This is a genomic window from Halovenus halobia, from assembly GCF_051414135.1.
Lineage (GTDB): Archaea > Halobacteriota > Halobacteria > Halobacteriales > Haloarculaceae > Halovenus > Halovenus halobia.
This window is the reverse complement of sequence record NZ_JBLKOA010000002.1, coordinates 1-55,432: the sequence shown is the minus strand read 5'-3', so window position 1 is coordinate 55,432 and position 55,432 is coordinate 1. Positions and strand designations below refer to the sequence as shown.

Below are 55,432 nucleotides of genomic sequence, written 5' to 3'. Positions count from 1 at the left end.
GACTCGGAGATACTTTCTGTCGAATGTTCTCAGCACCGTTCACGTCCGCGTTCGCCACCGTCCCGCAGTCATCGCAGACGTACAACCCACGTTCAACACGGTTTGCGTCACGCTTCCGACCACAGCACGAACACGACTTCGACGTATCGCGCTCAGACACCTTCTCGACCGTGATGCCTTCCATTTCGGCTTTGTATTCCAGCATCGAGGTGAAGCGGTCGAACGCCCACGAGTGCAGGTCGAGGTTGCCGTGCGTGCCCCAGTTCTTCACCTCGCCGTTCTCCTCGTCCTCACGGATGCCGGAGAGATCGCCCACGGCAATCGTTCCAACACCCTCGTCAACACACCGCTGAACGATGTGTTTGGAGAGTGTGTGGAAGTAGTGGGTACGGCGAGCCGACTTCTTCTGGTTCAGTCGCGTTGCCTGTTCGGACTCCGAATCGTCACACTGGGCGAGTCGCTTGCTGAAATAGTAGTCATCCTGCTTTAAGCAGTTCAGCGGGTATAACTCGCTGTGGCCGTCTTCGTAGGCGAGTGCGGCGAAGTTGTTGATGCCAAGGTCAATACCCACTGTCTTCTCACCGGGCGATTCACTCACTTCGATTTCGACCTTGCAGACGAAATGCAGTTCCCACTCGTCACCAGTCCAGATGGCTCTGACTTGTTGAACGCTCTCCACGGTGGAGAGGTCAACATCGGGACGAGTCTGGTACTCGCACAGGATGAAGTCAGACCAGTAGTCTTTCAAGTTCGATCCTTTGGAGAGTCGAACTCGGTTGTATTTGGTGTCGAGTTTGAATCCGGCGGCTTTGAACGTGACTGTGGAACGCGGGTGTTCATCGCCGTGTTTGCGGTACTTCGGTGGGTTGGCTCTTGTGTCTCCGTTACGCCGTTTACCGTACCAGCCGTTGAACGCTTCAGCGAGTTCTTGAAGGACTCGCTGTGCTCAAAAATCGGAGATTTTTGGCATCACGAAAGACGTCGTCTTTCGAACGAACTTGACTGAGAATGCAGGTCATCATAGCGTTCGTGCGACTTGAGGTATGAGGTGAGTTCGTTGTGGCCGGGAATGTGGCCTATCTCAGACCACACTCTGTCACAGACCCACCGTCCGACGTTCCAGAGTTTCGAGGCTGCGAACCCAAGCGAATCGAGGTCGTCAGACACCTGTTGCTGGTTCCGTATGGAAGCAGTGTAGGTGCGGGTGACGACCCGTTTCGCCATACGTAACCTATGTAGACAAAATTACTTGAACGTGTGGATTGTGTAGCGTGGAAAATCCTTATGTTCTACTGACCGGTGGTTAGTGGAGAGGCGTGTCGGATTTATCCCCGCCCTGAAGGGCGGGGCTTTCTCCTTGATTTTCCGTAAGCGCGGGTAGTTAGCTACAGTCTCTGTGGCTTATTTTGCTAACCACGCATTTCTCTCCAGAGTGGCGGCCAAATCGTGTGCTTCGCTGGGCTAACATCTTCTTTCGCCGGAATCTCTTTGGGGCACCGCAAACTAAAGGCGGATGTGGACCGCGAAGCGGAACTCACGGCGCTACACGATATTGCGACAGCAATCCAGAGTGCCGACACTGCCGAGGAAGCCGCCGAACAGACGGTCGCGGCAGCGGCAGAGATTCTCGACTTTCACATTTGCAGTATCGAAATCCACGAAGACGGCTGGCTGGTTCCCTACGCCGTTTCCGACGGCGCACCCGAGGGAGGTGCACGGCGAATGCGCGCAGACCAGGGCCTCGCGGGAAAGACGTTCCAGACCGGCGAGTCACACATCGTCGAGGATGTCGCCGCCGACGACTCCTCAGACCCGGCAGACTCAGCGTACCGGTCGGGCCTGAGTGTTCCCATCGGCGACCACGGCGTCTTTCAGGCCGTCGGCACTGAACCCAACTTCTTCGACGACGGTGACCGCGAGCGGGCGGAACTGCTGGTCAGTCACACTGCGGGTGCGCTCGACCGCATCGAGCGTGAGGCGACACTTGAAGAGAAAAACGAACGGCTCGAAGCCTTCACGAGCATCGTTAGTCATGACCTCCGAAGCCCACTTAGCGTCGCGACCAGTCGCGTCGAACTGGCTAACACAGAGTGCAATAGCGAGCATCTGGACAAAGCCCTCGACGCGCTCGACCAGATGGATGGGCTAATCGACGATCTGTTGACACTCTCCCGGCAGGGCGAAGTCATCGACGACCCGAACCCGGTCTCGTTGCGGACCGTCGCCAGCGAAGCATGGGGTGTCGTCGAGACTCACGATTCGATACTCGATATCCAGACCTCCGACACAATCAACGCCGACCGTGACCGACTCAGACAACTGTTGGTGAACCTTTTCCGCAACAGCGTCCAACATGGCGGCCAAGATGTTACCGTGACTGTAGGACTACTGAACGGTCAGGCGGGCTTTTTCGTCGCCGACGACGGCGTCGGCATCCCGGCCGATGACACAGAGGTCCTCTTTGAATCGGACTATTCGACGGACGCGGACGGCACCGGCCTCGGTCTTCGAATTGTCGAGGAGATAGCCGAGGCACACGGGTGGACCGTCGACGTCACAGAGAGTGCCAGCGAGGGAGCACGGTTCGAGTTTATGATAGACCGGTCCTAACTCGCGTCAGTTGACGCTACTAGTGGGCCAAAATCCGACAGCAGCTACCTTCTACTGTCAATGTCCGTTAAATTATACTACCAATTTATGTATGAATTGTAGTATAGACAGTGCAACTGGAGCGATACCATGGCAACACAGCGACCATCGGAACGAACACTCGACACAGAACTGTTCGAACGGGTGATTTCGTTCGAATACTCGGCAACGTGGGTCGGATACTCGTTGCTCGGACTCAGGCTCGTAATGGCGTGGGTCTTCCTTCAGGCGGGCCTCGCGAAGTGGGCAGAAGGTGGCTGGGGCGACCCGCTGGTCGTCTTCGGCCAGATTCTCATCGGGATTGCACTGCTCACGGGGACTGTCGTCAGATTTGCCGCGATGATGGGTGCACTCCAGATGCTGTTCTTCTGGACGGCTGCGTGGCAGGGCGGGCTGATGGCTGGGTTCCCAGTCGAACACGGATACTTCGTCAACTCGTCGTTGGTTTACCTTCTCACCCTGTTCGGGCTTGGGGCGTGGAGGACGGGTCGTGTCTTCGGCCTCGATTCGAGACTCGAACAGACAGTGTTCGTCCAGCAGCGGCCGTGGCTCCGATACCTGCTGGGATAACTCACTGGGACCAAATTCGGTCGCAGTCGCGGTGAGAGAGGGAGTATCGTACGCGGGGTGAATGGGGACCCTTAAGTGGCTCCGTCAGATAGCAATACGCACTATGGCAAACGGCAAATACGCCGCGCGCAAGCTCAAGAAGGACCGCCAGAAACACCGGTGGTCCGACTCGGATTACGCGCGCCGCGAGCGGGGTCTGGCAGAGAAATCGGACCCACTCGAAGGCGCCCCGCAAGGGCGCGGCATCGTTCTCGAGAAGGTCGGCATCGAAGCGAAACAGCCCAACTCAGCAATCCGGAAATGCGTCCGGGTTCAGCTGATCAAAAACGGCAAACAGGTCACGGCATTCTGTCCTGGTGACGGCGCTATCTCCTTTATTGACGAACACGACGAGGTCACCATTGCCGGGATTGGTGGGGCAAAGGGCCGAGCAATGGGCGACCTCTCCGGTGTCAACTACAAGGTCGAGAAAGTCAACGGCGTATCGATGATCGAACTCGTGCGCGGAAACGCGGAGAAGCCGGTGCGATAACATGTCTACAGAACAACCAGAACCTGACGCGCCAGCAGACAGTGAGGGAGCGAACGCCCAGCTGTTCGGCAAGTACGATATCGAAGAGATCGAGTTCTCCGATATCTCCACCGAGCGGTATATCAACGTGACCCCAATCGCCAACTCGATGGGCCGTCACGCTGACAAGCAGTTCAAAAAGAGCAAGATCAGCATCGTCGAACGGCTCATCAACCGCCTGATGCAGACCGACGAGAACACTGGGAAAAAACAGCTTGCGACCCAGATTACTCGCGACGCTTTCGAGATTATCGAGGACCGGACCGAAGAGAATCCGGTCCAGATTCTCGTCCAGGCCGTCGAGCACTCGGCACCGCGTGAGGAGACCGTCCGCCTGAAATATGGTGGTATCTCCGTCCCGAAAGCGGTCGACGTCTCGCCGCAGCGACGAGTTGACCAGGCACTGAAATTCATCGCCGAGGGTGTCTACAACTCCTCGTTCAAGACGGACACCGACGCCGAAGACGCGCTGGCCCGCCAGCTTATCGGCGCAGCCAGCAACGACGTCGGAACCTACGCCGTCGACCAGAAAGAAGAGAAAGAGCGCGTCGCGGCCGCTGCCCGATAACGCACGTTCTGCAGTTTTCGTCCGACCGTCAATCGGAGTGTTCAACACGGCCCGGGCGGCTTTTCACTCTATGACCAGCGAAGCGACCGAGTCGGTTGACCTCATTGAGCGAGAGACGATTCGCAACCTGAGCGGTGCAGTCGTCATCGCCGCCCTGACTGGTGTTCTGGCACAGTTTTCCATCCCACTCCCCGGCGGAATTCCGTTTTCCCTCCAGCCGTTTGGTCCGTTCTTTGCTGGCTTACTGCTGGGACCGCTGTGGGGTGGGTTCTCGCTCGGTCTGTACGTCCTCACCGGCCTTGCAGGTGTGCCAGTGTTCTCGAACGCAACTGCTGGACTGGGCATTATCGCCGGCCCAACCGGCGGCTTTCTGGTTGGCTTCGTCGTCGCCGCGGCGGTAATCGGCGGCGTCACTCACCGGCAATTGTTGCCCCGTCCGGTCGAACTGGTGCCGGCCCCGTGGATAGTCGCTGGTCTGATTGCTGGCGTCATTCCGCTGTATGCAATTGGAATCGGCTGGTTGTCCCTCGTTACGGGTCTTGCCCTCGTCGACGCCGCGGCGAGTATGGCTCCGTTCTTCCTCGGTGACCTGCTCAAGATCGCAATCACGGCCGCTGTCGTCATCAGCAGTGGGGAGCTTCTCAACCGCACATGATTGCCGTCGACGCCCTCTCCTATCGGTACGATGACGAACTGGTTCTCGATGAAATCTCAGTAACGCTCGACGAAGAGTGGGTCGTCCTGACTGGCCCGAACGGGAGCGGCAAGACTACGCTGGTCCGGCAGTTCAACGGACTCCTCGAACCCGACAGCGGCGTGGTCCGCGTCGACGACACGCCGGTACAGGATGACCCAGTCGCGGCTCGGACGGCTGTCGGGATGGTGTTTCAGTCTCCCCGCTCACAGTTCGTCGCCGCGACTGTCGGGGCGGACGTGGCCTTCGGCCCCGAAAATCTCGGACTGGACCACGACGAAATCGACCGTCGGGTACAGGCAGCACTCACAGCGGTGAACCTCGACGGCCGAGAAGAAGACCGGATCGAGACACTTTCTGGCGGCGAGCAGGCCCGCCTCGCGGTCGCGGGAGCGCTGGCGATGGAACCGGACCATCTCGTTCTCGACGAACCGTTTACCGGACTCGACTGGCCGGCACAGCAGTCAGTCCTCGGTCATCTCGATACCCTTTCGGCCGAGGGTGTCGTCGTCGTCGTCGTCACACACGACCTGCGGGATATGCGCTCGCGCGCCGACCGGGTGATTGGACTCCGAGACGGCCAGATTGCATTCGATGTCCCGCCCGACACGGCCGGAGACCGACTCCCCGACATCGACGTTCGCGTGCCGAACGGGTGGTGAGATGCTGCGCTACAGCCCCGGTGATTCGGTGATTCACCGACTCGACCCGCGCTCGAAACTGCTCTTCCAGTTTGGGTTCGCGATTGCGGCGTTTGTCCAGCCCTCGGTCCCACGGCTGGCCGCGCTGGTTCTGTGTGGCGCGCTCACCGTTCGTCTCGCCGGACTGGGGGTCCTGCGAGCGCTGTGGTCCTACCGGATTGTGCTCGCCGTGCTGGCGATTGCGCCGCTCATCGCAGGGGCTACAGTCGGCCCGCCGTGGATTCGGCCCGATCCAGCTGTTGAGTCGGGGCTGTCGGTTGCCCGCGTCGTTCCGATTCTCCTCATCAGCGCAGCCTACGTCTCCGCGACTCCGGTCCGGGAGACACGGGCCGCGCTCCAGCGAACGATTCCCGGCCGTCCGGGCCAACTTATCGGCACTGGTGTCGCCCTGACGATCAGGTACGTGCCCGTTTTACAGGCCGATTTTCGAGAGGTGCGTCACGCGCTCGCCGCTCGTGGCGGTGACCGACGGCCCGTCCACAAGCGTGCCGGACGGCTCGTTGTCCTCTCTCTCCAGCGGGCCCTCGACCGGTCAGACCAGCTCGCTGTTGCGCTGGAGGTTCGCTGTTTTGCGTGGAACCCGACACTGCCTCGACTCACGTTTTCGCGCAAGGACTATCTGGTCGTCGCGGTCGGTGTGGCGCTTTCGGTTGCGCCGGTTGTCTCTGGGTGAGCGACGATGACTGGCCGGAACGCTGTTCAGAGATCGACGGACAATTATCCCACGGCACGTACTCAAAAGCATGACTAAGCGCGTAGTCGACCGCTGGGGGCAGCGATGACGGAGTATTTCGAAATTCACGAGCGTGACAGCGCTGCCAGACTCGGTGAACTCCGCCTCGAGAACCCCGTGACGACGCCGGGACTCGTCGACGACGTGGTCCACGACGCCGGGAGCCAGTGGACGCCGGGTGAGTCCGATATCGACGGTGGCGACTCGACACTGACAGTCCTTCCGCACCGAGCGTTTCCCGGTGGGACGCCCGAGGAAGTCGAAGAGGCGTTTGCAACTGAGTATCCGGATGTCGAGTTCCCGAGTGCGGCAGTCGTTTCGCCAGATACGGCGGAGAACCACGGCACAGACGCCTACGTCCTCTCGAACGCCCAGGAACTGTCCGGTCACGCCCGGGCCTTCGTCGAGGCTGTTATCCAGACGCGAGCGACAACGCCTGCCGATACGGCGCTGTACCTGCCGGGCGTTGCAACACCCGGCAACGTCGCGACGCTCGCGTACGCTGGCGTCGACCTGTTCGATACTGACAAGGCAGTGCTGGAAGGGCTGCAGGGGAAGTACCTCACCACCGACGGCGACGCCTTCCTCGAAGACCTGACCGAACTGCCCTGTGCCTGTCCTGCCTGTCAGACGCCACGGGCGGAGTTCGACCGGGAGGACTGTGCCGAGCACAACGAACGCGCCCTGCGAGCGGCGCTGGCAACCGTCCGCGAACGCATTCGCGCTGGCCAACTCCGAGATTATCTCGAAGGCCAGGCTCGCCACGACCAGTGGCTGACTGCAATCGTCCGGCGACTCGACCAGCAGTACGCGTATCTGGAGGAGCGAACCCCCGTTTTTCGACGCAACGGAATCACAGCCGCCAGCGACGACACGCTCCGACGCGTCGAAATTCAGCGCTACGCCGAGCGCGTCACCAACCGCTACCGGAACCGCTTCGACGCGCCGCTCGTACTGGTTCCGTGTTCGGCACGCAAACCGTACAGCGACTCCCAGAGCCACGCCCAGTTCCACGACGCAATCCAGTACCGAGGCCATCTCGTCTCGATGACGTCGCCAATCGGCGTTGTCCCGCAGGAACTCGAACTCACCTACCCTGCCCAGCACTACGACTCGGTCGTGACGGGCAACTGGACCGCGACCGAAATCGAATTTGTCTCGGACGTGCTCGCCGCCTATCTCGAGCGCAACGAGTATCCCCGCGTCATCGCGCACGTTCCCGAGGATTACCGGCCGATCTGTGAACGGGCTGCCGAACAGGTCGACGTGGAGTTCGAGTACACCGTGACTGACCACCCGACAACGACGGACTCACTGGCGAATATTGCCTCGACGCTTGCCGACGAGCCGAAATACCGCAAACGACAGCGCCAGCACAACACCATCCGTGCGATTGCTGACTACCAGTTTGGTGAGGGTGCTGGCCCGGAAATCTTTGACGACCTGGCAGTTGAGAGCCGATACCCGAAACTGCGAGCAACTGACACCGACGGCGAGCAACTCGCAATGGTCGTTCCACAGTACGGTCTGCTCGCGCTGACGATTGCCGGCGCACGCCGGTGGGCCGACAGTTCTGCTCCGACCAAACGCGTCGAAATTGACGCCTTCGTGCCGCATGGCTCCGTGCTCGCCCCCGGCGTCGTCGACGCAACTGAGTCGATCCGTCCCGGCGACGAAGTGGTCATCGAGGGCCCGAAGGCCTTCGCCGTTGGCCGTGCGGAGATGTCCGGTCCCGAGATGGTCGAGAGTACCCGCGGCATCGCCTCTTCTGTTCGCCACCTCGACGAGAAGTGAGTTCGGACTGTGTGGGCCGGTACCACAATTCGTTATACTTTTATGACAGTTGCGCTGCGTCCGGACAGTATGGGCACTGACGTATTTGGACGTGTGCTCCGGGATTTCTACCACGAGCGACAGACCGAGCCGTTGGTGCAGTTCGACGGCGACAGTCGGCAGGACCACCCAATCGAGCAGTTTTACTTCGAGCAGTTCAGCGCCGAAGACGGTGACGCGTGGATCGAGAACCACCTCCAGGGACCACTGCTGGATGTGGGTGCTGGCGCTGGTCGTGACACGCTGTACTTTCAGGACCGCTTCGAGACGACTGCGCTGGAACTGAGCGAGCAACTCGTGGCTCTCATGCGCGAACGCGGTGTCGAAGACGCTCGCCACGGCGATATGTTCGCCCTCCCGAGCCAGTTCGGCACCGACCAGTTTGGGTCGGCGCTGGTTCGGGGCACCCAGCTCTCGCTGGCGAAATCGATGCGCGGAATCGAGCAGTTCCTGACCGACCTTGCAGCGGTCACGACAGCTGAAGCGACGGCCGTTGTCGACAGTTACGACCCGACAGACGAGCAGGCGAGTAACCTCCTTGGCTACCGCGAAGACGCCACTGCTGGACTTGCCTTCCGGACGTTTGCCTTCGAGTACGACGACGCGGTCAGTGAGACGCTGCTCTTTCGCTTGTTCAGTCCGGCGCGCCTGCGTGAAGCGACAGCAGAGACGCCGTGGACTGTCACCGAACTACGCCGGAGTGCAGAAAGCGCGTATTATCTGGCGGCGCTGGAAAAAGACGCCGAGATTAGAGGTCGATCCGGCTGAATCGCGCGTAGCCGATTGCTAGGGGCACGATAATCCACACTGCGAGGATGATGAACACGAACCAGTTCTGCATGTAGAAGGCGACTGTCTCGGGATACACCGTCTCAAATCCGCTCTGCGTCGAGACAGTATTGCTCGTGATGCCAGAGGGCGCTCCGAGTCCGCGGCCCGTCGGCGACAGCGACCCGAACATGTCCTGAAACATCTGGATGAGTCCGAACCGGTTGGCGAACTCGGGGAGTTCGAGGTCGGCCAACCCGAGCACGAGATTCGTGATCGGCGACCAGAGATACAGTCCGAAGAAGATCACGATACCGCCGACCGTGCCCTGTGTTTCGCTGTTGAACAGCGCCGAGAAGCCGACGCCGATGCCGACGAACATCAACCCGAACAGCACTGTCACGCCCAGGAACGTCAGCAGGACGGCAGGGGAGAGACTCGTCTGGACGAGCAACAGGGCAACAGCAGGGAGGAAGCCGACGAGAATCGTGACCGTCATCACGGCTGTGCGGCCGAGGAACTTCCCGACGATCATCTCACCGCGGGTGTGTGGCAGCGACAACAGCAGGTTAATCGTCCCGCTGTCGCGTTCACGAACGACTGACTTGATGCTGATGAACAATCCGGTAATGGGGACGAAAAAGAGCACGACGAATCCGAACGCACCGGTAACGAACAGTTCGACGACCTCCGCCCCCTGTTCGCTGATGCCCGAATCAACGATGAGGTACGCGACGCCACCGATAAGCAGCGCGAAGAGGACGATAATTCCCCACAGAACCTTCGAGCGGACGCTGTCCTGGAAGTCCTTTTTGCCGATAGCCTGCCAGCTCATGCTGTCACCTCCTGGTCGGTGGTGTACGCTGCGAACAGGTCCTCAAGCGAGGCCTCCTCAGTCGAGAAGTCGTTGACGACTGCACCCGACTCCTCGATTTCGCTCAGGACGGCTGTTTTGCTCGCACCCTTGGCGAGGCCAACTCCAATCACCTCGCCCTCGGTCCTGACAGTGACACTATCGACGTTATCGATTGCACGGATAGCGTCGAGGATATCTGGTGAGAAGCCAGAGCCTTCGACGACGAGACTCTCGCCGCCTGGAATGTTGGACCGAAGATTCTCGATCGAGTCGTCAGCAACCATCCGTCCCTCCCGCAGGATCCCGACCCGGTCACAGACCGCTTCGACCTGACTGAGGATGTGACTGGAGAAGAAGACGGTCGTGCCGCGACTGTTCTCCTCGCGGATAATCTCACGAATCTCACGGGCACCGTTCGGGTCGAGTCCTGTCGTCGGCTCGTCGAGAATCAGCAGGTCAGGGTCGCCGACCAGCGCCATCGCGAGGATGAGTCGCTGGGCCATCCCCTTCGAGTAGCCACTCGCCTTGCGGTCGCCAGCGTCTGCAATGCCGACCCGTTCCAGTAGTGCCTGCGGGTCATCAGTCGCATTCTTCGACTCGATGGCGAATTCGATGTGCTGGCGGCCAGTCAAGCGGTCGTAGACGTCGTAGCCCTCGGGGAGGACGCCGATTCTGTTTCGCAACTCTTTGCCCTGATTCTGACAGTCCATGTCGAACACGCTGGCTCGACCTGCTGTCGGCTTGACAAAATCGAGGAGAATGTTGATCGTGGTCGATTTCCCGGCCCCGTTCGGGCCGAGGAATCCGAACACCTCGCCCTCCTCGATCTGGAGGTCGAGATTGTCGACAGCCACCAAACTGCCATACCGTTTCGTGACGCCGTCTAATTCAATTGCTGTCATGTACGGTGATTCCCCGGAAAGATACATGTAAGTTTGCATCCTGTTTCTGATCCGGAAACAGTGTTTTGACAATATCTACGGAGTTGTTTCACTCAGTAGCTGTGAACGCAGTGTTTATTTTTCGGGTGGGCGAACTGTCGGTAATGAGTGTACTCGGGTTCGTTGGACTTCCCGGCAGCGGCAAGAGCGAAGCCGCGGCCGTCGCCGAAGACCACGAGATTCCAGTCGTGACGATGGGTGACGTGATCCGCACAGAGTGTCGCGAACGGGGCCTAGACCCGTCGACAGCACACGGACAGGTTGCACAGGCCCTCCGTGAAGAGAACGGTCCGGGTGCGATTGCCGAGCGCTCGCTGCCGATGATCGAAGCAGAACTCGAAGCCAACGACACAGTTGTCGTCGACGGTATTCGCTCGGACACCGAGGTCGAGCGCTTCGAGGACCGGTTCGGCGAGCAGTTTCGACTGGTCTGTATCGACGCGCCCTTCGAAACCCGCAAGGAACGACTTGACCTCCGTGGTCGGGACGCTGGCGGCGACGAAGGCGGTGAAACTCTCGCCGACCGTGACGCACGCGAACGCGAGTTTGGCATGGACGCGGCGATGGACCGGGCGGATCTTACAATCGAAAACACTGGCACGCTCGCGGAGTTCCGCGAGCGTATCACTGCGATTCTCACGGAGGGCGACCAATGAGCGACGAAACGAGACACTACGCCATCGAAGCAGAAATTACCGCACCAGTCTACGACACCGAACTGCAGGACCGAGTCACGCACGCAATCGAGGGGCTGTTCCCCGACGCAGAGCCCGAGTTTGAGCACGGCGAACTATCGGCGACGGTCCACTCGCTCGAACGACTCTCAGAGCAACTCCACAGACAGGCTATTCTCGACACGGCCCGTGGCGTGTTCTTCGAGAACCAGCAGGGCGAGACGTTCTCTTTCCGGCTGAAAAAGCAAGCTGCCTTCGAAGGACTCCTCAACTTCGTCGTCGACGAACCGGGCGAACTCGGCGTCATCACGGTCCGTGTGCAGGTCGAAGAGCCCTCTGTCGAGGAGTTTATCGACCATATCGCACCACGGACCGAGGACGGACAGCCAGTTACAGAGTGACTCTGCGGGTCGTTGTCTGTTCAGTCGCTGAACGGTCCGCCACCGCCGCCGCCACCCATTCCGGGTCCGCCGCCCATGCCGCCAGGGCCGCCGCCACCGCCGCCCTGTTGCATCTGTTTCATCATCCGTTCCATATCGGCGTCGCCCATCCCCTGGAACTGGTTGAGCGTGCGCTCCATCATCTTGTGCTGTTCGAGTAGCTCTCGGATGCGCTCCTCGGGTTTGCCCGACCCCCGGGCGATTCGTCCGGTTCGACTCGCGCCGACGACTCGTGGATTTTCGAGTTCCTCCTCGGTCATCGAATCCATGATGACCTCGAAGTCTCGCATCCGCTCTTCGGTCACGTCCATCGCGTCGTCGGGCAGTTGGTCCATCATCCCGCCGCCCATGCCAGGAATCATATCCATCACCTGGTCCAGCGGCCCCATCCGGTTCATCGCCTCCATCTGCTTGCGCATATCTTTCAGGGTGAACGTGCCATCGAGCATATCCTCGGGGTCCCAGTCTTCGTCTTCCTGCTGGGTCTCCTCCATCGCTCGCTCGACACGCTCGGTAAGCTGCTCGAGGTCACCCATCCCGAGCAGTCGGGAGACGAAACTGGACGCCTCGAACCGTTCGATATCTTTGACCGTCTCGCCGGTACCGAGGAAGGCAATTGTCGAGTCGGTTTCGTTGACCGCCGCGAGCGCGCCACCACCTTTTGCCGTCCCGTCGACCTTTGTGACGATGACACCGTCGACGCCGATCGTCTCCTCGAACTCCTGGGCCTGTTCTTTGGCGCTCTGGCCCATCGCCGCGTCGATGACGAGTAGGTTCCGGTCAGGGTCGGCAGTGTTCTCGATGCGTTCGATCTGGTCGATGAGCTCCTGATTGAGTGCGTCTCGACCGGCCGTATCGACAATCTGAACGTCTGCGTCTGCGGTCTCGAGTAGTCCCTCTTCGGCGATGCGCTCCGGGTCGTCGGCGTCCGGGTCGCCGTAGTAATCGACTTCGGCCTCATCTGCGAGCTGTTTTGCCTGGTCGTACGCGCCCGGTCGGTCAGTGTCAGTCTGAATGATTGCGGGGCGCAGGCCTTTCTTCGAGAACCACCACGCAATTTTCCCGGCTGTCGTCGTCTTCCCTGAGCCGTACAGGCCAGCCAGTAGAATTGTCTGCTCTTGGAGTGGGAGTTCAGTCGACTCGCCGAGCAGTTCGACGAGTTCCTCGTAGACAATGCGCAACACCCAGTCACGCGGCGATGTCCCGCTCGGTGGGTCTTCCTCCAGCCCACGCTGTTTGATGCTATCAGAGAGTTCGCGGACGAGTTCGATATCGACGTCCGCTTGAATCAGCGAGCGCTGGATCTCTTTGACGATATCGTCGACGTCGTCCTCAGAAATCCGTGATTTGCCCCGGAGGTCATCGAGTGTACTCCGAAGTGAACTGCCAAGATCGTCAAGTACCATTGTCAGCGACTACGAGACCATCCCGGTAAAACCTTTTTCTCGGCCCTTGCAACCGAATCAGGCTTCGACGTACTGGCGCTCCCAGTCTCGACGTGCCTCGATTTCGCGGCGTCCCCGACGCGTAAGACTGTAGAAGTTCGTTCGCCGGTCGCGCTGGCCCTTCTCAACCAGTCCCTTCTCAACTAGCGTATCGAGATTCGGATACAGCCGTCCGTGGTGAATTTCTTTCTCGTAATACTCCTCCAGTTCCTCTTTGATGGCCAACCCGTGTGGCTCTTCCCGGCCTGCGATTACGTACAGCAGATCACGCTGGAATCCTGTCAAGTCGTACATTGGTACCTTACATTACAACATTGTTGTCTGAATATGTTAAATATGTCGTCTCATATATGTCATCCCACTGTGGCTGGTACTGGGGCCCGCCCTGAATACAGACATATTTCATTCGAAGGTATCTTTCCGCTCATAGCCATTTGATACCATACGGTTACACACCATTACGAACGGCTGAGACAGCTGTTTTTAATTTTTGAGTGAACCGGGCTCTGGACAGCAGTTGGGTGAAAGGCGTTGTCGAAAGACAGGAACCCAGCAGGTTCTTGAGCGACTCGTATGATAAGGATAACGACAGTTTCAGTGATTGTTCTCCTTCCACAAATAATCGGCTCTGTTTAATACATGGCCCACAGATATATCAAATATACTCTAATTTGTCGGTATCGTGCCGCGTCACGCGGAGACCGACTCGATGAATGCGGTGACGTGGTCGTCCTGACGTCGCTTGAATCCTGCCTCTCTTGCGAGGCGGTCGAGTTCGCGGGCGACAAGACTGCCGTACTGGACTGCTTTTTTTTCTCGAAACACAACTCTGTCTGGCAAGTCCGGGCGCGCGGCGAGTCTGAGCGCCCACTTGCGCTCGCCGCGGTCGGTGACCAGCGCCTCCCCCGGGAGTTCGAGCGCGGCGCTCACGACCCGGTCGCTCAACAGCGGCACCACCGGTTCGACACCTGCAGCACGGAGTGTGAGCACGTCTCGCTCCAGTTGTGCGGGCAGCGTCTCGACTATCTCGCGGCGCGCGCCGCGGACCGTGTCTGCGTCTACCCGTGGGTCGTCGGGCGCGCGGGCGACTTTTGCGTAACCACCGAACAGTTCGTCCGCGCCCTGTCCGAGCGCAACGCGCCGGTAGCCGTCCTCGGAGAGACGTTGTGCGAGCAGATACAGTGGCAGTGCAATCTGGACATCCATCGCGTTTGTCCGGCCTGTTGCTGTCACTACCTCTGGAATTGCGGCTTTGAGGGCGTCGCGGTCGATGGTGAGCACAGTCAGGTCACGGCCCAGCAGTGTCGCTGCCGACCGTGCTGCGTCGATGTCGTGACTATCGGGAAAGCCAATGGTGTACAGCGGCACGTCGAGTTTTGCGGCAACCAGCGCAGAATCGAGGCCGCCGGAGAAGGCAACTGCAAGCCCCTCCGTGTCGACGGCCGCGGTTGACTCACTAATTGCTTTCCGAACACAGTCGATGCCTGCGTCAAGCGAGACGGGCGCGGGGTCCGGCAGCGACAGCCGCCGACTAACGTCTGACCCCTCTCGAACGTGGCCGGCGGGCAACGACTGTGGGTTAGCCAGCTCAGTCGGGTCGTGGCTCCACGCTTCGCCGTCGAAAAACAGTGGTTCCCGGCCCAACACGTCTCGAACCAGTTGGTTATCGAGTTCGCCGGCAAACCCGTCTGCGCCCGACAGTGCGTTCCCCTCCGCGAGCGCGCGTCGGACAGTTTCTGGGGCGGCGCCAGTGAGTGTCATTCGAAGCGTTTTCGCGCCTGTCTGGTCGCTGACCCAGCGGCCTGTCTGAGTGTGATTCGATACGGCGTTCGCCGTCCCTGTACAGTTGTCCGGCCGTCACGGATTGCGTCCAGAATTGACTCGCTCGTCCGCTCATCTGTCTTGACGAGCGTACGAGCCTGTCCGACCATCTCGGCGATGTGGGCGTCACTACCCGCGGTTTTACTCATTCCGTAGGCCTCAGCGAGTTGGTCGGCCTGTCGGTTGGCTCGGCCAGTCAACAGTCGAGAATTGTACACCTCGATGGCGTCAGCGGCCGTGATTTCCTCGCGCGGAATTGCGCCGAGGACGCCTTTTCTGAGTTCCTGAAACGGATGTGGAACGACTGCAATGCCACCTGCCTCGTGGACGCGGGCAACTGTCTCGCGAAAACCCAGTCCACATTCGATTCGGCGGTCGATGCCCAGTCCGAGCAGGTCCCCCGCCGCCGTCGAAATCTCCATCCCGGCAATACCGACGAGGCCGTATTCCTCGGCACGGTCGGCCGCCCGTCTGCTCGGTGCAAACTCGTTGTGGTCGGTGATTGCGAGTCCGTCGAGGTCGGCTGCTCGTGCCGCCTCGAGTAACTCTTCGACCGTATTCTGCCCGTCGTAGGAGTGCACCGAGTGGGTATGGAGCTCTACTGCGAGCACAGATATGATTGGCACGAACGGGCCAAAAGGACCGCGGTCTGTGGCCGTTACAGTAGGCCCGCACCCGCCGCCGAGAGCAGCCCCGAGACGACGAGCAACAGCACCGCGAACACCGAGCCGAGCTGGAAAAAGCGCCGGGCCTTTCGGGCAGGTTCGCGCACCTTGTCCCGACCGCTGCCGTCAGCGAGTCGACTCGCCGCCACTTCGGTGACGCCGGCGGTCAGAAACCACAGCGAGAGCATACTGAGGACGAGATAGCCGCCGAGACTGCCAGTTAGTGTCGAGGTGGTGTACTGGGTCCCTGCCAGATGCCCACCTGACAGAAACAGAATCAGGACGCTCGTGCGCGAGAGAATCTTGAACCGACCGGTCACGGTATTGAGCGGCCCAGCGTCGAGATTGCCGCGCACCGCAAGCGGTATCACTGCGAGTGTCATGAACAGAATACTGCCGGTCCAGAGGCCGGCAAACACCGAGTGAATCACGTACGAGGCTGTATCAATCAGGCTCATGGGTGATGGTTACCGGCGAGATACTCAAACGGTCCGGTTTCGCTCCTCAGAACGCCCGGTCGTCGTCCTGCCGCGCGGTCAGGTCGTCGATCTCCCGGATCTCCTCGATATCGAGCTTGTCGATCAGGTTCACGAACGCCCCCGGGTCGGGGACGAGGAAGATCCGAAGCTGGAACTCCCTGTTTTCTTCTTTCAGGTCGACGACCGAATCCAAAACGATCGACAGTGAATCTGCGTGGATGTGTGAGAGGGTCTCCTCGGCGATGACCTCCGCGTCATCGTACTCCAGTGCTGGCGTCTCCATGTTGATTGTCGTTTCGAGCGTATTCGCGATGCCGTCGATAAAGCCGGAAGTGAGGATGTTACACATCTCCTGGAGTGCACTTTCCTGCAGTTGGTTGAGTTCGCCCTCGACAGGTTGGCCGGTCATGTGCTGGGCAATTTCCTCACCGGTACGGTCGTCAAAGGTCATGAGGAAGACGCCATACGGTGGCTCTGTGAGCCGGATGTTCGCGTGGTGGAACGCGCCCTCCCCTATCTCGTGTGGGATATCGCCCGGTTCGACAAACGAGAGGCTCTTGATCTGAATATCAGCATCGATATCTGCCATCGTTGACAGCGAGCTTGCGACGTTTTTCGCTCCATGCTGGATCAGCTTTCCAATGATAGTGAGCTTCCGAATATCGAGCAGAATCGGCATTTAACTTCCGTATCCGAGCGACTATCTTAGGCGTTTCGCCACTGGAATCAGATCTGAAGCTGCCAGTATCGGCCCGGCGTACCGTCACGCTGCCGTGATGCTCTCCGAAGGGCTGACTCTCCTGACTGCCCGCGCAATCGACCCGAACCTGTTCGTCCCGACCGTCTTGCTCCGACGACTGGAATTTTCTGTCATTCACTGGTTGTGGACGGTCCGTACGTGTCTATACTGGTCCATAATTTCCGTATCCCGAATTGTGCAGCCCAGATAGCAAACGGACACGCAATGCTACTGCTTTCGTTTTGTAAATGTTAATAAATACTGGACAAGTGGTAGAGCGGCTGTTGCGGCGAATCTCTAGGGGTGCGTGTTAACGCTCCTCAGAGTACCATTATAACCCTTCAGTTACAAGGATGTGATGACCATGAAAAAGCAGGAGCTCATTCACCTTCACGGCCTGCTCGCACAGGTACAAGACCACTACGAAGAACAGACAGGCAATACCGTCGAACACGACGAGTACTCAGCACTTGGCGTGCAGCCGACATCGATCCACAAATCGAAGACCGACCACAAAGACGCTGTTTTTGCTCTTGCACACGGCATCACCAGCGAAATCGACGAAAAACGGACCGAGCGCGTCTCCGCACCTGCAGACTGATTGTTTTCGCGGCCCTTCTCTCTCAGCCTGTTCTCACAGGCATTCCTCTGGCGATTGTCTGATTAGCCGCGCTGCTGGATAACCATCGTCTTCACGCGGTTGACGCCGTCGAAATCCCGGAGGTCGTAGGTGAGTGCACGAACGCGGTCGGCAGAACCACGACAGAACAGCGATTCGAGACACCACTCGCCCTGATGTGTGTGGCTCGTGTTGAGAATCGTGTCCTGGTAGTCGTGCTGGACGCTGTGCAAGTCGTGGATGACCTCGTCGTGACGGTAATCGAACCCGACCAGTGCCACAACGTCGCCGGTCGCGGCTTCGAGCCGTGAGTGAGCCTCGATATACTCCTGCATTGCTTCTCTCACTGCACGCGAGCGACTCTCTAACCCCTGCTCTTCGCAGACGTTGTCGAACTCCGCGAGGAGCTCGTCCGGAATGTTGAAACTCGTCCGCATACCCTTGTTTTTCGCCGCCACCACAGAAGTCTCCCGGTATTACGGTCCCACGGGTTCGGTACTAACAACCGTTATGCCCGCCCGCCGTGGACGGTCAGTTATCGCAATGATTCCATTCGAGGCGTCCGGCCTCCTCATCGGCGCGGTTGCTCTGGGTGCCGTCCACGGCATCGAACCAGGCCACGGCTGGCCGGTCGCGGCGTCGTATGCTCTCGAAAAGTCACATCGATGGCTCTACGGCCTTGCTGCGAGTCTCATCATCGGCATTGGCCATCTCGTGAGCAGCATCGCAATGGTTGCGCTGTTTTTCTACGCAAAATCGTACTTCAGTCTCACGCAGGTTGACAAGCCAATCACTCTCGGCGGCGGCGTCAGTATCGGTGGTCCGGTCAGCGTCGTTGCAGGCCTTCTGCTCATCGGACTGGGCATCCGCGAGTATCGACACGGTCACTCGCATGGAACACACGGAGGTGGAGACGCCCACGACCACGAACACGACCACGGCCACAACCACGAGCACGGCGGTGAGCAGAGCCACGGCCATGACCACGAGACGACGGACTCAGAGGACCACGACGACGAGTCCGGCGGTTTCCGTGCCACGGTCCGGTCGGTCATTCCGTTCGTCGGCGGCGGTGGCCACTCACATGAAACGGACGCCGCCGACCGCGGACTGCTTGGGATTGCGTGGTTTGCCTTCCTGCTCGGCTTTGCCCACGAAGAAGAGTTCGAGATTATCGCGCTCTGTGCCGGGTCGGACGCTTGCCTGTGGCTGATGAGTGCCTACGCACTCACCGTAATCGTCGGCATCGTCACGCTGACGCTGTTGTTAATCGCGGGCTACGAACACTTTCAGGAGCGCGTCGAACAGTACGTCCCGTATCTGCCGGTCGTCTCTGCAACCGTCCTCATTGTCATGGGGGTTGGCTTCGTGACCGGACTCATTTAAAAAAGCAGCGTTATTCGTCGATAAGTTCCTCGAACTCGGGGAGTACTTCGTCGTCACGGGCTTCTTCGAGGCCTGGATCTTGCTCAACTAGGTTGTCGTCTCCCATCTCGTTGTCTGCTGTCTCGACTTCTTCCCCCTCATCGTCTTCTGTCTCGTCTGTGTCCTCTTCGATCACGTCGATTTCGAGGACTTCGAGTGGGATGTTCTCCAGTCGCTGCCCAATCTCTTTGCGGGCGATGCGAGCGGCGTGTTCCTCGCGTTCGACGTTGAACACAGTCATCTCGAGTTCCAGCGCGACGAGACTCTCGTCGGCCGCGATAAACGCGGGGTCGTGTGGTTCCCCACAGTGCGGACAGCTTCGCTCGCCCATATTGATCTCGACGTAGTTGAGGTCAGGGTTCAACATCTCGCCTGTCTTCGAGATGGCAATCCTGACCGCCTCGTCGGGTGTTTCGACGTCGTAGACCGGGACGGCTGCTTCGACGACAACCCTGCAGTTCATGTGTTACTGTTGGTTTGCAACCACTATCAAGGTTAGCCCTCGCTCGAGCGTTGTGAACCGTCTCAGTACCAGTTTCCGACCGTGCGCGACTCGAAAGGCAAAAACGCCTGCCTGCCCTCCCATTTGACGATGGGCCACGGCCGGATCGACCTCGACGGAACCGCCTTCGATCTGCAATCGACGCTTGAGAGTGGGCAGACCTATCTCTGGTGGCGCGACGACGGCGAGGACTACGACAGTACCTACGGCGGCGACGACTGGTATCTCACGACAACCCGTGCGACCGACGACCCCGGCGTAATCAAGGTTCGGCAGCGCGACGGCGAACTCGAGTACCGGGCGAACGTCGACGCTGAACCTGTCCTCAGACGACGCCTCGGACTTGACGACGACCTCCCAGCCATCCACGCCTCTGTTCCCGATGATGAGGTCATCGACGATGCGTACGACGAGTACTGGGGGATGCGAATCGTTCGAGAACCAGCCTTTGGCTGTGTCATCTCGTTCATCTGTTCGGCACAGATGCGCGTCTCTCGTATCCACGGGATGCAACAATCGCTGCGGGAGGCCTTCGGGACAGCAATCGAGTTCGAGGGCAACACGTATCACGCCTACCCAACTCCGAAGCAACTCGCCGCCGCCACCGAACAACAGTTGCGTGACCTCTCGCTTGGCTACCGGGCACCCTACGTCCAGCGGACTGCCGAGATGGTCGCCGACGGGGACGACCCTACCGAAGCAACTGGTCTGTCTTACGAAGAGGCCCGCGAACTGCTGACTCGTTACGTTGGCGTCGGCGACAAGGTGGCGGACTGCGTGTTACTCTTCTCGCTTGGGTATCTCGAAGCCGTCCCGCTGGATACGTGGATCCGAACCGCTATCGAGGAGTACTTCCCGGACTGTGCGCAGGGCAACTACACGGACACGTCGCGTGCGATCCGCGAGCAACTCGGCGGGGAGTACGCTGGCTACACGCAGACGTACCTGTTCCACTACCTGCGAAACGACGGGCCAGAGAGCTAAACGGTTACAGGAACTCGTAGTAGATTGTAACCGCGAAGGCCACTACCGCGAGCACGACGGTCACGCTCACGGCCGGTTGCTGAGTACCACCGGGAACGAGCCCTGGATTTCTGGCGAGCACCACCGCGGTAAAGAGACAGAGCTGCACGAGGCCAAACCCGACCCACCACAGTTCGACAAATCCGGCTATTCGACGCCAGTATGCGCCGAAAATCGCTTTGTAGGTTGGCTTGGGCTCTTCCACTACGCCACTGTAGCGTAACTGCAATATTAAATGTACTCTTGTTACCATTCCACACTTCCGCTGCCGGAACCACTTTGAGGTGGGCAGCCGCACAAACAGCTATGTCCGAGCGTACTCGCGCACACGTCTACGTCTCTGGCCGAGTCCAGGGTGTCTACTTCCGGGCGACGACACGCGATACAGCACGAGACGCTGGCGTCGACGGCTGGGTGCAAAATCTCACGGATGGCCGCGTCGAAGCCGTCTTCGAGGGCCCGGAGTCAGCGGTCGAACAACTCGTGGAGTTCTGTCACCAGGGCAGCGAGGCGGCTCGCGTGGAGGATGTCGAAGTAAGTTATGAGCAACCGCAGGGCGAGGACGGTTTTCGTATTCGACGCTAGTCTCAGGCCGACGTAACGTGGCGATGCAGACCTTCGATGGCGGGGTCAAGCATCTCCGGCAGCCCCCGGGTCGCCTCCGTCTCGGGGGTCCACTCGCCGGGCGTGATGTAGTCGCCGATTTCGTGGACTGTCGCGGCGCTAACCCCGCGGTACTGACAGACCGCCCAGATGGCAGCGGTTTCCATACACAGCGAAACGACGCCCGTCTCACTGTAGTGTTCGAGTTCGGGGACGGTCTCGCGGTACATCGCGCTGGTCGTCCACGTTCTCCCGCGTGCGGTCTCGAAGTCCGCCTCGGAGAACGACTCGGCAAGGGAGTCGATTAACTCCCCATCCGGCGTCACCGGTTCATCGTCGGGAATGTAGTGGTAGGAGACGCCCTCGTCTCGAATCGTCGCTGTCGGGAGAATGGCTGTGCCGGGGTCGATATCGCGCTGCAGACAGGCACTCCCGCCGACCATCGCCACCGCCTCTGCGCCGCTCGCAATCACATTCTCGGTGATGATTGCTGTCACCGGCGCACCGATGCCGACCTCGTGGACGGGGACGTAGCCCACCGTCTCACTAATCTGGAGCAATCGCTGTGAGCGAACGATGTCGATTTCTGTCTCGGCGCGTTGTTCGACGGCATCCGTGAGCTCCTGCTGGTAGCCCAACATCACGGCCGGCGGCACCTCTGGCAGCCCATCTCCCTGTGCGCTGAGTGCGTCCTCCGGCGAGAATAGCGCCTCAGCGTCGTACTTCTGGTCGTAGTTCGGGAGCATACACCAACGGACACCGGGCGAGAGACAAGTAGCTTTCCGAATTACTCTTGGACGATGACGACGGCGTGTTCGGTCTCGATCATCTGGCCTTCGCCGGAGTAGATTCGCGTGCGTTCGATCTCGAACATGTCCGCGCCGAGTTCGTACTCACCGCCGACGAGTAGTGTGTCACCGTCAATCTCGAACTCACCAGTCTCGATTGCAGCGTCGATGTCACCAACTTCGTTGCCGAACTCCGGCCCAACCAGCGAGTAATCCAGGTCGACACCGCTGATCTCGGTGGTGATTTCGGGCTCGTCCTCGGTGGCCTCGATTGCGTCGATGTGCATCGCTTCTGCCACCGGTTCGGCGAACTCGCCGACGTGACCGAAGATTTTCACCCGCGAGAGTGGCGCGTTCAGCGCGAGGCCGTTGTCGCTCTTGTAGCCCCGCAGCGCGGAGATGACGGCCATCGCCGTCTCGCCGGCCTGAAGGTCGGCCTCGTAGCCACCCGCAGCCGGCCAGTCGCTCGTGTGTACTGACTTCTCCTCACCGTAGACTCGCGTCCACAGTTCCTCGGTGATGTGTGGCAGGAGTGGGGCGAACAGTTTGAGGAAGGTTCGGTGGGCACGGACGAGCGCGAACTCGGTCGACGGGTTCGGCCCGCTGTCGAGTCGCTGTTTGGCGATTTCGAGGTAGTCGTCACAGAACGTTGACCAGAAGAAGTCCCGAAGTTCCGTCCGGGCTTTGGAGAACTCGTAGTTCTCGAATCGCTCGGTGACGAGGTCGACTGTCTCGTCAAGTTCCGCGAGCAGCCAGCGGTCGATTTCTGCAAGTTCTGACTCTGGCACTTCCTCAACTGTGCCGGCCGCCGGCGTCAGCTGGTCAACCAGCCGTGAGGCGTTCCAGAGCTTCTGGAGGAGGCGCTCGCCAGCCTCTAGGTCACCCTTCCGGTAGGGGAAGTCGTCGCCGATGGAGGTTCCCGCGGCCCAGTAGCGGGCGGCGTCGACCGGGAAGTTCTCCAGCACTTCGCTGGGGGCGATGACGTTGCCCTTCGATTTGGACATCGCTTCGCGGTTTTCGTCGAGTACCATCCCGTTAATCATCACGTGCTCGAAGGGCACCTCGTCGGTGTGTTCGTAGCACTTGATGACCGTGTGGAACAGCCAGAACGAGATGATGTCGTGACCCTGCGGGCGCAGGTTCGAGGGGTACAGTTCTGGGTTGTCGAAGGTGAACTCGCCGTCTTCGAAGTCCCAGCCAGCGTTGATCAACGGTGTCAGCGAGGAGGTTGCCCACGTGTCGAAGACATCCTCCTCGGGGACGAACTCGCTGTGGCCACACTCTGGGCAGGCGTCGACGGGCGGGTCGTCAGAGAGTGGGTCGACCGGTAGTTCGTCCCGGTCGGCGAAGATGGTCTCGCCACAGTCGTCACAGTACCAGACCGGAAACGGAATCCCGGAATCGCGCTGGCGAGAGATACACCAGTCCCATTCGAGGCCCTCGATCCAGTGCTCGTAGCGGGTGAACATCTTGTCGGGGAACCAGTCCATCTCCCGACCAGCTTCGAGGTATTCGTCCTTTTTGTCGAGCAGTTTGACGTACCACTGCTCGGTGACGAGATACTCGACTTCCTCGTCACAGCGCTCGTGGACCTGCACAGTGTGTTCGTGGTCGCGCGATTCGAGCAGGTAGCCAGCGTCGTCGAGGTCCTCGATAATCTGCTCGCGCGCTTCGTTGGTAGTCAACCCTTCGTAGTCCTCGGCCAGTTCGGTCATCGTCCCCGACTCGTCGATGGCAATCCGCAGGTCGAGGTCGTGGGCCTGGTACCACTCGATGTCAGTCTGGTCGCCGAAGGTACAGCACATCACCAGTCCGCTGCCGGTTTCGAGGTCGACGCGGTCGTCCTCGATAATCGGGACTTCTTGCCCGAACAGCGGAACGCGAGCCGTTCCGCCGACGAGGTGCTGGTTCTCGTCGTCGTCGGGATGGACGAACACCGAGACACACGCGGGCAGTAGCTCCGGTCGGGTCGTCGAGATAGTAAACTGGTCGCCCTCGGAGCCATCACCAGTCTCGACGATCTCGAAGGCGATGTCGTTGAACTTGGTGTGCTTGTTCAGGTCTTCCTGCTCGACCTGTGAAATCGCCGTTTCGCAGTCAGGACACCAGATTGTGGGTGCGCGCTGCTGGTACTCCCGGCCCTGTTCGTAGAGGTCTAAAAACGAGAGCTGTGAGGTGCGCTGGACGCGAGGTTCGATGGTCTTGTAGGTGTTGTTCCAGTCGACCGAGATGGCGAGTGATTGGATGTCTTTCGTGAACGAATCCTCGTAGTCCTGACAGACGTCGCGGCACTTCTCCTGGAATTCCCGGCGCTCGTAGTCACTGTGGTTGATACCGAGTTCGCGCTCGGTCAGTCGCTCCGAGGCGATGCCGTTGTCGTCGTAGCCGAAGGGGAAGTAGACCGTTCCCTCCTTCATTCGTCGGTAGCGGGCGACGAAATCCTGCAGGGTGAACTGGTAGAGATGGCCCATGTGGAGGTTGCCCGACACCGTCGGCGGCGGGGTATCGATGCTGTAACGGGTGTCGGCGTCGCCGTCGTAGGCGTAGGTCTCGTCCTCGACCCACTGCTGTTGCCAGCTCGGTTCGACCGTTTCTGGGTCGTACTCTCCGTCTAACTGCTGTTCTGTGTCCGGTTCCTCGCTCGGTCTGTCCTGTGTGTCACTCATGGGTAGCTCGTATGGTAGTCGACAGCGATACGTCCGCCGAGTGGTGGGTGGTGGTGGGGCTAGGAGACCCCTACGACGAAAACCAGTACCGGAGGCACTCGGCGTGTCATGGTTGTATATGGGCGAACCGACCGTATTAATCACTTGGTTCGTCGATGGGGATCTGGCGCGTAATTCAGAACAGATCGAGGTCCAATCGGCCGTCAGCGTCTTGCTTCCCGGAGTGGGCACGGACCCAGAGTTCACCGATGCGCGAGAGGCGCGTTCGGTAGGATTTGCCGTGTTCTTCCTGTTCGATGTAGCCCTTCCCGCCGGGGCCGAGACGGTCGACGTTGTAGATGACTTTCGAGCGGAACGAGTCGGTGTACTCCTCACCGAGTTCGCGGGCGAGTTGCTGGGCGAGCTCCGAGACAGACTCGAACTCACCGTGTTCGCCAAGTGTAAAGAGAATGACTTCCTCGAACGGTTCGACGTTCGAGAACAGCGCCACCGGCAACTCGACGACGTGGCTGCCGTCGATTTCCTTCGCGCCGATGGTCGTCCCGCGCTCGTCGAACTCCGAGAGCAACTGTCTGGCACTTTCCAGCCGTTCTTCCAGTTGTTCGTCCTCGGTGTCGGTCGACTGGAGGTCTTCGAGCAGTTCGATCTGTGCACGCAGTTCCTCCGCGAGTTCAGTCTCCAGATACTTCTCGGGCACCGTGTAATAGGTGTGAATCCGGTCGCGGTCACCCTCGCGCTCGACCATAATCGAGTGTGCGGCGGTCGCGAAGGCAAACGACACCGTTCGAGGCATCGCGGAGATATTCACCCAGACCTCACTCTCGCTGTCGTCGTCGTTGTCGAGTTCGCGGTTGATCAACTCGAAGGCTTGCTCGAAGGCTTCGTCGTAGTCGTAGACATCTTCGATGACGAACCGCTCCGTTTCGGCCCCGAGCAGGTTGATATAATCCTGTTCGAGTTTCTCGGCAATCTGCCGGGAGTACTCGACGTTGGCCTCGCTGCCGACGTCGCCCTCCAGCAGAATCACCCGGTCGACGTCCATCTGCTCGCGCACCAGCGGCGCAATCAGCCGGTCGTAGTCGAAGCCGACCGGAACGATGTGTGTCTGCATACGCGTACGTGGGGTCGGCGGCGTATATAAAGTCCAGTTCGCGTGTCGGTCAGCGGCGACTCACGCGCTCGTCTGCTTGCACCTCCTTCGGGTTACATTGACCACACAAAGCATTTAATTAATCCACGTGGCAGTAAGCGTATGAAACGAGAGTGGGTGGTCGGAGTGGCAGTCCTCGCCGTGCTGCTCGCCACCGTTCTCGCGACTGTATTGTTCCCCGCGGCGCTTGCGGACCGGTCGGACCCCGAACCAGACGGCTCCCTCCAGATGGAAGAGATTTCCATCTCCGCAGCCGAGGTCGGCGGTGAACGACTTGCCCTCATGACGGACGTCCGACTGGCCCACACTGACGGGGCCTCGGACAACGTGACGGTCGAACTCCGGGCAATTGGGCTGAACTCCGGGTTGGTCGAAGCCAGACAAACCCTCGCGGTCGGCAGTGTCGAGGGCCAACAGGAGGTGTCGGCGACCGGAACGCTTCGGCTCGAACGCGGTGGAAACTATCGTATCGAAGCCATCGCCTACCGGAACGGTGTCCGGACCTCGACTGGCTCGAAGACCGTCGAAGGCACCGAGGCGCTGACGCCTGGGTATCCCGACAGTCCAGTCGAGTTCCATCGCTTCGCTCGCCACGATTTCCCGGCCATCGACTACGAAATCGCCGACAGTGGCGGCGAGACTGCGACACTCGACGTAGAGACCTACGTGACCAACAGCGGCGAAGCGTCAACTGATGGACTCTCGCTGGTGCTGAAAGCCCGGCAGGTTGAGTCAGGAATCGTCGCTTCCGAACAGGAAATCGAGGTCGGCTCGATTGGCTCGAGTCAGACCGCTCGTCCGGGAAGTGAACTCGTCGTCCCTACCGAGTATAACTACTATCTGGACGCAATCCTGTACAACGATGGCGTCATCGTCGACACCGCCCGAGCGGGGGCGACACTCGATCCAACCGAGCGCGTCCCAGCGAACGATACCGAACGAGAGGTGGAACTCGATGTGGGTGACTTCGACTCCGACGACGACGTGTACGACCCATACCAGGACTCCGATGAAGACGCGGGTGACGACGGTGCAGGCGACGATGCTGACGCGCCAAGCAGCGACGGTGCAGGCCCTGGATTCGGCGTTGCCATTGCGCTACTCGCTACCGTCCTTGGATTCGGCCTTCGAGCACGCGGCCATACTGAGGGTGAACAATGACTGACTCAGACGACACCACCGAGCACGAACAGACGTATCGTGAATCACAGCGCGAACAGATGCTCCGGTACGGCTACTGGGGAGCATTCGTGTTGCTGTTTCTGTTCGGCATCGTGACCACCGTTCGCGCATACACGAGTCTGATGCAGATTATCGACATCTGGGTTGCCGCGGACTTCGAGCCAATTTTCAGACTCCTGCTCAACGTCTTGGTCACGCTGGTCGTCGTCCTCGGGCTCTCCGTTCTGGTCCGACGGATGGATATCCCATTTGACGAGTTGGGCGACAGCTAACGACCAATCACCACTCCAGACCAGCGACGCTGTGGAACGCAGGCCGCCCCTGGTCGGTGGGGTACTTAACAGACGACAGCACTGTCGTTGGTAGTAGGAATGAACTGTCCCAAATGCGGTGAACAAATCGTATCGCAAACCGGTTTCGCAACCACAAGCTATCAGTGTACAGAATGCAGTTGCGTCGTCCCGCGCGGCGCTGACTAACTTTCAGGCGGCGGTGCGCTCACTCTTCGACGTAGTCGGGCCGTTCGGCGTACTCGATTGGGTCGCGCTCGCCCAGCGCCTGAAACGCCTGCAGTCGGAACGCACAGGCGTCGCAGGTGCCACAGGCTGGCTCCTCCTCGCGGTAACAGCTCCACGTGTGGTCGTAGGGCACACCGAGTTCGAGGCCCAGTTCTGCAATCTCTGTCTTCGAGAATTCGACGAAGGGTGCGACCATCTCGATTTCTGTCTCGGGTTTCGTCCCTACATTGATGACCTGCTGGAAGGCCTCGAAAAACTCGGGCCGACAGTCGGGATACCCAGAGAAGTCCTCTGAGTGCGCGCCGATGAACACCGCCGAGCAGTCGTTAGCCTCGGCGTAAGAGACGGCCATCGAGAGCAGATTTGCGTTTCGGAAGGGGACGTACGAGGTCGGAATCTCGTCGCTGTCGAGGTCTGCGTCCGCAACAGCCATCTCCTCGTCAGTCAAGCTTGACGCGCCGATTCTGGCGAGATGGTCGGTCTCGATGTGGAGGAAGTTCGCCGCGTCGACTTCTTCGGCGAGCCATTCGGCACACTCGCGCTCGCGGTCCTCGGTCTCCTGTCCGTAGGAGGCGTGCAGAAAGTACGGCTCGTAGCCGCGGTCCATCGCCTCGTACACCGCCGTTGCGCTGTCCATTCCGCCCGATACGAGCACTACTGCGCTGTCGTTGTCTGTCATAGTTACGTTCCAGGTTCGTCGTTCCAGAGGTCGACGTGCAATCTCGGGGTGTACCGATAGCCGTACTCGCTTGCGAGTTCCGCAACACGAGTCCGTGTCTCGGCGAGTTCTTCTCGTGTCGTCCCTTCTGGCATCAGTAACACGTCTGTCTGTTCGATTGTCGTCGCCGTGCGCTCGTCCAGTCGCTTGAGCAACTTCTCAATCTCTGGCATGTCCTCCGGGCCGGTGACGACGAATTTGAGTTGGTGGTCGTAGTCCTCGACCAGTTCGGCGAGTACGTCGAGATCGATACGCCGGTCCTCGTGTCGGTCGGCCCACTCGCCGTCACCTTTCGGGTCCTTCTCCTGTGTCGGTGTCGAACTCGCGAGCTTGGGGCTGATACTCGCCAGATCGATTGGCGTCTCCCGATAAATCGTGCCGTTGGTCTCGACAGTCGTGTGATAGCCACGCTCGTCGAGGGCAGCGAGCAACTGCTCGCACTCGTCGTGAATCATCGGTTCGCCGCCGGTCAAGACGACGTGGTCGGCCTCGGACTTCTCGACACGCTCGACGATTTCGTCGATAGTTAGCCAGCCGCCGGTCGGTTCCCAGGAGGTGTGATAGGAGTCACAGAACCAACAGCGAAGATTACAGCCCGAGGTGCGGACGAACACCGAGGGGACGCCGGCCAGTTTTCCCTCGCCCTGCAGCGAGGTGAACAGTTCGTTGATCGGCAGTGCTGGCGCGTCTGGTGGTGTGTCGCTGCCGATGTCGGGGTCGTCACTGGCGACTGGCATCAGTAGCACAGAGCTCGCCCGTCTCTCGGACTGTCGCCGATACCGAACTAACGTTCTCGGGCAGTCGGTCTTCGAGTTCCTGTTCCAGTAGCACCGAGAGCACTTCGGAGGTTGGCGGGTGGTCGATGACGACCAGTCCGTCCTCGTCGCCGGACTGCTTGAAGGCCTCAACGAGTGGGTCGCCAGCCTCGACGATGAAGCGGTGGTCCCATTCGTCGATGACAGACGTTACGTCGCCCTTGTCGACGACCCAGCCCTCGCCAGTGAGCGTCCCGGTGACCGTGACGGTAATCTCGAAGTTGTGCCCGTGTGGCCGCGAGCAGGCCCCGTCGTGGTGTTGAATCCGGTGGCCGGTACTGATTCGGATTGGTCGGTCTTCACCGATCCGAAGCGTGCGTTGGCCGGCTGCCGCCAGCAGGTCGTCGTCTGCTGACTCACCCGACATTCCTCTTGTCATACCAGCTATATAGCCCCTGCAGCGTTAAACGTCCTGTTTATCTAGTCCGGCAGGTCTTCAACGACCCGCTGGGCTACCGCAACGGCGTTATCGATTGCCAACCCAAATCCGTCTTCGAAGGCATCCCCAAAGAAACTCTCACGGGGCGACTTCGCTCCGGTCGGTCGGTCGTGATTCGAGACGCCGCGAATCGCACAGTAGGAATCGAGTCGGTCGAACCGCGCCAGCGCTCCGGCCGTGCCTGCGTCTTCCATCTCTGTGACGCGATACGGGGCGGCGTCGTACTGCGCGGCCACCCAGTCGGCCTGTTCAGCAAGGGTGTTGCCGTGCCAGAGTTCGTCGCCACACAGATTCGTCCCCCGGAGGAGTCGCGAGTGGTTGCCACCCAACGTAACTGCGGAGCCGACACGCTCGATCTCAGCAACGAGGCCGGGGTCCAGTTTGTAGTAGCCTTGCTCTTCTGTATATGGATTGGCCGCGATTTCGTCCGGGAACCGGCATTTGTCGTCCCAGTCGACGATACAGTCGCTGACGAGGACAGAGCCGACTGGAATCGATGGCGGCGCACCCGCGACGCCGACAGAAAGGACGAGTGTGTCCGCAAGACTGATCTTCGGGCTGGTGAGCAACGCCGTCGTCGTCGTCGCCGCGGCAGTCTTGCCGACGCCGGTGGGAACGATGCCCAGTCCATCTTCAGTGTACCGGAGCGGTTGGGTGAGTCCAGCTAGCCCGATTTCTCCGGTGAACTCGTAGGCTTGCTCCCACGGGGCAGTCTCTGCGGGGAGCTCTCCCAAGTCGGTGAATGCTGGTAGAATCAGGGCGTCGAGACCGACGGTCATCCACGGTCACCCAACGGCTCAGTACGTGTGGTTTTCGGGTGCGACAACCGCGGCAGGCCCGCAGCCACGCACTGTCTCCGTGACCCACTCATTGGTCTCACTTCTGGCGTATTCTGGCATAAATCTTGGCTACGGCCCCGACGCCTGCGGTGACTGCAGAACTCTCTCGACTGGATTCGGGACACCGACAAACTCGCTCTCTGGGCAACGACCGCCACGTCCGGCGCTGATTATCGCTCCACAATCGAAAAACCGACGGCGGCCAGGCCGACCAGCCAGAACGCGAGGGTCACAACTGGTGCGTGGCCGGAGATGCCGATGTCGAAATACAAGCGCTCGTCAAGCAGCGGATAGCCCAGCGGAATCCCCTTCGGGGTTGTGATGTCGATTAGCAGGTGTGAGCTGTACGCTGCCGTGAGCGCGCCAAGCGTTCGCCGGTCAGTGAGAACCGCGCCGGCGGCGGCGAGAGCAACCACCGCGACAGCGGCGTGGGTAATTCCGCGGTGGACGAAGGGCCACCCGAGTGCTGCGGGGAGGAGAAAGTCCGCGTCGGGGACGAGGCCAGCGAGCAGGCCCGCAATGGGCCGGTCGAAGGCGTAGCCAATCGCGAGTCCGACCAGCCCGTGGGTGGCGATAGCGATTGGGATGAACGTTCCCGGCGGATACGAGAGCACACTCGCCGTTTGCGGCCCGCCGGTATCAATGTGGAGGAATTCTCCTCACTCGACTTGCTGCAGAAAGTTGCGGATGATGTCGTGACCAGCGGCGGTCAGCACCGACTCGGGATGGAACTGCACACACTCGATTGGGTACGCTGTGTGGCGGATTCCCATCACGAGTTCTTCGCCGTCAACTTCCGTCGTTGCCGTCACGTCGAAGCAGTCAGGCACCTCGCTGGCGATGAGCGAGTGGTATCGGCCGCCCTGAAAGCCCTGTTCGAGTCCCTCGAATACGCCCGCGCCGTCGTGGTCCATCGGGAACGCCTTCCCGTGGATTGGTTCCGGTGCGCGCCCAATCTCGCCGCCGTAGGCGTAGACTGCGGCTTCGAGTCCGAGACAGACGCCCAGCGTGGGCACCTCGGGACTGATCTCTGTGAGCACATCGTTCGTGACGCCAACGTCGCGCTTGTTTTTTGGGTGGCCCGGGCCTGGTGAGATGACGATAGCGTCCGGGTCAGCGTCGCGGACCTCTGACAGCGAGGCGGTGTTTCTCAGAACTGTCGTGTCGGCATATTCACTGACGTACTCGACCAGGTTGTAGGTGAACGAATCGAAGTTGTCGATGAACAGCACGCGTAACTGCTCGCTCTCGGTCGCTGTCTCACTCATTGCTGGACCTCCTCGACCTCGATTCGGTCGAGCGCGTCGAGGACGCCGTCCATCTTGTTCTCGGTTTCCTCGTATTCGGCTGCTGGGTCGCTGTCGGCGACGATTCCCGCCCCGGCCTGAACGGTGATTCGTTGCTCGTCGCCCTCGTCCTCGACGACAGCCGACCTGATGACGATGGCAAAGTCGGCGTCGTCACCCCAGGAAACGTAGCCGACGCCGCCGCCGTATGGCCCGCGGGGTTGCTCTTCGAGATTGTCAATAATCTCCATCGCCCGAATCTTCGGCGCACCTGAGAGCGTCCCGGCGGGGAACGACGCCCGCACGGCGTCGAAGGCGTCGTGGTCGTCATCCAGCGTTCCCGTGACGGTTGATTCGATGTGCTGGACGTGAGAATACTTGAGCACGTTCATGAACTCCTGTACGCGAACGCTGCCGGCCTCGGCAACGCGGCGCACGTCATTGCGCGCAAGGTCGACGAGCATCGTGTGCTCTGCGCGCTCTTTGCCGTCGGCGAGCATCTCACCAGCCAGTCGGCGGTCCTCCACCGGTGAATTCCCTCGCGGGCACGTCCCCGCAATGGGGTTGGAGACGATGCGGTCGTCACCCACAGAGACCAGTGTTTCCGGACTCGCGCCGACGATTGTTCGGTCGCCATACGAGAGCAGATACATGTACGGCGAGGGATTGACAGTTCGCAGCGAGTCGTAGAATCCGAGCGGGTCGACATCGCCGTACAGTTCCCGAGTTCTCGAGATAACTCCCTGATAGATGTCACCGCTGTAGACGTGCTCTTTGGCTTGCTCAACAGCGTCCTCGTACTGTGCTTTCGAGCCAGCGCGTTCGCGGTCCTTGCGGAAGCCGTCAGTCTCCAGTTCGGCGGCGTCGGCGAGCAGCGTCTCGATACGGTCAGCTTCAGCTTGCAGACTCTCGTAGACGGCCGCGGGGTCGTCACCGTCCCGAACGACTGGCGTGAAGACCAGCGAGAGCGTGTCCTCGACGTGGTCGAACACCAGCGTCTTCGTGGTCAGGACAAACTGCGCGTCGGGAAACCGGGAGTCTGGCCGGTCGACGCCAACGTCGTCGAGCCAGAGGTCGTAGACTGCGTCGTAGCCGAGAAAGCCAACCAGCCCGCCGTCGAGATGTTGGCGGTCCCTCTCTGGAAAATTCCGTCGTGTAACAGTGGGCATCGCTGCCCGTAGACTGTCGACAGTATCGCCGCCGTTGGGCTCGATAAGCCCCTTGTACCGGTCATCAAGCAGTTCAATTTCTGTCGCGTCTGGCTCGACTGTGACGACAGCTGCAGGGTCGTATCCTACGAAGGAAAATCGTGCGTGGCGGTCCTCATGGGTGGGTGCAAAGGCGCCGTCGGGGTCGCTTGAGGCGACTTTTTCGGCGCTTTCGAGCAGGAAGGCGTAAGCTTCGCTGTCGGCCTCGCTCGTCCGTCCAGTCACCGCGGCGTAGGCCGCCAGCGGGTCGATTTCGGTCTCGATGTCGCCAGCAACGCGGACGACGGTTGGTTCGTCGGCACTCGCCATCTCTGCGAAGGGTTCGCTGTCGAGTTCGAGATTCATGCCGTCTCACCTCTCGCAGTGTGTGCATTCTGGACGAACCCGGCGACCGCTGTCGCGTCCTTCTGGCCGCCGGTCTCTTCGACGCCGCTTGCGGTATCGACGCCAAATGGCTCGACTGTCTCGACCGCGTCGTGGACGTTTTCGGGCGTCAATCCACCAGCGAGTATGAGTGGTGTCTCGATTTCGTCGCGGATTGCTGCCGTCTGCTCCCAGTCGTGGGTTTCGCCAGTGCCGCCACCGCCGTCTTCGTCGGTCGAATCGACGAGGACAGCGTCGGCAACGTCGGCGTAGGCCACAACGTCGTCGTCGAGGTCAACCGCTGCGATGACGGGCACATCCACCCGCGCCTGCAGCCCACCGAGCTTCTGCGGCGAGAGTGTGCCGTGGACCTGAATTGCGCCGGCACCGACCGTCGACTGCAGGTCGACAGCTGCTTGGACGCTCGCTGGCATCGTCACCAGCACACTGGTCACCAGCGGCGGGACGCCATCGACAAGTCGCTCGGCGGTGTCGGCGTCAATCTCTCGCGGCGAGTCGACGGGCACGTCGGTGATGAATCCGACGGCGTCGGCTCCGGCCGCGACGGCAGTGTCTCTGTCCGACTCGCTGGTCAGCCCACAGATTTTGACGCGGACGCTCATGCGCTGACGCCGCGGAGTTCCTCGAGTTTGGCCGCGGCTTCGCCCGAGTCGATTCCGTGTCTCGCTCGCTCGACACCCTCGGCGATGGTGTCGGTTTCGCCGGCGATGTAGATTGCTGCGCCGGCGTTTGCGAGGATAATATCTCGTTTTGCTCCGTCGATCTCGCCGTTGATGATTCCGAGCATATCTGCGGCGTTGTCCTCTGGCTGCCCGCCGGCGATTTCCTCGATATCGTAGCGCTTCAGCCCGAGGTTGCCCGGCGTGAGGGTGTACTCCTCAATTTCGTCGCCGTTGACTTCCGCAACGACTGTTTCGCCGTGAATCGCAATCTCGTCCAGTCCGGAGCCGTGGACGACAAGCGCCCGTTCGACATCCATCTTCGCCAGCGCCTTGGCGATGACTGGCACCAGTTCTGGGTCGTAGACACCGATGACCTGGCCCTCCGCACCGGCGGGATTGGTCAGCGGTCCGAGAATGTTGAAGATAGTTCGCATCCCGAGTTCCTGTCGCGGGCCGATTACTGCCTTCATCGCGGGATGGAACACCGGCGCGAGCATGAATCCAATTCCTTTCTCCTCGATGGCTTCCTGCACTGCGGGTGGTTCCGCGTCCACTGTGACGCCGGCTTCTTCGAGAACATCGGCGCTGCCTGACGAGGAGGAGACCGAGTAGTTCCCGTGTTTGGCAATTGGGACGCCGACGCCAGCGGCGACGATTGCGCTTGTCGTCGAGACGTTGATCGTATCGTAGTCGTCACCTCCAGTGCCACAGGTATCGACCAGTCCATCCCGGTCGGGGTCGATGGTCCGGGCGGCGTCGCGCATTCCCTCCGCGAAGCCTGCAATTTCAGACTCAGTCTCGCCCTTTGCTCGCAGCGCGGTCAGTAACGCGCCGATCTGTGCTTCTGTCGCTTCCTCGAAGATGAGTGTCGAGGCCTCTCGTGCTTCTTGCTGTGTGAGGTCTTCGCCGTCAGTCACACGCTCGATGTAAGATTCCATAGTCATTCAGTATCACCAATGAACGCTTTCGGTATACAATGAACAAATCCGTACACTCACTTAACCGTGTCGCATCACTCGTGGCGGTGCAACTGGATTTCTCGCCGAGATATTTGCCGTGGGGACTTGTACTCCCCCGTATCCACGGGCCCCAGCCTTTTCAGTTTCAGCCGTGGTAGACGAGATATGGCACGGAGCGATCCGGGTGGCTGGAATACGTCTGTAACCGCCCTCGACACCGAACGACCGGACGTCCCCGAGTATCGCGGATTCGCCACGATGCTCCGGGACAGAGTCGAGGGTGACGTGCAATTCGACGAATACACACAGATTCTCTACGCGACCGACGGGAGCATCTATCAGGCCCGGCCGGCGGGTGTCGTCCTCCCGAAGACTGTCGAGGACGTACAGGCGACTGTCCAGACGGCAGCCGAGTACGACGTTCCGATCCTGCCGCGTGGGACGGGTTCGTCACTCGCCGGGCAGGCGGTCGGACCGGGCTGTGTCGTGCTGGATTTCACGAAGTACATGGACGACACCGTCGAGGTCGACCCCGACACACAGCGAGCGACCGTCCAGCCGGGGAAGGTACAGGACCACCTCGACAACGAACTCGCCGACCACGGGCTGAAGTTCGCCCCCGACCCTGCCTCCTCGAACCGCGCGACGGTCGTCGGGGGCATCGGCAACAACTCTACGGGCGCGCACTCGGTCCGGTACGGCATCACCGACGCTTACACCGAGGAGCTGAACGTCGTCCTCGCCAACGGCGACCTGATTCACACCCGCGAGGTCGTCCTCGATTCCGAGGAGTACGAGGAGATCATCGCTCAGGACACTCTAGAGGCGACCATCTACGAGACCGTCCGCGCGCTCGTCGAGGACAACCAATCCGAAATCGACGACAAGTACCCTTCGCTCAAGCGCTCTGTCTCGGGCTACAACCTCCACAAGGTTGTCTACGAGAACGACGACGGCGAGGAAGTGATCAATCTCTCGAAACTGTTCGTCGGCGCAGAGGGGACGCTCGGCGTCATCGTCGAGGCGACGGTGTCGCTGGTCACCAAACCCGACGAGACCGCCCTCGCCCTGTATTGCTTCGACGACCTGATCGACGCGCTGAAGGCCGTTCCAGAAGCACTCGAATATCCGGTCAGCGCCGTCGAGTTGATGGACGACGAAGTGTTCAGGCTGGCTGCCGAATCCGAGGGCTATTCGGAGTACGTCGAGCCGATTCCGGAGGAGTGCGCGGCCGCGCTGATGCTCGAATGGGACAGCGAACTCGTCGGCCCCGACGACGGAACCCAGCGTGAGGCCTTCGAGTCAGCCATCGCCGACACGAACGCCCATTTCGTCGACGAGGGCACCGCCTTCGACGTCATCGAAGCCTACACACAGGAAGACCAGGACGACCTCTGGAAACTCCGGAAGGCGGCGATTCCGTTGCTGATGAGTCTGCAGGGCGACCCGAAGCCGTACCCGTTCATCGAGGACGCGACCGTCCCGCCGGCGGAACTCGCAGAGTACGTCCAGCAGTTCGAGGACATCCTGACCGACCACGACACCTCCGCCGCGTACTTCGCCCACGCCGGGTCGGGGACGCTTCACATCCGGCCGATTCTCAATCTCAAGACGGACGACGATATCCAGAAGATGCACTCGATTACCGACGACGTGACCGACCTGGTGCTCGAACACCACGGCGCGTTCTCCGGCGAACACGGCGACGGGATGGCCCGGACCGAGTTCACGCCGAAGATGTACGGCGACGACCTCTGGGAAGCGTTCAAGGAACTGAAAACGACGTTCGACCCCGACTGGCAGATGCACCCCGGCAACGTCGTCTACCGCGAGGGCCCCGACGACATCGGGCCGGACAGCGAGCGCGGCGTCGGCGCGGACAACCGCGAGAACCTGCGCTACGGCGCGGCCTACCAGTCGCTGGAACCGACGACCGAACTCGACTTCGCCGAGGAGGGTGGCTTCTCGCACCTCGTCGAACTCTGTAACGGCTGCGGGACCTGCCGCCAGACCGAATCCGACGTGATGTGTCCGACCTACCGCGCCTCCGGCGAGGAGATTCAGGCCACCCGCGGCCGGGCGAATATGCTCCGGGCGGCCATCAGCGGCGAACTCGACGACGAGGAGATTCACTCAGACCGATTCCAGAGCGAAGTGCTCGACCTCTGTGTCGGCTGTAAGGGTTGTAAGAGCGACTGCCCGACCGGCGTCGACCTGGCGAAACTGAAAGCCGAGGTGAAACACGAACACCACCAGGAGGACGGCTCCAGCCTGCGCTCGAAACTGTTCGGTAACATCGACCAGGCCGCGACGCTCGGCAGCAAACTCGCGCCACTCTCGAACATCGCGCCGAAGCTTCCGGGTGCGCGCGTCGTCATGGAGAAGACGCTGGGCATCGCCCGGGACCGCGAACTGCCGACGTTCAAACGACAGAGCTTCGAGGAGTGGTTCGAGGCCCGCGGCGATTCGGCTGTCCCCCTGGCCCAGGCTGACGGCAAAGTCCTGCTGTTCCCCGATACGTTCACCAACTACAGCTACCTCGAGCCCGGGAAGGCCGCAGTCGAGGTGCTCGAATCCGCCAATATCCACGTCGACGTCCCGACCAATCTGGCACCGTCCGGCCGGGCCGCCTTCTCGATGGGCTACCTGGACAAGGCCACATCCCACGCTCGGGAGAACGTCGACAAACTCGCGGCTCGGGTCGACGACGGCTGGTCTGTTGTCTTCGTCGAACCCTCTGACGCGGTGATGTTCCAGGACGAGTATCTGGACCTGCTCGATGGCACCGACGTCCAGAAGGTTTCGGCGGCCGCCTACGGCGTGCTCGAATACCTCGACAACACGCGGTTGGACGAGCACATCGAGTTCGACGCGCCGAGCGAGGAACTGACCTACCACGGTCACTGCAACCAGAAGGCGACGAACAAGGACCACCACGCCGTCGGCGTGCTCCGGCGGGCCGGCTACGCGGTCGACCCGCTCGATTCCTCCTGCTGTGGCATGGCCGGTTCCTTCGGCTACGAGCAAGAGCACTACGACCTCTCGAAGTCCATCGGCCAGATTCTCTTCGACCAGGTCGAAGACAGCAGTGGCGAGACGGTGACCGCGCCCGGCGCGTCCTGTCGCTCACAACTCGGCGACCGGCCCGGCAAATCGACGCCACCGCATCCAATCGAGAAAGTTGCCGACGCGCTCGATTAGACGACCCGATTTTCGAGTTCGTCGACACCGTTTCGGAGCCGTTCGACGTTCTCTGCGAGGATTTCCCCACAGCGCTCGAAGTATGCCGGGGTGTCGCCGGCGTTGTGTGGCGTGATGACGACGTTGCCCATCCCCCATAGCGGGTGGTCCTCCGGGAGTGGCTCGGGGTCGGTCACGTCGAGGACTGCCCCGCCGAGATGATTGCGCTGCAGGGCTTCGAGCAGGGCGTCCGTTTCGACGACGGGACCGCGGGCGACGTTCACCAGCACCGCGTCGGCGGGCATTGTGAGCAAGACGTCCTCGCCAATCAGCCCGCGGGTAGTGTCGGTTAGCGGACAGGCCAGCACGACGTACTCGGCGTCGGCGACGGCCTCGTGAATCTGGTCGAAGCCATAGATTTCGTCGGCCGGACCGCCCTTCTCGGGTGTGTGGCGAACGCCGACGGTATCCATCCCGAAGGCGTCCAGTCGGTCGAGCACACCGGTTCCGATGGCGCCGAGACCAACGACGGCGGCTGTCGAGCCGTGCAGTTCCCGGGTCGGAAAACTGCGCCACTCCCGGCGTTCGGTTCGCTCGTACGCCAGCGGGAACCGCTGGGCCAGCATCGTCATTGCACCGACAACGTACTCGGCAATGTTCGTCACGTGCACGCCTGAGGCGTTCGTCACCGCCACGTCGTGCGCCTCGAACGCCGACAAGTCGAGATGTCCGGTCCCAGCGTAGACGCAGGCGAATAGTTCGAGTTCGTCGGCGCGGTCGAGCTGAGCTTCGGTGAGTTCCAGTCCGGTGACGATATCCGCTTCAGGGAGGCGGTCACGTTCTTCTGCTGGCGTGCGGGCGACACGAACCTCGCAGTCCGGCAGTTGCTCTTGGAGCGTCCGGCCGTACGCCTCGGCGTCGGTGCCGTGGATTTTCTGTCGAGTGACGAGAATCGTGGGGGTTTCCATGCGCCAGTAGACGCACAGCACCGACATATCAGTGGTGGGGAGCACGTGGTGTGCTGGCATGGGGGACGCATAACCTCTAAGGGAGTCGGAGTACTCTATCCCAGACATGCAGACGGTACAGCGCGCCGAACCACAGAATTTCGAGCGAGTCCTCACCTCGATGTGTACGGAACCGCACCCGAAGGCCCGGAAGGCGGCCGAGCGGTTCCTGGCGACCAATCCTGGTGACCCGGGGACCTACCAGACGGTTGCCGAACTCGAAGCGCAGGCGGTCGATATGCTGGGGGAGATTGCGGGACTTGCGGAGCCGTCTGGCTACATCACAAGCGGGGGGACGGAGGCAAACATTCAGGCGGTCAGAATCGCTCGCAACCACGGCGACAGCGACAACCCAAACGTCGTTGCGCCCGAGAGCGTCCACTTCAGCTTCCGAAAAGCCGCCGAACTGCTCGACGTCGAGTTACGGACTGCGCCGACAACCAACCACCGCGCCGACCTCGACGCGATGAACGAACTCGCCGACGAGGACACCGTCGGCATGGTCGGCGTGGCCGGGTCGACGGAGTACGGCACGGTGGACCCGATTCCGGCAATTGCCGAGTTGGCGGAGGATATCGGCGCGGTCTGTCACGTCGACGCGGCGTGGGGTGGATTCTATCTGCCGTTCGCTGACTACGACTGGAACTTCGAGCATGCGGCCATCGACACGCTGACAATCGACCCACACAAAGGCGGTCAGGCTGCCGTTCCCGCTGGCGGGTTGCTCGCTCGCTCACAGGAACTGTTCGATGACCTCGCTATCGACACGCCGTATCTCGAATCGACCTCGCAGATCACGTTGACCGGCACTCGAAGCGGGGCAGGCGTTGCCAGCGCCGTCGCGGCGATGGAGACGCTCTGGCCGGGTGGCTACCGCGAGCAGTACGAGCGTGCGATGGACAACGCCGAGTGGCTTGCCGACGCGCTGGCCGACCGCGGTCACGAGGTCTTCGGGCCGGAACTCCCGCTCGTGACTGCTGACCTGTCGGTTCCGATGACCGACGAACTCCGGGACCGTGGCTGGCGAGTCTCGAAAACAGGTGCCGGCGAGATGCGCATCGTCTGTATGCCCCACGTCACGCGGTCGATGTTGCGTTCCTTCGTCGCGGATCTGGACTGGTACTAACACCCGGACGCGAACGTAGTGAGCGTTCAGTTTTTCGCTAATTAAGGGCTGAGGTCGACTGGCTGCCAGCCGTTGGGTTGGTCGACCAGCCCGTCTGTCCGCATCTGATAGCTGCCCTCGTGTTCCCGTACTTCGATCACACCGTCACAGACCGATCCGAGTGTGTATTCCACCTGTGGGTCGTGCATCGTCGGGTCGAGGACGAACGTCCCGAATCCGTCAGTCGCGTTGACCCGGCCGCCGAGTGAGTGCGTGAACCGAACGATAGTTGGGAGTTTCGTGTACAGCAACAGCAGCGACAGTGAGTCCACACAGGCCCTGATGCGGTCGATTCCGTCGTCAGCGAGCGCGCTGAACAGAATCGAGAAATTGATGCTGATGCCGGTGAGGTCGCTCGTACTGGAGACAGCTTTCATTCGCGCGTCCGTCTCCATCTTAATATCGCCTCGACCAGTCGCGTCAACGATTCCGACCCGGCTCAGGTCGAGGTCCGGATACGTTCCGGCCGCCTCCCGTGCAAGTGACCGTCCGCTCGTGTTTGTCGAGATGAGGACCGCTCCCTCCGTCCCCTCGTCGAGTTCGAGGGTGAGCCGTCGTGACAGCTTCGAGGCTGGCCGTCCGGGGCCGCTGACCAACACCGTGGTCCCGGGCCGGACCGGATTGAGCGGCAGGTCCGGGAACGTGTACTCCTCACTCATTCGGTCTCACCGTCGTCGAGTCCGATCAGGTCGCCCGCCAACGTGGCCAGTCGGCCGAGATACTCTCTGTCATCGGCGTCGAACGCTCGTGGCTCACTCCCGAATACCGACAGCACTGCAACCGCCTCGCCGGTCTGGTCACGGACAGTCGCACCGAGATACGCGACAATTCCGGCGTCTTGGACCGCGTCGATATCGCTGAACCGTGGGTCTGTCCGGGTGTCCTCGACACCGAGTACCTGCTCGTCGGCCACCAGCGCGTGCGTACTTAGCGACTGGTCACGAAACTCCGGGACGAGGTCAGGCCCAACAGTTGCAATTGCTTCGACATCGTCACGGCGGACGACGACCAGTGCGGCCGAGTCGACGCCGAAGTGGTCTGCTGCGAGCTGGACGACTCTCTCGAACGCCTCGATGTTTCCGCCTTCACGAAATCGCTCGACTGCGTCGAGCCGTTGCTGTTCGGTGTCCGGCACCGGATGTGACGCTTGAGTCTGCTCGATGCCAGTCTGCTCGATGAGCCCCCGCAACACCTCCTTGTCGTTGGCCGACTCCTTGGCGACAAAATCGACGATGACATCCTCGAAGGACTCCGTATCGACCGTTTCGGAGTGGGTGTAGAGAATACAGCCACAGCTTGGGTTGTGTTCGCGTGCGAGCGCAACGAGTTCGAGGCCCGTGCCGTCCGCGAACTCGTAGCCTGTGACCAGTACTGTCGGTGGCTCCGATTCGACCATCTCTGTGGCAGTGGCGACGGAATCGGCCGTCCGGACCTCAGCGTCGAACTCCTCGGCGACGAACGCCGCCAGTTCTGACCGTGTCGGCTCGTCACGGTCCACGACGAGCACTGCTATCGACTCCATACGTGAGCGATGTCCCGCTCACAGATATATGTAGGCGGAGTTATCTCACGACTGCGTCCGCAACGACGTGAGAGACTCCCTCGCTGTAGCCCTTGACAGTCCGAACCTCGACTGAGGATACCGTGCGCCCGGCCTGCTCGGCGGCGTCTTCGACTCGCCGTTGCGGGCGGTCGGGGACGAGTTCTGTCGGCGTGGCCTCGTGCATGTGGAGCGTTCCGCCCGATTCCAGCACCGTGAGCGCGCTGTCGAGGTAGTCGTGGGCGTCGTAGTGGCCCATCACAATTCGGTCGTAGCGCACCTCAGGGCTACTCTCCGCAATCACATCCCGACAGTCTGCACGGTAGGTCTCGACTGAATCCTGGACGCCGTTTCTGACGACGTTCTCGACGAGATAGGAGAAGGTACTCGAGGAGCGCTCGACGGCGGTCACGTGTGCGCCGGCCCGCGCCATCGGCAGCGTGAAGTAGCCGATACCAGCGAACATGTCGAGCACCTGCTCGTCCGGGCCAGTGACCGCACCCATCAGCGCGCGTTCGGCCTTGTTGCCCGGCGAAAACATGACCTCTCTCAGGTCCATCGCGTAGGTCGTTCCGTGCTCCGTGTGGACCGTCTCGGTGTCGCCCACCCCTGCAAGTACTTCGACTTCGGGCTCGCGGTGCTGTCCTGTGATTCCCTTGCGAGCCAACACCGTATCCGCGTTGCCGTGCATTTCGAGCAGGGCTTGGCCAACCTCGGCTGGTCGGGGGCTGTCGCCGATATCGACGAGGATGACCGTCCCGAGGACAGCCCACGACCCCGGCGCGCGGTCGAGTTCTGCCTCGCTCCAGCCAGCCGCCTGGAGGTGGTCACCGAGCGTCCGGACGCGGCGCTTTCCAGTCTCCTCGATGACTTCCTGTACTGGCGTTTCTTCTGGTGGTGCAGTCACCGGAATGGCCACCGTCTCGTCGCCACACTCGTAGACACTCCGGGAATCGTCGTAAATGCCTTCGACGCGCAGCGCCCCGATAGCGGCGTCCGCCCGAGGCTTCTCGACAATCACTGCCAGCTCGTCCATTACCACCGATTCGGTGACCTCTCGACTTATAGCATTCGTCAGCTTGCTCGTTCCTGACACTGCGAAACTATAATGTTCTTTCATTGCATATAGTTGGGTGGAGCCATGACTCCATCCAGAATCCGCGAACGACTCGCAGAGTCCGACGAGCGGATCGACCCTGCCACCTACGTCGAGGCGCTGCAGTACGTCCGCGACGACGGCCGGTGAGCGGTCCGCTGCTGTCGTGCCGGCGACTTTTAACATGCCCCTGCCCGTGAGTAGTGGTATGCAACTGGATTCGGTTCGCGTGCTGGACCTGAGCAGACTGCTGCCGGGGCCGTACGCCACCCAACTACTCGCTGACGCCGGAGCAGACGTAATCAAAGTCGAGGACACAGGGTCGGGCGATTACGCCCGGGCGATGCCGCCGTACACCGACGAGGGGTTTGGCGCGGTGTTCGACGCGGTCAACCGCGGGAAACGCGCCGTGGCCCTGGACCTGAAATCCGACGAGGGACAGGAGGCGCTGTATCGACTCACTGCAGAGGCTGATGTTGTACTCGAAACGTTCCGACCCGGTGTTGCTGACCGACTCGGTGTCGATTACGAGACTCTCAGCGAGCACAACGACGACCTGGTGTACTGTTCACTGACCGGCTATGGCCAGGGTGGCCCGCTGGCCAACGCGGTCGGCCACGACCTGAACTACGTCGGCCGCGCCGGGATGCTGGACCTCGTCCGTGAAGACGAAGACTCCAAGCCACAGATTCCGGGGTACACGGTCGCGGATATGGGTGGCGGACTGTTCGCCGCCTTCAGCATCGTTTCGGCGCTGCTGTCCCGTGAACTCGGTTCGGCCGGCGGCGAGTACATCGATGTCTCGATGACTGACGTTGTCCTCTCGTTCTCACAGGCGGTTGCACAGCCAGTGTTCGACGGCGACCAGCCCCGGCCTGGCGAGGGCGAACTCAATGGTGGCTATCCGTGGTACGACATCTACGAGACTGCAGACGGCAACTACGTCACCTTCGCCGCGCTGGAACCGCAGTTTTTCATGGCCTTTTGCGAGGCCATCGGCCGGGAGGACCTCACGAGCGCGCACATGAGTGAGGGGGCCGAACGAGAAGCGCTCAGGGAAGAACTGACCGAGATTTTCAAGTCTCGAACCCGCGACGAGTGGATGGAGTATCTCGACGGCGTCGAAGCCTCTGTCGAACCAGTCTATACACTCACCGAGGCACTCGAGGACGACCAGATTGCCTCCCGTGACCTGGTCTGGGACGAACGCCGGCCCAGAATTGGCTTCCCAGCACAGGGAAGCGACGTGCCCGAGGATAGCGGCCGACCGGTGCCGGAACAGGGCGAGCACACGGGCGAAATTCTCCGAGAGGTCGGCTACAGCGAGGCGGAACTCGAGGAACTGGCAGCGGCTGGCGCTATTCTCCGGTGAGCAGCGGCCACAATCTCGCCAGCAGATACGATAGAACCGAAAAGAAAGCGGCGGGGTGCCGCTTTCGACTGGGTGGGGCGGGGGCGACAGTCAGATGCCGCCACTAATTTCTCAGGGTCGACTGATTATAACCGTCACCAGTGGCTTTCTTCACGAGAAACGCGACACAAAATTTATAATGTGCCAAGAGTGCTTGGTTCGAGCAACGAATCGGTAGAATAAAACCCTGACCCGGACTATCTCGGCACGATGTTCGAGGACCGTGACCGACTCCGTCGACTGTTGATTGGCGCGGGAGTCGGTGGCCTGTTTCTGATTGTCGGCTACACGGTGCTGGTGTTCGCTGCCGTCCTCGTCTTTACCATCTTTTTGTACTACGCGATTCGTCCGATATTCCGGTTTCTGGCCCGCTTTGGACTCGGCCGACGAATCCGGGCGACGCTTTCAATTGCGCTCTTTGGACTGCCGTTCATTGCGCTGATTGGCTACACGCTCGTTGTACTCGTTGTCCAGATTCAGGAACTGTTGACCAACCGCGGCGTGTTTGCGTCCGACGCGAGCCGGTTTCTCTCCCAGTTGAACACCGGTACGCTGGCGACCGATTCCCTCGAAGCAATCGCTGTCGACGGCTCACAGACCGACATCCGAGCGTTCGCCGGCCAGCTGTTCGACGTCGTCGGACTGGCCGGCAGCGCCTTCGTCCAGTTGCTGCTTGTCATTGCCGGTACGTACTACCTGCTGGTCGATGGGCCACGACTGTCCCGGTGGTTTTTCGACACCTACGACGATACGGGCATTGTCAGTCGCTACGCTGAGTCAGTCGACGCTGAACTCTCTCTGGCACTGTTTGGCAACGTTGTCAACGTGTTCATCACGGCTGCCATCTCGCTCGTGACGTTTTACACGTACAATCTCTTCGCGCCGACTGCGGCGACTGTCCCGTTCCCGGCACTGCTCGCTGCCCTCGCCGGAATTGGGAGTCTGATTCCTGTTGTCGGTATCAAAATCGTCTACATCCCGCTATGTCTGGCGCTCGCGGCCAACGCCTGGGTCATCAACAAACTTGAGTTACTCGTCCCGATTGCTGCCCTCGCCCTCGTCAGCGCCGTAATTGTCGATTTCATCCCCGACATCATCGTTCGGGCACAGGTCAGCAGCAGCGAAACGCACACCGGGTTGTTGCTTATCGCGTATATCCTCGGCCCGTCTGTGTTCGGCTTCTACGGCCTCTTTCTCGCGCCGATTCTCCTCGTCTGCACGACGAATGCCGTCCGAATCCTCCTTCCGTACGTCCTCTCTGGGGACAGACCAGATGTCCAGCGCACACTGACTGAATTCGACGGGCAGCAAGACGAGTCCGACTGACACCGCTGTGTCTGTATTACTAGATGGTATCTCAGGACGGGGTCTGGATAGCTAGCATATGTTTCCAGGGGTGGTGGGTCCGTTGGTTGTCATAGCGAAAATGTCCCAGACAGTACCCAAACCCAACGAGCAGTACTCCCCAGCAGACGAGCCGTCCGCCCAGGAACCAACTAACTCCGATGAGTTGCTCTCCTTGCTCGGTGACGAGTACGCACGCTCAATTCTGCAGACGATTGCCGAGACGCCCAGTTCTGGCCGAGACATTGTCGAGGAAACCGGGTTCTCGAAAGCCACGGTGTATCGCCGACTTGACCGACTCGAAGCGGCGGGACTGGTCGCTTCGGAGACGATGTTCGACCCTGACGGTCACCACCGCGAACGGTTTCGGTCGACAGTCGAGGGCGCAACCTGTGAGTTGCGTCCAGACGGAATCGAGATGACACTCCACCCGGTCGACGATGACCGGTAACTATCTATATTGCTAGAAACAATGGCTGGATATCAGGAGTGCCGGGCTGCACAGATATGAGCGACACAGCCGGTGACCGCAACAGCAACCCCCGAGCATGACAGCGAACGACCCGCCGTCGGTGCCACTCGAGCGGCTTCCAGACCCGACCTGTAGCTACATCTTCGAGAATAATACGGCGGTCGTTCGGGAGCACAACGACCGGTTTGGCGAGGTAAGCGACATCTCGGCTGGTGACCCACTCGTCGGCCTCTTCGAGAATCTCCAGGTTGTCGGAGACAAGCCCTCGTTCGACGAGACTGGCCAGTGCTGGGTGCGCAACCCGGTGAACGAGCGCCGGTGCCGGTATCTCGTCCGGATTATCGCACCCCAGGACGGTAACCCGGGCCATCTGCTCTTTACCGCTGTCTCCGAGGACGACCCGGAAGATGTCGGTGTCGACCGCGTGGCGAGTGTCATCAGCCACGACCTTCGCAACCCGCTTGACGTTGCTCGGGCACGGCTTCGTGCTGGACGTGAACTCGACTCTGCGGAGCATTTCGACCACGTCGAACAGGCCCACGACCGGATGGAACGGATCATTCAGGATGTGTTGACGCTCGCCCGCGGTCAGGACGTGGTCAACCCCGAACAGCAAGTCGACCTTACTGCGGCTGTCAGGGAAGCCTGGCGGATGGTCGAAACCAGCGGCGCGTCACTCGACATTACCGGAGAGTTACCGACGGCGACCGCTGACCGTGACCGTGTCACTCGACTGTTCGAGAACCTCTTTCGAAATTCTGTGGAACACGGCTCGCCTGCTGACCGGACTGCTGAAATCACGATCACTGTCGAGCGCCTCCCGGACGGACTGGCAATCGAAGACGATGGCGTCGGGATTCCGTCGGCGGACCACGACCGTGTCTTCGAGCCCGGATTCACCTCCGAAGACCACGGAACAGGACTCGGACTGGCGATTGTCGCGCGGATTGCCGACCTCCACGGCTGGTCGGTCGAGGTGACCGACTCCGACGCGGGCGGTGCACGGTTCGAGATTACGGGGGTCGACGCGTGAGATATGCAGGACCGCTACGACTCGGCACCGCTCGGAATTGTTGAACTCACCAACGATGGCGTGGTCCGCGCGGCCAACGAGCGGGCAAAACAACTTCTCCAGGGCGAGGACTTCGTTGACCGACCAGTCTCGGCGGTCTTTCCCGAATCTATCGAGAACACCGTTCCGGCTGCGTTCGACCACTCGCCGCCCGAGCCTCGGGAGGTTGAGGAGTACTACCCAGCACTCGAGCGCTGGCTTGATATCTCAGTTGTCCCGTCAGCCGAGTCGGTCACCGTCTACCTGCAAGACGTCACTGACCGCCACCGTGACCAACAGCGAATCGAGCAACTCCGCGGCGATATCGACCGACTGACGATCACTAACACACTCATCTCGGATATTCTGGGCGAACTCGTCGACGCCTCGACCCGGACAGAAATTGCCAAGACGATCTGTGACCGACTCGGCGGGACCGACATTTACGAGTTCGCGTGGGTTGGCGAGCGCGACCCCGGCAGTGACAACCTCCAGATTCAGGCCTCGGCCGGCACGCCGGGTCGAACGTTCACGGCGCTCAGTGACAGCCTTGAAACCGGGACGAGGCTGCCCGAACAGCGTGCTATCGAAACGGCAGCGCCAGTCATCGTCCAACCGCTGGGCGGCGATGAGTCGGTCCCCGAGACGGTCCGTCGAGCAGCATTCGCCGACGGCCTCCAGTCACTGCTCGCGATTCCACTCACCTACGGCTCGAATGTCTACGGCGTCGTTGGCATCTACGCGCCCGAGCAGGACGCGTTCTCCGAGCGCGAGCGGGCGAGTTTCGAGACTGTCGGCGAGATGGCCGGGTTTGCGATCAATGCCAGCCGTCAGCGCAGCCTCATCAGGTCGGATAGCGTGGTCGAACTCACACTCGAACTCACCGACAGCGACGCACCGCTGGTCTCGGTGGCGACAACGACTGACAGTCGACTCATCCTCGACGGTGTCGTGGGCCAGAGCGGCGACCTGTACTGCTACCTTCGTGTCGAGGGCGAACCCGAGGCTGTGGTTGACGAACTCGAGACGATACCGGGAGCCAGAGACAGTCGTGTCCTCGGCGCTCACGACACCGGCGGGTCACTGGAGGTCGACCTGACTCCCGAGACGCCGCTTGGCATCCTCTCTGCCCAGGGTGTCACGATTACGTATGCAGAGTACGAGAACGGCCGCGGTGAAGCCACAATCGAACTGTCGCCGGAGACAGATGTCCGCCGGGTTGCGGGTGCCATCACCCAGGAATACGACGCCCAGGTGCTCGCCAAGCGCCGTCAGGAGCGAGAACTCACGACGCCGGAGGGGTTCCGCGACGCGCTCAGCGACCGACTCACAGACAAACAGGAGACCGCACTTCGGACGGCCTTCTTCGCGGATTACTTCGAGTCACCGCGAGGCTCTTCTGCCGAGGAAGTCGCCGAGACACTCGATATTACCGGGCCGACGCTGTTACACCATCTTCGAGCCAGTCAGCGAAAACTGCTTGCCGAGTTTTTCGAGACAACAGACCGGGATTAACGACCTTCTCGTTCGATATCCTCGAAGGTCTCGAAGAGGTCGTCGGCATCGTCGAGTAGCCGCTGTGCACGCTCGCGAAGCCGCTCGGTCTGGTCGACGATAGCCTCGTACTCCTCGTGGTTGGCGCGCTGGTCCTCTGGGAGCTCCGTCTCGATGACGCTGCGTTTCGAGGCGGCACTGAAATACTCGCCGAGCGTTTCGTAGCCAAGAATCTCACACTGCTGGGAGACAGCGTCGCGGATATCTTCGCGTTCGACCGGTTTGCAGAGATAATCGTCGAAGGGCATATCCAGCACGTCGAATCCCGGGTCGATTGCTGTGACCATAATCACACGGCCGGAAAACTCTCGCTCTGCGAGGCGGTCCAGCACCTCGTCACCGGACATCCCGGGCATGTGTCGGTCGAGCAGCACAATATCTACTGACTGTTCGTCGAGGACGTCGAGTGCCTGCTGTCCGTCGTAGACAGTCTCGATATCACAGAGCCCGCGTAGTCTGAGTGCGTAGGCGTCGGCAACTTCCTTCTCGTCGTCGACGAGAACCGCGGTGGGGAGGGTTTCACCCGCTGTGCTACTCATGAGCGTTCTTGCTCACAGGTTCGATAGCCACCGATATAATCTCTGCCATCTCCGTAGTATGACAGTTGACCCCGTATCCACAAAGTGTTTTAGCCGTCACCCAGTGATTTCCGGTATGAAAGCTGTCGTACTCGCCGCCGGGAAGGGAACCCGGCTGCAGCCGTTGACTGATGACAAACCCAAGGGGATGGTCGAGGTGGACGAGAAGCCTCTTCTCACCCACTGTTTCGAGCAGTTGCTAGAAATGGATGTCGACGAACTGCTCGTTGTCGTCGGCTACAAGAAAGAAGCCATCATCGAACACTACGGCGACGAGTTCGATGGCGTCCCGATCACCTACGCCCACCAGCGTGAACAGAATGGACTCGCACATGCACTGTTGACCGTCGAGGAACTCATCGACGACGACTTCGTGTTGATGCTCGGCGACAACATCTTCCGGGCGAATCTCGACGATGTGCTCTCTCGACAGCGCGAACAGCGTGCCGACGCCGCGTTTCTGGTCGAGGAGGTGCCCTACGAGGAGGCGAGTCGCTACGGTGTCTGTGACACCAACAAATACGGCGAAATCGTCAATGTCGTCGAGAAGCCCGACGACCCGCCGTCGAACCTCGTTATGACTGGGTTCTACACTTTCAGCCCCGAAATCTTCCACGCCTGCCATCTGGTCCAGCCAAGTGCCCGCGGCGAGTACGAGATTAGCGAGGCAATCGACCTGCTCATCCACTCCGGGCGAACGATCGACGCCATCCGGATGGACGGCTGGCGTATCGACGTCGGCTATCCCGAGGACCGCGACGAGGCCGAACGCCGACTGCAGGAGCTTGCAGAGAGTGATTCCGAGGCCGACGCAGACGAAGCCTCGACGGAGAGTTGAGATGGCCGCTGCAGGTGAGCCATGAGCGAGTCGGTCGACCTTGTCGAGCGCTCGCTCTCTAACGATACTGAAACGCAGTTTCTTGACCGAGTCAACCGACAGGCCGACCGACTCCGTGAGGCGCTTCGTAACGGCAGCCTCGACAACCCGGGCTTCGGCGTTGGACTGGAGATGGAAGTCTACGGCGTCGACCCAGATTGCCGGCTCGCAACCGTTCCGGACGCGAGTTACGAGGCCGGCGCGACGAAAGAACTAGGCGTGCACAACGCTGAAATCAACACTGACCCGGACCCGCTCACCGAGTCAGGACTGGAAACACAGGCCGAGCGCATTGCCACCCAGTTCGACGCGGCCGACGACGCCGCAGCGACAGGGGATTGCCAACTCGTCACCGACGCGATGTGGACGGTTCCACCCGAGGAGGGCAGCGAGGCATATCTCGGCGCAACCGAAACCCACGATGGCGTCGTCTTCGCGGAGAATATGCGGGCTGACCCACGGTACACCGCGCTGGACAACGAGACGCTTCGACTCACCGACGGCGCGATCCAGTTCGACGTGCCGGGTATCGACCGAACCTTCCCGTCGATTCTGTTCGAGTCCCTGGCAACCTCGATTCAGCCACACCTCCAGATTCCCACTGCAGAGCGCTTTCCCGAGTACTACAACGCGGCAATTCGGACGCTCGGGCCGGTGCTCGCGCTGTCGACGAACTCGCCGTTTCTGCCGCCGGACCTGTACAGTGAAGGCGCGGACCCGCAGGCGGTTCTCGACCAGACACACCACGAACTCCGTATTGCTGTCTTCGAGCAGTCGATGAACGTCACGTCGTCGCCGAAGGTCCGGGTTCCCCGCGATATCGACGAACCTGAAGATGTTGTCGACCGGATAGTCGAGGATGACCTGTTCGCGCCGTTCCTTCGAGAGTGGATTACCGACGAGCCCCGCGACTCCTTCGCCGAGGAGTTCTGGGAGTTTGCCTACAAGCGCTCGACGTACTGGCGGTGGCTGCGGTGTGTTATTGGTGGCGACCCCGTCGGTGACGGGGATGAGCGCTCACTGCGCATCGAGTACCGACCGATCCCGACGCAGCCAACACTCGAAGGCGTGGTTTCGATGCAGTGGCTCACCGTGGGGCTGATTCGTGGACTCGTCGAACGTGAGCACCCGCTGACTGACCTCTCCTGGGACCTCGCCGAGACGAGTTTCTACAACGCTGCCCGTGAGAGCCTGTCCGGCACGCTGCACTGGATGACGGCCGATGGCGAGCGGACGACTGACACCGACCTGCTGTTCGATGACCTGTTCGAGACTGCCCGCGCTGGCCTCGCGGCCGCCGGCGTCGGAGAGACTGCGATAGACGACCGACTCCAGCCGCTCGAACGACGCGTCGAGACTCGGACGACGCCGAGCAGCTGGAAGCGCGAGCGTGTTCGCGAACGGGTGCAGGCCGGCGACGACCTGTCGACAGCAATCACGGCGATGCAGCGTCAGTACGTCGAACAGAGTCGCTCGACCGACTCGTTTGCCGAGTGGCTATAGTTCGTGACCGCAGGCGCACTGTCCTATGCAGTAGGTTGTCTCGTACTCCCCAGCGAGTCTGTCGAGACTGGTTGCCGTGTCGCCGCGCGTACTGCGTATCCCCGCGGCCGTTGCACCGTATGGCTCCGGCCCGACATCGAGTCTATCGACAATTTCCCGCTTCTCGGCGTCGATGACTGCAACCTCGTTGTTGGTCTGGATTGGCACGTATAACTTCGACCGGCTCACGTCCCACGAGCCAACGAATGCGCTGCCGCCGAGGTCGAGACGGTCGTCGACGCTGTCTGCCTCCAGGTCGACCACAGTCACGTCTTCGCTCGACCGCGTGAAGACGTAACCGTACTCCGAGTTGGGGCCGATTTCACTCGTCAGTGGGCTGTGACCGAGTCCATCAGCCTGCGTGAGTCGGACGCGTTCGACCGGTCGTGCTGGCTCGCTGACGTCCCAGATACTCTCGGTGCCGCCGTCGCCGCCGTTGTTCTCGATCAACAGCGTCGTCCCGTCCCACGAGACTGTCCCCATCCACGGCTCTGTCGGCTCTCCGTCAGTCGGTTCAACCGGAACCTGTCGCTCGACCTCGAAGCGCTCGATATCGATAACAGTCAGCGTCTCCCCGAACAGGTCGGGAACGTAGGCGTACTCGCCGTCCGGGTGAATCGTCACGTCACAGGGTCCGGGACCGTCGTTATCTCCGCGGCCACCCTCCTCGCTGCGCTCCAGTTCAGCGACCACCTCGCCGAAGGTCTCCGACTCTGGGTTGGCGTCGAGTTTGAACTGGCGGTGTGCTGGCTCGCGTGCGCTGACGATGACGTGGTTGCCGTCCGGTGTCTGCTCCTGCCAGTTCGCGCCGGAGCCAGTTTCGATGTGGCGCTGTTGTTCGAGGCTCCCGACGCCGACTGCGCGAACGCCATCATCGACGTTGAGCCACAGCGGGTCAGTCCCATTTTCGATAAGTTGTGGCGTGAACTGATTCGATGGAAACGAGGCTGTCATTTTAATTGCTCGCGTGGCAACGACTTCGTCTCTCTCGCTGTCGATTACGCTCACAGTTCCGTCGCCGGTGTTGAAGACGTAGACCGTTGGCTTGCTGACGACTGTCTCTGTGCCGTCGTCGGTATCCTCGCCGTCGCCGCCAAGACAGCCAGCCGTTGCTGTTGCTCCGGCCGCGGCGGAGCCAGCGAGCAGGACTCGCCGAGAGACGGCCGGGCGTGGCTGCTCGCTGTCGGTCGCGTTCGGATAGATGGCTGGGTCCGAATTGTCCATTGACTACCCGTACGCGCGCTGGTAACTAAGTCTCCTGCCCCCGTGTTCGGACCACACATAGCCGCCACTCCGAGCTTACGATGGTAGCCCTGTCACCTTGCTTGTTAACGCGTGGTAATGAAATGACGAAGGCCTTTGAGCGTGCGGGCCGAACGTAGTGTGATGGCACCACAAGAGGTTCAATCCGACGCGCAGTGGGACACACTTTACATCGATGGCGAGTGGCGAGCGGCGGCCGGGGGGGAGACGATTCCTGTCGAGAATCCGGCGACACGCGAGCACTTCGCGGACGTACCGGCGGCGACAGTCGACGACGTTGACGAGGCTTACGAGGCCGCTGACCGCGCCCAGGACGACTGGGCGGCCCTCGACCGCGCAGAGCGACTCGAATACGTCGAGGCGATGCTGGGCCTCGTTCAGGAGAAGTACGCTGATATTGTCTCCCTCCTCGTCGAAGAGTCCGGTAGCAGCCAGAACAAGGCCGCCGCGGAGGTCGGCATCACGCTCGCAGACTTCGAGACTGCAATCGATGTCGAGCCACCGGAACCCGAACAGCGCGAGTCGGCCTTCCACAGCGATAAGACACACAACATCATTCAGGAACCTGTCGGAGTTGTCAGCGTCATTTCGCCGTGGAATTACCCCCTCCACCTGACGACGCGAGCGGTCGCGCCCGCGATTGCGCTGGGCAACACTGTCGTCGTCAAGCCCGCACCCGACACGCCGGTCACGGGTGGGCTACTGCTCGCCAAGATTGCCGACGAAGCGGGACTTCCAGACGGCGTGCTCAACGTTGTCACCGGCAACGACGAAGAGATCGGTGACCACGTCTCCGGGCACCCGACGCCGCGTGTCCTCTCGTTCACCGGGTCGACGGCAGTCGGCAAGCACGTTGCCGGACGGGCTGGTGAAAATCTCGCCTCGCCGACGCTCGAACTCGGCGGCAACGGTCCCTTCGTCGTTACCGAGGATGTCGATGTCGAGCAGGCCGCCCGAATGGGTGCGGTCGGTTCCTTCACTCACCAGGGACAGGTCTGCATCTCGATCAATCGCCACCTCGTCCACGAAGATGTCTACGACGAGTACGTCGAGCACCTCGTCGAGTTCGCCGAATCGCTCAGCGTCGGCAACCCGGCCGACCCCGGCAACGACCTCGGCCCGCTCATCAACGAGAGCCAGCGCGAACAGATGAGCAACTTCGTCGAGGAGACAATCGAGCAGGGTGCGACGCTGGAAACCGGCGGCGACGGTGAGGACCTGTTCTTCCAGCCGACCGTCCTCTCGGGCGCGACCAACGAGATGACCGCAGCCTGCAACGAGCACTTCGGTCCCGTTGCGCCGGTCGTCGAGATTTCCTCCGACGAGGAGGCTGTCGAGGTTGCCAACGACACCGAGTACGGACTCGCGGCGGCGGTCACCTGCAACGATGAGGACCGCGCCTACGGCCTCGCCTCCCAGATTGACGCCGGGATGGTCCACGTCAACGACCACCCGATTCAGGACGAACCGAACGCACCCTTTGGCGGCATGAAAGATTCCGGGATGGGCCGGTTCAACGGCGAATGGGTCGTCGAGAAACTGGTCGAGCCAAAGTGGATCTCCGTCCAGCACGAAGAGCGCGACTACGACCTGCTGTAGTCGGGGACAGCGCGGTGATTTCGTGAAGTCGGAAGCCTTTTATTGGTTTCCGGGTGTACAAAGTAATGCAGACAGAGCGCGCTGGTGGTGAGCAGACGAGATGTCTGCGAGGCTCAGCGTGAGCGAAGTGAGCGCTGGTGGTGTAGTGGTATCACAGGACCCTGCCACGGTCCTAACCCGAGTTCAAATCTCGGCCAGCGCACTACCACCTTTTTACTTCGGTGGGTTTCCTCGTGAGCCTTCGGCTCACGAGGAAACCCACCTCGCAAAAACGTGGGTGAAAAACACCTCGGCGCTCCCGGTGGTCGCGCCGAGTGAACCGCGCTCGTTGCACTCGCGCGGATGCTTGGAAACCTCGGAGCAGAATTAATTATCAATTCGGTGGTTCAAGGCCCACTGTTGACAAAGACTCGCTATAAACCACTCTTTCATACGAACCTTCACTGTCTGATATAGAAACTTTGACACGTGCCTTTACATTCTCATAATCTTGTTTGAGATCATTGATCGTGCCAATATCGAATATTCGGGGAATCACAAATACATTCGTTGGCTCATTAATTCCTATCTCAATTGGAGATCGACCGTGGTCATCTCCCAAGTCTTCATTTAGGATAACCAGTGGTTCCGCTCCGTATATCGACTCCTCTAAATCTCCAGTTTGCACGATCTTCTTGTCACTTCCCGTTGCTTCTCCATTATCGGTACTTCCCAATCGAGGGTTCGGAAGCCGAGTTGAATTGGTGTGAGCCGTTCAATCTTGGAACGGTAGCTCTGTGAATCGAAGCATCGGTCTGAACTGAACAGAGACAGCAATGAG

The 55,432-nt window shown here is 60.8% G+C and carries 56 protein-coding genes, 1 tRNA gene and 1 pseudogene (1 of these 58 cut by a window edge); 28 read left to right on the top strand and 30 right to left on the bottom strand.

Going from position 1 to position 55,432, the window contains the following annotated elements; all coding sequences use genetic code 11:
• Positions 1-1,224: pseudogene (locus ACMGFM_RS07265) on the bottom strand (RNA-guided endonuclease InsQ/TnpB family protein) (it extends 110 nt beyond the left edge of the window).
• 291 nt (positions 1,225-1,515) lie between these two features.
• On the opposite strand from ACMGFM_RS07265, the gene ACMGFM_RS07260 reads away from it, so the two are divergent.
• The 9 genes from ACMGFM_RS07260 to ACMGFM_RS07220 all read left to right on the top strand — a co-directional run bounded on the left by ACMGFM_RS07260 (position 1,516) and on the right by ACMGFM_RS07220 (position 9,087).
• Positions 1,516-2,610, top strand: a complete 1,095-nt coding sequence (locus ACMGFM_RS07260) for a GAF domain-containing sensor histidine kinase (RefSeq protein ID WP_436901799.1) — start codon at positions 1,516-1,518, stop codon at positions 2,608-2,610.
• 129 nt (positions 2,611-2,739) lie between these two features.
• A complete protein-coding gene (locus tag ACMGFM_RS07255; protein WP_436901798.1) occupies positions 2,740-3,219 on the top strand; it encodes a hypothetical protein in 480 nt (159 codons plus the stop codon).
• A gap of 103 nt (positions 3,220-3,322) precedes the next feature.
• Positions 3,323-3,751, top strand: coding sequence for a 30S ribosomal protein S12 (locus ACMGFM_RS07250; protein WP_299274866.1), 429 nt, complete (start codon positions 3,323-3,325; stop codon positions 3,749-3,751).
• A gap of 1 nt (position 3,752) precedes the next feature.
• Positions 3,753-4,358, top strand: a complete 606-nt coding sequence (locus ACMGFM_RS07245; RefSeq protein WP_436901797.1) for a 30S ribosomal protein S7 — start codon at positions 3,753-3,755, stop codon at positions 4,356-4,358.
• A gap of 70 nt (positions 4,359-4,428) precedes the next feature.
• Positions 4,429-5,013, top strand: a complete 585-nt coding sequence (locus ACMGFM_RS07240) for a biotin transporter BioY (protein ID WP_436901796.1) — start codon at positions 4,429-4,431, stop codon at positions 5,011-5,013.
• On the top strand, positions 5,010-5,714 hold the full coding sequence (locus ACMGFM_RS07235; RefSeq protein WP_436901795.1) for an energy-coupling factor ABC transporter ATP-binding protein: 705 nt from the start codon (positions 5,010-5,012) through the stop codon (positions 5,712-5,714). The genes ACMGFM_RS07240 and ACMGFM_RS07235 overlap by 4 nt, the downstream gene beginning before the upstream one ends.
• A 1-nt stretch (position 5,715) precedes the next feature.
• The gene (locus ACMGFM_RS07230) at positions 5,716-6,426 is read left to right on the top strand and encodes an energy-coupling factor transporter transmembrane component T family protein (RefSeq protein WP_436901794.1); all 711 of its coding nucleotides are present in this window, start codon (positions 5,716-5,718) and stop codon (positions 6,424-6,426) included.
• A 105-nt stretch (positions 6,427-6,531) separates the two neighbouring features.
• On the top strand, positions 6,532-8,280 hold the full coding sequence (gene arcS / locus ACMGFM_RS07225; protein WP_436901793.1) for an archaeosine synthase subunit alpha: 1,749 nt from the start codon (positions 6,532-6,534) through the stop codon (positions 8,278-8,280).
• A gap of 69 nt (positions 8,281-8,349) precedes the next feature.
• Entirely contained in the window at positions 8,350-9,087 is a 738-nt protein-coding gene (locus ACMGFM_RS07220; RefSeq protein WP_436901792.1) for a methyltransferase domain-containing protein, read from the top strand.
• On the opposite strand, the gene ACMGFM_RS07215 is transcribed toward ACMGFM_RS07220, so the two are convergent.
• Positions 9,068-9,922: an ABC transporter permease subunit gene (locus tag ACMGFM_RS07215; protein WP_436901791.1), complete on the bottom strand. Its 855-nt coding sequence runs from the start codon at positions 9,920-9,922 to the stop codon at positions 9,068-9,070. The genes ACMGFM_RS07220 and ACMGFM_RS07215 overlap by 20 nt on opposite strands.
• Positions 9,919-10,845 (bottom strand): ABC transporter ATP-binding protein, encoded by a 927-nt coding sequence (locus ACMGFM_RS07210; RefSeq protein ID WP_436901790.1) that lies wholly within the window; start codon positions 10,843-10,845, stop codon positions 9,919-9,921. The genes ACMGFM_RS07215 and ACMGFM_RS07210 overlap by 4 nt, the downstream gene beginning before the upstream one ends.
• A gap of 143 nt (positions 10,846-10,988) precedes the next feature.
• Here ACMGFM_RS07210 and ACMGFM_RS07205 point away from each other — a divergent pair, with 143 nt between their 5' ends.
• Positions 10,989-11,540 carry an AAA family ATPase gene (locus ACMGFM_RS07205; protein WP_436901789.1) on the top strand — a complete coding sequence of 184 codons (552 nt, stop codon included), beginning with the start codon at positions 10,989-10,991 and terminating at the stop codon, positions 11,538-11,540.
• Positions 11,537-11,959: an RNA-binding domain-containing protein gene (locus ACMGFM_RS07200; protein WP_436901788.1), complete on the top strand. Its 423-nt coding sequence runs from the start codon at positions 11,537-11,539 to the stop codon at positions 11,957-11,959. Before ACMGFM_RS07205 ends, ACMGFM_RS07200 begins: the two co-directional genes overlap by 4 nt.
• A 20-nt stretch (positions 11,960-11,979) precedes the next feature.
• Here ACMGFM_RS07200 and ACMGFM_RS07195 read toward each other — a convergent pair whose 3' ends face one another.
• The 6 genes from ACMGFM_RS07195 to ACMGFM_RS07170 form a co-directional block, all read right to left on the bottom strand.
• Positions 11,980-13,404: a signal recognition particle protein Srp54 gene (locus tag ACMGFM_RS07195; protein ID WP_436901787.1), complete on the bottom strand. Its 1,425-nt coding sequence runs from the start codon at positions 13,402-13,404 to the stop codon at positions 11,980-11,982.
• Positions 13,405-13,461: 57 nt separating this feature from the next.
• On the bottom strand, positions 13,462-13,737 hold the full coding sequence (locus ACMGFM_RS07190; RefSeq protein ID WP_436901786.1) for a PadR family transcriptional regulator: 276 nt from the start codon (positions 13,735-13,737) through the stop codon (positions 13,462-13,464).
• Between the two features lie 396 nt (positions 13,738-14,133).
• Positions 14,134-15,204, bottom strand: coding sequence for an asparagine synthase C-terminal domain-containing protein (locus ACMGFM_RS07185; protein ID WP_436901785.1), 1,071 nt, complete (start codon positions 15,202-15,204; stop codon positions 14,134-14,136).
• Entirely contained in the window at positions 15,201-15,875 is a 675-nt protein-coding gene (locus ACMGFM_RS07180; protein WP_436901784.1) for a PHP domain-containing protein, read from the bottom strand. Before ACMGFM_RS07180 ends, ACMGFM_RS07185 begins: the two co-directional genes overlap by 4 nt.
• 47 nt (positions 15,876-15,922) lie before the next feature.
• Positions 15,923-16,387: a transporter gene (locus tag ACMGFM_RS07175; RefSeq protein WP_436901783.1), complete on the bottom strand. Its 465-nt coding sequence runs from the start codon at positions 16,385-16,387 to the stop codon at positions 15,923-15,925.
• A 46-nt stretch (positions 16,388-16,433) separates the two neighbouring features.
• The gene (locus ACMGFM_RS07170) at positions 16,434-17,087 is read right to left on the bottom strand and encodes a chemotaxis protein CheC (protein ID WP_436901782.1); all 654 of its coding nucleotides are present in this window, start codon (positions 17,085-17,087) and stop codon (positions 16,434-16,436) included.
• 424 nt (positions 17,088-17,511) lie between these two features.
• Between ACMGFM_RS07170 and ACMGFM_RS07165 the strand changes: the two genes are divergently transcribed.
• The gene (locus tag ACMGFM_RS07165; protein WP_436901781.1) at positions 17,512-17,748 is read left to right on the top strand and encodes a UPF0058 family protein; all 237 of its coding nucleotides are present in this window, start codon (positions 17,512-17,514) and stop codon (positions 17,746-17,748) included.
• Between the two features lie 62 nt (positions 17,749-17,810).
• Here ACMGFM_RS07165 and ACMGFM_RS07160 read toward each other — a convergent pair whose 3' ends face one another.
• Complete coding sequence (locus tag ACMGFM_RS07160) at positions 17,811-18,203, bottom strand: CopG family ribbon-helix-helix protein (protein ID WP_436901780.1); 393 nt, start codon at positions 18,201-18,203, stop codon at positions 17,811-17,813.
• 106 nt (positions 18,204-18,309) lie between these two features.
• Here ACMGFM_RS07160 and ACMGFM_RS07155 point away from each other — a divergent pair, with 106 nt between their 5' ends.
• Positions 18,310-19,152 (top strand): sulfite exporter TauE/SafE family protein, encoded by an 843-nt coding sequence (locus ACMGFM_RS07155; protein WP_436901779.1) that lies wholly within the window; start codon positions 18,310-18,312, stop codon positions 19,150-19,152.
• A 10-nt stretch (positions 19,153-19,162) separates the two neighbouring features.
• On the opposite strand, the gene ACMGFM_RS07150 is transcribed toward ACMGFM_RS07155, so the two are convergent.
• Positions 19,163-19,654: a DUF555 domain-containing protein gene (locus ACMGFM_RS07150; protein ID WP_436901778.1), complete on the bottom strand. Its 492-nt coding sequence runs from the start codon at positions 19,652-19,654 to the stop codon at positions 19,163-19,165.
• Between the two features lie 129 nt (positions 19,655-19,783).
• On the opposite strand from ACMGFM_RS07150, the gene ACMGFM_RS07145 reads away from it, so the two are divergent.
• Entirely contained in the window at positions 19,784-20,677 is an 894-nt protein-coding gene (locus tag ACMGFM_RS07145) for a DNA-3-methyladenine glycosylase family protein (RefSeq protein ID WP_436902209.1), read from the top strand.
• Positions 20,678-20,681: 4 nt separating this feature from the next.
• Here ACMGFM_RS07145 and ACMGFM_RS07140 read toward each other — a convergent pair whose 3' ends face one another.
• On the bottom strand, positions 20,682-20,921 hold the full coding sequence (locus ACMGFM_RS07140; protein ID WP_436901777.1) for a hypothetical protein: 240 nt from the start codon (positions 20,919-20,921) through the stop codon (positions 20,682-20,684).
• Positions 20,922-21,022: 101 nt separating this feature from the next.
• Here ACMGFM_RS07140 and ACMGFM_RS07135 point away from each other — a divergent pair, with 101 nt between their 5' ends.
• The gene (locus tag ACMGFM_RS07135) at positions 21,023-21,301 is read left to right on the top strand and encodes an acylphosphatase (protein WP_436901776.1); all 279 of its coding nucleotides are present in this window, start codon (positions 21,023-21,025) and stop codon (positions 21,299-21,301) included.
• A gap of 2 nt (positions 21,302-21,303) precedes the next feature.
• Here the strand turns inward: ACMGFM_RS07135 and ACMGFM_RS07130 are convergent, their stop codons facing one another.
• From ACMGFM_RS07130 to ACMGFM_RS07120, 3 genes are all read right to left on the bottom strand, one after another.
• On the bottom strand, positions 21,304-22,065 hold the full coding sequence (locus ACMGFM_RS07130) for a nucleoside phosphorylase (protein WP_436901775.1): 762 nt from the start codon (positions 22,063-22,065) through the stop codon (positions 21,304-21,306).
• 41 nt (positions 22,066-22,106) lie between these two features.
• The gene (locus ACMGFM_RS07125) at positions 22,107-24,773 is read right to left on the bottom strand and encodes a valine--tRNA ligase (protein ID WP_436901774.1); all 2,667 of its coding nucleotides are present in this window, start codon (positions 24,771-24,773) and stop codon (positions 22,107-22,109) included.
• 175 nt (positions 24,774-24,948) lie between these two features.
• On the bottom strand, positions 24,949-25,884 hold the full coding sequence (locus ACMGFM_RS07120) for an HFX_2341 family transcriptional regulator (RefSeq protein WP_436901773.1): 936 nt from the start codon (positions 25,882-25,884) through the stop codon (positions 24,949-24,951).
• A 141-nt stretch (positions 25,885-26,025) separates the two neighbouring features.
• Here ACMGFM_RS07120 and ACMGFM_RS07115 point away from each other — a divergent pair, with 141 nt between their 5' ends.
• Entirely contained in the window at positions 26,026-27,084 is a 1,059-nt protein-coding gene (locus ACMGFM_RS07115; RefSeq protein WP_436901772.1) for a DUF7490 domain-containing protein, read from the top strand.
• Positions 27,081-27,377: a DUF8060 family membrane protein gene (locus ACMGFM_RS07110; RefSeq protein WP_436901771.1), complete on the top strand. Its 297-nt coding sequence runs from the start codon at positions 27,081-27,083 to the stop codon at positions 27,375-27,377. Before ACMGFM_RS07115 ends, ACMGFM_RS07110 begins: the two co-directional genes overlap by 4 nt.
• Positions 27,378-27,603: 226 nt before the next feature.
• Here ACMGFM_RS07110 and queC read toward each other — a convergent pair whose 3' ends face one another.
• The 9 genes from queC to trpD form a co-directional block, all read right to left on the bottom strand.
• The gene (gene queC / locus ACMGFM_RS07105; RefSeq protein ID WP_436901770.1) at positions 27,604-28,302 is read right to left on the bottom strand and encodes a 7-cyano-7-deazaguanine synthase QueC; all 699 of its coding nucleotides are present in this window, start codon (positions 28,300-28,302) and stop codon (positions 27,604-27,606) included.
• A 2-nt stretch (positions 28,303-28,304) separates the two neighbouring features.
• Entirely contained in the window at positions 28,305-29,078 is a 774-nt protein-coding gene (locus ACMGFM_RS07100; RefSeq protein WP_436901769.1) for a 7-carboxy-7-deazaguanine synthase QueE, read from the bottom strand.
• Complete coding sequence (locus tag ACMGFM_RS07095) at positions 29,062-29,535, bottom strand: 6-pyruvoyl trahydropterin synthase family protein (RefSeq protein WP_436901768.1); 474 nt, start codon at positions 29,533-29,535, stop codon at positions 29,062-29,064. Before ACMGFM_RS07095 ends, ACMGFM_RS07100 begins: the two co-directional genes overlap by 17 nt.
• A 41-nt stretch (positions 29,536-29,576) precedes the next feature.
• On the bottom strand, positions 29,577-30,374 hold the full coding sequence (locus tag ACMGFM_RS07090) for a phosphorylase family protein (RefSeq protein ID WP_436901767.1): 798 nt from the start codon (positions 30,372-30,374) through the stop codon (positions 29,577-29,579).
• A 230-nt stretch (positions 30,375-30,604) separates the two neighbouring features.
• Positions 30,605-31,048, bottom strand: coding sequence for a metal-dependent hydrolase (locus tag ACMGFM_RS07085; RefSeq protein ID WP_436901766.1), 444 nt, complete (start codon positions 31,046-31,048; stop codon positions 30,605-30,607).
• Positions 31,049-31,093: 45 nt separating this feature from the next.
• Positions 31,094-31,702, bottom strand: coding sequence for an anthranilate synthase component II (gene trpG / locus ACMGFM_RS07080; protein WP_436901765.1), 609 nt, complete (start codon positions 31,700-31,702; stop codon positions 31,094-31,096).
• Positions 31,699-33,273 (bottom strand): anthranilate synthase component I, encoded by a 1,575-nt coding sequence (trpE, locus tag ACMGFM_RS07075; RefSeq protein WP_436901764.1) that lies wholly within the window; start codon positions 33,271-33,273, stop codon positions 31,699-31,701. Before trpE ends, trpG begins: the two co-directional genes overlap by 4 nt.
• Complete coding sequence (locus tag ACMGFM_RS07070) at positions 33,270-33,914, bottom strand: phosphoribosylanthranilate isomerase (protein WP_436901763.1); 645 nt, start codon at positions 33,912-33,914, stop codon at positions 33,270-33,272. Before ACMGFM_RS07070 ends, trpE begins: the two co-directional genes overlap by 4 nt.
• Complete coding sequence (gene trpD / locus ACMGFM_RS07065) at positions 33,911-34,912, bottom strand: anthranilate phosphoribosyltransferase (RefSeq protein WP_436902208.1); 1,002 nt, start codon at positions 34,910-34,912, stop codon at positions 33,911-33,913. Before trpD ends, ACMGFM_RS07070 begins: the two co-directional genes overlap by 4 nt.
• Before the next feature lie 186 nt (positions 34,913-35,098).
• On the opposite strand from trpD, the gene ACMGFM_RS07060 reads away from it, so the two are divergent.
• Positions 35,099-38,134 (top strand): FAD-binding and (Fe-S)-binding domain-containing protein, encoded by a 3,036-nt coding sequence (locus ACMGFM_RS07060; protein WP_436901762.1) that lies wholly within the window; start codon positions 35,099-35,101, stop codon positions 38,132-38,134.
• Here ACMGFM_RS07060 and ACMGFM_RS07055 read toward each other — a convergent pair.
• Positions 38,131-39,081, bottom strand: coding sequence for a D-2-hydroxyacid dehydrogenase (locus ACMGFM_RS07055; protein WP_436901761.1), 951 nt, complete (start codon positions 39,079-39,081; stop codon positions 38,131-38,133). The two genes, ACMGFM_RS07060 and ACMGFM_RS07055, sit on opposite strands and share 4 nt — an antisense overlap.
• 106 nt (positions 39,082-39,187) lie before the next feature.
• On the opposite strand from ACMGFM_RS07055, the gene mfnA reads away from it, so the two are divergent.
• Positions 39,188-40,246, top strand: coding sequence for a tyrosine decarboxylase MfnA (gene mfnA / locus ACMGFM_RS07050; protein WP_436901760.1), 1,059 nt, complete (start codon positions 39,188-39,190; stop codon positions 40,244-40,246).
• Positions 40,247-40,287: 41 nt separating this feature from the next.
• On the opposite strand, the gene ACMGFM_RS07045 is transcribed toward mfnA, so the two are convergent.
• The 3 genes from ACMGFM_RS07045 to ACMGFM_RS07035 are packed head-to-tail and all read right to left on the bottom strand — an operon-like array spanning position 40,288 to position 42,861.
• Positions 40,288-40,944, bottom strand: a complete 657-nt coding sequence (locus tag ACMGFM_RS07045; RefSeq protein ID WP_436901759.1) for a DUF7504 family protein — start codon at positions 40,942-40,944, stop codon at positions 40,288-40,290.
• A complete protein-coding gene (locus ACMGFM_RS07040; protein ID WP_436901758.1) occupies positions 40,941-41,807 on the bottom strand; it encodes a GAF domain-containing protein in 867 nt (288 codons plus the stop codon). The genes ACMGFM_RS07045 and ACMGFM_RS07040 overlap by 4 nt, the downstream gene beginning before the upstream one ends.
• Positions 41,808-41,847: 40 nt before the next feature.
• On the bottom strand, positions 41,848-42,861 hold the full coding sequence (locus tag ACMGFM_RS07035) for a class I SAM-dependent methyltransferase (protein WP_436901757.1): 1,014 nt from the start codon (positions 42,859-42,861) through the stop codon (positions 41,848-41,850).
• Between the two features lie 268 nt (positions 42,862-43,129).
• Here ACMGFM_RS07035 and ACMGFM_RS07030 point away from each other — a divergent pair, with 268 nt between their 5' ends.
• The 5 genes from ACMGFM_RS07030 (at position 43,130) to ACMGFM_RS07010 (ending at position 48,714) form a co-directional block, all read left to right on the top strand.
• Positions 43,130-44,293 (top strand): CaiB/BaiF CoA transferase family protein, encoded by a 1,164-nt coding sequence (locus ACMGFM_RS07030; protein WP_436901756.1) that lies wholly within the window; start codon positions 43,130-43,132, stop codon positions 44,291-44,293.
• Positions 44,294-44,542: 249 nt separating this feature from the next.
• Positions 44,543-45,658 (top strand): AI-2E family transporter, encoded by a 1,116-nt coding sequence (locus tag ACMGFM_RS07025; protein ID WP_436901755.1) that lies wholly within the window; start codon positions 44,543-44,545, stop codon positions 45,656-45,658.
• 100 nt (positions 45,659-45,758) lie between these two features.
• Complete coding sequence (locus ACMGFM_RS07020) at positions 45,759-46,127, top strand: ArsR/SmtB family transcription factor (RefSeq protein ID WP_436901754.1); 369 nt, start codon at positions 45,759-45,761, stop codon at positions 46,125-46,127.
• Positions 46,128-46,224: 97 nt separating this feature from the next.
• Entirely contained in the window at positions 46,225-47,181 is a 957-nt protein-coding gene (locus ACMGFM_RS07015) for a sensor histidine kinase (RefSeq protein WP_436901753.1), read from the top strand.
• 3 nt (positions 47,182-47,184) lie between these two features.
• Positions 47,185-48,714, top strand: a complete 1,530-nt coding sequence (locus ACMGFM_RS07010; RefSeq protein ID WP_436901752.1) for a bacterio-opsin activator domain-containing protein — start codon at positions 47,185-47,187, stop codon at positions 48,712-48,714.
• Here ACMGFM_RS07010 and ACMGFM_RS07005 read toward each other — a convergent pair.
• Entirely contained in the window at positions 48,711-49,292 is a 582-nt protein-coding gene (locus ACMGFM_RS07005; protein WP_436901751.1) for a response regulator, read from the bottom strand. The genes ACMGFM_RS07010 and ACMGFM_RS07005 overlap by 4 nt on opposite strands.
• A 115-nt stretch (positions 49,293-49,407) precedes the next feature.
• On the opposite strand from ACMGFM_RS07005, the gene aglF reads away from it, so the two are divergent.
• Entirely contained in the window at positions 49,408-50,169 is a 762-nt protein-coding gene (gene aglF / locus ACMGFM_RS07000) for a UTP--glucose-1-phosphate uridylyltransferase AglF (RefSeq protein ID WP_436901750.1), read from the top strand.
• A 21-nt stretch (positions 50,170-50,190) separates the two neighbouring features.
• On the top strand, positions 50,191-51,711 hold the full coding sequence (locus tag ACMGFM_RS06995; RefSeq protein ID WP_436901749.1) for a glutamate-cysteine ligase family protein: 1,521 nt from the start codon (positions 50,191-50,193) through the stop codon (positions 51,709-51,711).
• Here ACMGFM_RS06995 and ACMGFM_RS06990 read toward each other — a convergent pair.
• Positions 51,706-52,974: a YncE family protein gene (locus ACMGFM_RS06990; RefSeq protein ID WP_436901748.1), complete on the bottom strand. Its 1,269-nt coding sequence runs from the start codon at positions 52,972-52,974 to the stop codon at positions 51,706-51,708. The genes ACMGFM_RS06995 and ACMGFM_RS06990 overlap by 6 nt on opposite strands.
• A 162-nt stretch (positions 52,975-53,136) precedes the next feature.
• Between ACMGFM_RS06990 and ACMGFM_RS06985 the strand changes: the two genes are divergently transcribed.
• Both ACMGFM_RS06985 and ACMGFM_RS06980 read left to right on the top strand, forming a co-directional pair.
• Positions 53,137-54,612, top strand: coding sequence for an aldehyde dehydrogenase family protein (locus tag ACMGFM_RS06985; RefSeq protein ID WP_436901747.1), 1,476 nt, complete (start codon positions 53,137-53,139; stop codon positions 54,610-54,612).
• Positions 54,613-54,743: 131 nt separating this feature from the next.
• Positions 54,744-54,814: transfer RNA gene (locus ACMGFM_RS06980), tRNA-Gly, on the top strand.
• Positions 54,815-55,432: the final 618 nt, after the last annotated feature.

Coding starts and splice junctions, on each gene's coding strand:
- ACMGFM_RS07255 (WP_436901798.1), top strand. CDS start 2,740: ATGGCAACACAGCGACCATCGGAACGAACACTCGACACAGAACTGTTC.
- ACMGFM_RS07250 (WP_299274866.1), top strand. CDS start 3,323: ATGGCAAACGGCAAATACGCCGCGCGCAAGCTCAAGAAGGACCGCCAG.
- ACMGFM_RS07245 (WP_436901797.1), top strand. CDS start 3,753: ATGTCTACAGAACAACCAGAACCTGACGCGCCAGCAGACAGTGAGGGA.
- ACMGFM_RS07240 (WP_436901796.1), top strand. CDS start 4,429: ATGACCAGCGAAGCGACCGAGTCGGTTGACCTCATTGAGCGAGAGACG.
- ACMGFM_RS07235 (WP_436901795.1), top strand. CDS start 5,010: ATGATTGCCGTCGACGCCCTCTCCTATCGGTACGATGACGAACTGGTT.
- ACMGFM_RS07230 (WP_436901794.1), top strand. CDS start 5,716: ATGCTGCGCTACAGCCCCGGTGATTCGGTGATTCACCGACTCGACCCG.
- arcS (WP_436901793.1), top strand. CDS start 6,532: ATGACGGAGTATTTCGAAATTCACGAGCGTGACAGCGCTGCCAGACTC.
- ACMGFM_RS07220 (WP_436901792.1), top strand. CDS start 8,350: ATGGGCACTGACGTATTTGGACGTGTGCTCCGGGATTTCTACCACGAG.
- ACMGFM_RS07215 (WP_436901791.1), bottom strand. CDS start 9,922: ATGAGCTGGCAGGCTATCGGCAAAAAGGACTTCCAGGACAGCGTCCGC.
- ACMGFM_RS07210 (WP_436901790.1), bottom strand. CDS start 10,845: ATGACAGCAATTGAATTAGACGGCGTCACGAAACGGTATGGCAGTTTG.
- ACMGFM_RS07205 (WP_436901789.1), top strand. CDS start 10,989: ATGAGTGTACTCGGGTTCGTTGGACTTCCCGGCAGCGGCAAGAGCGAA.
- ACMGFM_RS07200 (WP_436901788.1), top strand. CDS start 11,537: ATGAGCGACGAAACGAGACACTACGCCATCGAAGCAGAAATTACCGCA.
- ACMGFM_RS07195 (WP_436901787.1), bottom strand. CDS start 13,404: ATGGTACTTGACGATCTTGGCAGTTCACTTCGGAGTACACTCGATGAC.
- ACMGFM_RS07190 (WP_436901786.1), bottom strand. CDS start 13,737: ATGTACGACTTGACAGGATTCCAGCGTGATCTGCTGTACGTAATCGCA.
- ACMGFM_RS07185 (WP_436901785.1), bottom strand. CDS start 15,204: ATGACACTCACTGGCGCCGCCCCAGAAACTGTCCGACGCGCGCTCGCG.
- ACMGFM_RS07175 (WP_436901783.1), bottom strand. CDS start 16,387: ATGAGCCTGATTGATACAGCCTCGTACGTGATTCACTCGGTGTTTGCC.
- ACMGFM_RS07170 (WP_436901782.1), bottom strand. CDS start 17,087: ATGCCGATTCTGCTCGATATTCGGAAGCTCACTATCATTGGAAAGCTG.
- ACMGFM_RS07165 (WP_436901781.1), top strand. CDS start 17,512: ATGAAAAAGCAGGAGCTCATTCACCTTCACGGCCTGCTCGCACAGGTA.
- ACMGFM_RS07160 (WP_436901780.1), bottom strand. CDS start 18,203: ATGCGGACGAGTTTCAACATTCCGGACGAGCTCCTCGCGGAGTTCGAC.
- ACMGFM_RS07155 (WP_436901779.1), top strand. CDS start 18,310: ATGATTCCATTCGAGGCGTCCGGCCTCCTCATCGGCGCGGTTGCTCTG.
- ACMGFM_RS07150 (WP_436901778.1), bottom strand. CDS start 19,654: ATGAACTGCAGGGTTGTCGTCGAAGCAGCCGTCCCGGTCTACGACGTC.
- ACMGFM_RS07145 (WP_436902209.1), top strand. CDS start 19,784: ATGGGCCACGGCCGGATCGACCTCGACGGAACCGCCTTCGATCTGCAA.
- ACMGFM_RS07135 (WP_436901776.1), top strand. CDS start 21,023: ATGTCCGAGCGTACTCGCGCACACGTCTACGTCTCTGGCCGAGTCCAG.
- ACMGFM_RS07130 (WP_436901775.1), bottom strand. CDS start 22,065: ATGCTCCCGAACTACGACCAGAAGTACGACGCTGAGGCGCTATTCTCG.
- ACMGFM_RS07125 (WP_436901774.1), bottom strand. CDS start 24,773: ATGAGTGACACACAGGACAGACCGAGCGAGGAACCGGACACAGAACAG.
- ACMGFM_RS07120 (WP_436901773.1), bottom strand. CDS start 25,884: ATGCAGACACACATCGTTCCGGTCGGCTTCGACTACGACCGGCTGATT.
- ACMGFM_RS07115 (WP_436901772.1), top strand. CDS start 26,026: ATGAAACGAGAGTGGGTGGTCGGAGTGGCAGTCCTCGCCGTGCTGCTC.
- ACMGFM_RS07110 (WP_436901771.1), top strand. CDS start 27,081: ATGACTGACTCAGACGACACCACCGAGCACGAACAGACGTATCGTGAA.
- queC (WP_436901770.1), bottom strand. CDS start 28,302: ATGACAGACAACGACAGCGCAGTAGTGCTCGTATCGGGCGGAATGGAC.
- ACMGFM_RS07100 (WP_436901769.1), bottom strand. CDS start 29,078: ATGCCAGTCGCCAGTGACGACCCCGACATCGGCAGCGACACACCACCA.
- ACMGFM_RS07095 (WP_436901768.1), bottom strand. CDS start 29,535: ATGACAAGAGGAATGTCGGGTGAGTCAGCAGACGACGACCTGCTGGCG.
- ACMGFM_RS07090 (WP_436901767.1), bottom strand. CDS start 30,374: ATGACCGTCGGTCTCGACGCCCTGATTCTACCAGCATTCACCGACTTG.
- trpG (WP_436901765.1), bottom strand. CDS start 31,702: ATGAGTGAGACAGCGACCGAGAGCGAGCAGTTACGCGTGCTGTTCATC.
- trpE (WP_436901764.1), bottom strand. CDS start 33,273: ATGAATCTCGAACTCGACAGCGAACCCTTCGCAGAGATGGCGAGTGCC.
- ACMGFM_RS07070 (WP_436901763.1), bottom strand. CDS start 33,914: ATGAGCGTCCGCGTCAAAATCTGTGGGCTGACCAGCGAGTCGGACAGA.
- trpD (WP_436902208.1), bottom strand. CDS start 34,912: ATGGAATCTTACATCGAGCGTGTGACTGACGGCGAAGACCTCACACAG.
- ACMGFM_RS07060 (WP_436901762.1), top strand. CDS start 35,099: ATGGCACGGAGCGATCCGGGTGGCTGGAATACGTCTGTAACCGCCCTC.
- ACMGFM_RS07055 (WP_436901761.1), bottom strand. CDS start 39,081: ATGGAAACCCCCACGATTCTCGTCACTCGACAGAAAATCCACGGCACC.
- mfnA (WP_436901760.1), top strand. CDS start 39,188: ATGCAGACGGTACAGCGCGCCGAACCACAGAATTTCGAGCGAGTCCTC.
- ACMGFM_RS07045 (WP_436901759.1), bottom strand. CDS start 40,944: ATGAGTGAGGAGTACACGTTCCCGGACCTGCCGCTCAATCCGGTCCGG.
- ACMGFM_RS07040 (WP_436901758.1), bottom strand. CDS start 41,807: ATGGAGTCGATAGCAGTGCTCGTCGTGGACCGTGACGAGCCGACACGG.
- ACMGFM_RS07035 (WP_436901757.1), bottom strand. CDS start 42,861: ATGGACGAGCTGGCAGTGATTGTCGAGAAGCCTCGGGCGGACGCCGCT.
- ACMGFM_RS07030 (WP_436901756.1), top strand. CDS start 43,130: ATGCAACTGGATTCGGTTCGCGTGCTGGACCTGAGCAGACTGCTGCCG.
- ACMGFM_RS07025 (WP_436901755.1), top strand. CDS start 44,543: ATGTTCGAGGACCGTGACCGACTCCGTCGACTGTTGATTGGCGCGGGA.
- ACMGFM_RS07020 (WP_436901754.1), top strand. CDS start 45,759: ATGTCCCAGACAGTACCCAAACCCAACGAGCAGTACTCCCCAGCAGAC.
- ACMGFM_RS07015 (WP_436901753.1), top strand. CDS start 46,225: ATGACAGCGAACGACCCGCCGTCGGTGCCACTCGAGCGGCTTCCAGAC.
- ACMGFM_RS07010 (WP_436901752.1), top strand. CDS start 47,185: ATGCAGGACCGCTACGACTCGGCACCGCTCGGAATTGTTGAACTCACC.
- ACMGFM_RS07005 (WP_436901751.1), bottom strand. CDS start 49,292: ATGAGTAGCACAGCGGGTGAAACCCTCCCCACCGCGGTTCTCGTCGAC.
- aglF (WP_436901750.1), top strand. CDS start 49,408: ATGAAAGCTGTCGTACTCGCCGCCGGGAAGGGAACCCGGCTGCAGCCG.
- ACMGFM_RS06995 (WP_436901749.1), top strand. CDS start 50,191: ATGAGCGAGTCGGTCGACCTTGTCGAGCGCTCGCTCTCTAACGATACT.
- ACMGFM_RS06990 (WP_436901748.1), bottom strand. CDS start 52,974: ATGGACAATTCGGACCCAGCCATCTATCCGAACGCGACCGACAGCGAG.
- ACMGFM_RS06985 (WP_436901747.1), top strand. CDS start 53,137: ATGGCACCACAAGAGGTTCAATCCGACGCGCAGTGGGACACACTTTAC.